A 56,779-nucleotide genomic window follows, 5' to 3' on the forward strand; every position below is an offset into this window, starting at 1 on the left:
GTGGTGGACGCCGAGCGGGTTGGCCTGTCGGTGGACGAAACCACCACCCAAGCCGATATCGAAACCCTGTGGGCGATCTTCGCCGCTGGCAAAGCCCTGCCGGACTTCAACGCCGAGGTGGACAGCCGCCTGCCCGCCGCATTGCTGCGCGAGTCGCCGATCCTCAGCCACCCGGTGTTCAACCGTTATCACTCCGAAACCGAGCTGATGCGCTACCTGCGCAAGCTGGCGGACAAAGACCTGGCCCTGGACCGCACCATGATCCCGCTGGGCTCGTGCACCATGAAGCTCAACGCCGCCAGCGAAATGATCCCAGTGACCTGGGCCGAATTCGGTGCCCTGCACCCGTTCGCCCCGGCCGAGCAAAGTACCGGCTACCTGCAACTGACCTCCGACCTGGAAGCCATGCTCTGCGCGGCCACCGGTTACGACGCGATCTCGCTGCAGCCGAACGCCGGTTCCCAGGGTGAGTACGCCGGCCTGTTGGCGATCCGTGCCTATCACCAGAGCCGTGGTGAAGAACGCCGCGACATCTGCCTCATCCCGTCGTCGGCCCACGGCACCAACCCGGCGACTGCCAACATGGCCGGTATGCGTGTGGTAGTTACGGCCTGCGATGCCCGTGGCAACGTGGACATCGAAGACCTGCGCGCCAAGGCCATCGAGCACCGCGAACACCTCGCCGCGCTGATGATTACCTACCCGTCCACCCACGGCGTGTTCGAGGAAGGTATCCGCGAAATCTGCGGCATCATTCACGACAACGGCGGCCAGGTGTACATCGACGGCGCCAACATGAACGCAATGGTCGGCCTCTGCGCCCCAGGCAAGTTCGGCGGCGACGTGTCCCACCTGAATTTGCACAAGACCTTCTGCATCCCCCACGGCGGTGGCGGCCCGGGCGTTGGCCCGATTGGCGTCAAGTCCCACCTCACGCCATTCCTGCCAGGCCATGCGGCCATGGAACGCAAGGAAGGCGCGGTCTGTGCCGCACCGTTCGGCAGCGCGAGCATCCTGCCGATCACCTGGATGTACATCAGCATGATGGGCGGCGCAGGCCTCAAGCGCGCTTCGCAATTGGCGATCCTGAATGCCAACTACATTTCCCGTCGCCTCGAAGAGCACTACCCCGTGCTCTACACCGGCAGCAACGGCCTGGTGGCGCACGAATGCATCCTCGACCTGCGCCCGCTGAAGGACAGCAGCGGCATCAGCGTGGACGACGTGGCCAAGCGCCTGATCGACTTTGGTTTCCATGCACCGACCATGTCGTTCCCGGTGGCCGGCACGCTGATGATCGAGCCGACCGAAAGTGAATCCAAGGAAGAACTGGACCGCTTCTGCGACGCGATGATCGCCATCCGCGAAGAAATCCGCGCGGTGGAAAACGGCACCCTGGACAAGGACGACAACCCACTGAAAAACGCCCCGCACACCGCAGCGGAACTGGTGGGCGAATGGAGCCACCCCTACAGCCGTGAACAAGCGGTGTACCCGGTAGCCTCGTTGATCGAAGGCAAGTACTGGCCGCCGGTTGGCCGGGTCGACAATGTGTTTGGTGACCGCAATCTCGTATGCGCATGCCCTTCAATCGAGAGCTACGCGTAACCTGAGGCTGAACTCAATCAAATGTGGGAGGGGCTTGCTCCCGATGGCGGTTTTACATTCAACATCTCTGTTGACTGACACACTGCCATCGGAAGCAAGCCCCTTCCCACATTGACCGAGTACACCCAATACATAACAAGAAACCGGAGAACAACTCATGTCTTTAAGCGTGTTCGACCTGTTCAAGATTGGCATCGGCCCCTCCAGTTCCCACACCGTCGGCCCCATGCGTGCGGCCGCTCGGTTCGTCGAGGGCCTCAAGCGTGACAACCTGCTGAGCGCCACCACCGGCATCAAGGTGGAACTCTATGGCTCCCTCGGCGCCACCGGTAAAGGCCACGGCAGCGACAAGGCCGTGCTGCTGGGCCTGGAAGGCGAACACCCGGACACCGTGAACACCGAAACTGTTGCCGCACGCCTGGCGCAGATGCGCGGCGACGGTCGCTTGAACCTGCTCGGCGAACACAGCATTGCGTTCAACGAGAAAGAACACCTGGCGATGATTCGCAAACCCCTCGCCTATCATCCCAACGGCATGATTTTTCGTGCCTTTGATGCGGCGGGTATCCAGATCCGCAGCCGCGAGTACTACTCGGTGGGCGGCGGTTTTGTGGTGGATGAAGACGCTGCCGGCGCCGACCGGATCGTCGAAGATGCCACTCCACTGACGTTCCCGTTCAAGCATGCCAAGGACTTGCTTGGCCATTGCACTACCTATGGGCTGTCCATCAGCCAAGTGATGCTGACCAATGAAAGTGCCTGGCGCCCGGAAGCGGAAACCCGCGCCGGCCTGCTGAAGATCTGGCAAGTGATGCAGGACTGCGTGGCAGCCGGCTGTCGCAACGAAGGCATCTTGCCCGGCGGCTTGAAGGTCAAGCGTCGCGCTGCCGCCTTGCATCGCCAGTTGTGCAAGAACCCGGAGTCGGCCCTGCGCGACCCGCTGTCGGTACTCGATTGGGTCAACCTGTACGCCCTGGCCGTGAACGAAGAAAACGCCAACGGCGGGCGCGTGGTCACGGCGCCCACCAACGGCGCGGCCGGGATTGTGCCGGCGGTGCTGCATTACTACATGCGCTTTATCCCCGGCGCGAACGAAGACGGCGTGGTGCGCTTCCTGCTCACCGCCGCCGCCATCGGCATTCTCTACAAGGAAAACGCCTCGATCTCCGGGGCCGAAGTTGGTTGCCAGGGTGAAGTCGGCGTGGCCTGTTCCATGGCCGCTGGCGCGTTGTGCGAAGTATTGGGCGGTACGGTTTCCCAGGTGGAAAACGCCGCCGAGATCGGCATGGAACACAACCTCGGCCTGACCTGTGACCCGATTGGCGGGCTGGTGCAGGTGCCTTGCATCGAGCGCAATGCCATGGGCTCGGTGAAGGCCATCAATGCGGTGCGCATGGCCTTGCGTGGCGATGGGCAACACTTCGTCTCGCTGGACAAGGTTATCCGCACCATGCGCCAGACCGGCGCCGACATGAAAAGCAAATACAAGGAAACCGCCCGTGGCGGTTTAGCGGTCAACATTATCGAGTGCTGACGCCTAAAGGCGCGCCAGCACGTTTTTCAGGAGCTGAATATGTCCACCGAAACCCTGTTGAAAACCCCATTGCACGCCCTGCACCTCGAGTTGGGTGCACGCATGGTGCCCTTCGCCGGCTACGACATGCCGGTGCAATACCCACTGGGCGTGATGAAGGAACACCTGCACACCCGTGAACAGGCCGGGTTGTTCGACGTGTCCCACATGGGCCAGATCCGCCTCACCGGCGCCAACGCCGCCAAGGCTCTGGAAACCCTGGTACCGGTCGACATCATCGACCTGCCGGTCGGCATGCAGCGCTACGCGATGTTCACCAATGACCAAGGCGGCATCCTCGACGACCTGATGGTGGCGAACCTGGGTAACGACGAACTGTTCCTGGTGGTCAACGCCGCCTGCAAGGACCAGGACCTGGCGCACCTGCGCCAGCATCTCGGCGACCAGTGCAGCATCGAGCCGCTGTTCGAAGAGCGCGCCCTGCTCGCCCTGCAAGGCCCGGCCGCGGTTAAGGTGCTGGCGCGCCTGGCACCGGAAGTCACCCGGATGACTTTCATGCAGTTCGCCTCACTGCGCCTGCTGGGCGTGGACTGCTACGTCAGCCGCTCCGGCTACACCGGTGAAGACGGCTTTGAAATCTCCGTGCCCGCCGCCAACGCCGAAAGCCTGGCGCGCAGCCTGCTGGCCGAGGACGAAGTGCAGGCCATCGGCCTGGGCGCCCGTGACTCGCTGCGCCTGGAAGCCGGCCTGTGCCTGTACGGCCACGACATGAACACCGAGACCACCCCGATCGAAGCCAGCCTGTTGTGGGCGATCTCCAAGGCCCGTCGCACCGACGGTGCGCGCGCCGGTGGCTTCCCGGGTGCCGACCGCATCTTCACCCAGCAGCAAACCGGTGTGAGCCGCAAGCGCGTGGGTCTGCTGCCCCAGGAGCGCACGCCTGTACGTGAAGGCGCAGAGATAGTCGATGAACACGGCACCGTGATCGGCAGCGTGTGCAGCGGTGGCTTTGGCCCGAGCCTGGGTGGCCCACTGGCCATGGGTTATCTGGACAGTGCATTCATCGCACTGGACACCGAGGTCTCTGCGTTGGTGCGTGGGAAAAAAGTGCCACTTCGTGTAAGCAAAATGCCATTTGTGCCGCAACGTTACTATCGTGGCTGATTGACTGTTCCTATAAGTAACGCGGTTGCATTAACGTGCACTAATCTGTAACGCAACCGCCATAAAATAGTGCAGCAACGATAGGCATTATTATAGGAATTAACCTATAACAAGTGACCCATTCTATCGAATAAGCAAGCCTCCCATTATTCAGCGAAGTGCCCTGTGGCCGAGTAAACGCTGGGCTTTTGGCAGGGCTTGTTTTTTCTCCATTAGTTGGCGTAGAGTTTGCCCACTGTGTTTGCATGGGTCGCTTGGAACCTGGACCTGGGCAGTAGCTGAAGTAGTTGTGCTACAACCCGTTCGACGTCTCTTACTTTCCTGCAACCCAGCCCAGTACTCTTTCATGCGAAAGGGGCTGTCATTAATTTTTAGCGTCAAGGAAATAAGAAAATGGCTGATCGTCAGAGCGGTACCGTCAAGTGGTTTAACGACGAGAAAGGGTTTGGTTTTATCACTCCAGAAAGCGGTCCGGATCTGTTCGTGCATTTCCGCGCTATTCAAGGCAACGGCTTCAAAAGCCTGAAGGAAGGCCAGAAGGTCACCTTCGTTGCGGTGCAAGGCCAGAAAGGCATGCAGGCTGACGAAGTACAAGCAGAAGCCTGATCCTTTCTGCAACAAAAAGCCCCTGAGATGACATCAGGGGCTTTTTTATGGGCGCTATTCCGTAAAATGGATTTTTTCCTCAGAGAGCCCTGCCATGCCCAAACCCTTGCTGAGTCCCCAAGGCGAGTTCCCCGCCGTTGGCCTGGGCCGTCGCCTGGCAGCGATGTTCTATGACTTCCTGTTGTGCACTGCCCTGCTGATCGTCACCGCGTTTATCTACAAGCTGGTGTGGATCGCGTTCGTGGGCGAAGCCAAGATGCGCACCCTCACCGAATCCGGCGCGCTGGACGGTGACCCGCTGCTGTCGACGATTCTGTTCTTTGTGCTGTTTGGTTTCTTTGCCAAGTTCTGGACCCATTCCGGGCAAACCCTGGGCATGCAGGTCTGGGGCGTACGCGTGCAAAACGCCGACGGCTCGCGAATCAGCCTGTGGCAGGCGCTGTTGCGCTTTGTGGTGTCGATTGCATCGTGGTTGTGCGTGGGGCTGGGGTTTGTCTGGTCGTTGTTCGACAAGCAGAAACGCAGCTGGCATGACATCTATTCGGACACGCAGTTGGTGCGGATTCCGAAGCAAAAGAAATAACCCACTGCCTGAACGAGATCAAAATGTGGGAGGGGGCTTACCCCCTCCCACATTTTTAACCGAGTTCGCCTCCGTTCAAGCGTTACCGGCCAGCCTCAGGCGCGCAGCCTGGGTGAAATCCAGCATGCGCTTGAGCGGTCGCACGGCGTGAGGAATCACCGAAGGCTCGACGAATATCTCGTTACTGCCTTCACGCAGGCACTGCAGCGTGCGCTCCAGCGTATTCATCGCCATCCACGGGCAGTGTGCGCAACTGCGGCACGCGGCGCCGTTGCCGGCTGTGGGCGCTTCGACGAAGACCTTGTCCGGGCACAGCTGCTGCATCTTGTAGAAGATGCCGCGATCGGTCGCCACGATGAAGGTCTTGTTCGGCAGACGCTGTGCCGCCGCAATCAACTGGCTGGTGGAGCCCACCGCGTCGGCCAGTTCGATCACCGAGGTCGGCGATTCCGGGTGCACCAGGATCGCTGCGTCCGGGTACAGCGCCTTCATGTCCTCCAACTGCTTGGACTTGAACTCCTCGTGGACGATGCACGCACCGTCCCACAGCAACATGTCGGCACCAGTCTGGCGCTGGATGTAGGTACCCAGGTGCTTGTCCGGGCCCCAGATGATGGTCTCGCCGTTGTCCATCAGGCTTTCGACGATTTCCAGCGCGCAGCTGGAGGTCACCACCCAATCGGCCCGGGCCTTGACCGCCGCCGAGGTGTTGGCATACACCACCACGGTGCGCTCGGGATGCTGGTCGCAGAACGCTGAAAACTCATCCACCGGACAACCCAGGTCCAGGGAGCAGGTGGCTTCCAGGGTCGGCATGAGGATGCGTTTTTCGGGGGTGAGGATTTTGGCGGTCTCGCCCATGAAACGTACACCGGCGACCAATACGGTCTTGGCCGGATGGGCTGCGCCGAAGCGGGCCATTTCCAGGGAGTCGGAGACACAGCCACCGGTTTCTTCGGCCAGGGCCTGGATCACCGGATCGCAGTAGAAATGGGCAACCAGCACCGCGTCCTGAGCCTTGAGCTCGGCGGCGATGGCGGCACGCAGGCTCGCCTCTTCCTCGGCGCTGAGGGCCTTGGGCTGCTTGGCGTCGAGGTGGGCTTGAACCAGTAGGCGTTCGGAAATGTGCGTCATGTTCGCAAGACCTGCAGGCGCAGTTGCGCGAAAGTCGAGTGTACCACCGGCTCTGGAGCCCTTCGGGCGCCGCCGGACGAAGTGATTGTGTTCATCAAGCACGGGTAAAGGTGAAGCTGCGCAAGGCTACAGAATATCGAATGGATTCAAAAGCCTAATCTGACTTTCGCGAGTGCGTCTGGCGGGCAAAAAAAACGGGAAACCCCGCCATTGGGGTTTCCCGTTTTTACGACGGCCGTCAGCGTGTCAGTGCAGAGGGATCTTCCTGCAACATCACCGATTCATGCATGTTCGCCAGGGCGTCCTTCAAGGTCGACTCTTGCAGCGCGTCCTTGGACTTCTTGCTTTGCGTCGCCGCGTACTCCAGCAGCACCAAATAGTCGCGCTGGACCGAGGCTTGCTTGGGCACAAAGGTCTCGTCGACTAACTTGCCCAGCACGTATTTCTGCGTGCGGGTGGACTGGCTGGCCTCTTGCGAAACAGAGGCGTTGGTCAGCAGGCCATCCTTATAGGCGAGGTTGGCCGAACTGCTCGCGTTGTCCTCAACCTGCACATAGAGGTAGTTTTGCGAGTTTTCATCGCGAGTCAGTTCCGGGGTTTTACTGCCATCAAGGCCCTTGTGATAACTGGCCGAAAGCCTCGACTGCTGGTCCTGAGTCACGCTGCGGTCCAATGCGCTGCTGCCACTGACACGGGTCTTCTGCGACACGTTGTAGGCAAAACTGTCGATTTCAGAGGGGCGCATCGGGTTGGAGGATTCGCTGGTTTGCTTGATGGAGGCCTTGAAGTCCGCCAGGCCGGTCAGCAAGCCTTGGTCCGTCGGGTTGCGGGTCAGCGCCTCAGGAAGGCTGACACCTTGCGGGTAGTTGCTGTTCATGGCACTGAACGCGTCCTTGAACATCGTCATCAGGTCCGCCTTGGCATTGCCACGCTCCTGCGCCCGGTCAAACTGGGCCAGGTAGCTTTTCAGCGCCTTGGCCTGCTGCTGGGCGTTACCCAGGATCGCAGCGTTTTTCAGGTCTACCGCCAGGTTCACTTCGCCGTCCGGACCACTCATGCGCGTGGTTCGGCGCTGAGCGTCGGCGTGGAAGGCCAGAGTCTGGTTCTGACCGTCCAGCGTTTTCACTTTAGCGTTGAGGTCAACCGAGGCCAGTACCTTGGGGTCAAACTTGGTCAGGTTACCCAGATCAAGTTTAGGCGGCGTTGCGGTAAGGCCATCGATCGCTGATTGGAAGGCGCTGCCCAGTTTGCCGACGGCCTTGAGTTCGTCGTCGGTCAGGCTGCCCCCTTCCACGGTTGCCTGCACGCCCAGGCCGTCGCTCTGGCTGGCCAGGCTGAAGGTGACGGTCTTGCCGCTGGCGGTCTTGATACTGAGGCTGACCAGGTTGTCGGCGCTGTTGCGCAGCAGCGTCTGGTCGACTTTGATCTCACCAGCATTTTGCGCGCGGTCGGCGCTCGCGTAGAGCACAGACTGAGAAATGTTCGTACCGTTCTTGGCGAACAGCTCCACAAGGCCGGCGCCCAGGCCATTGAAGCGATTGGCTGTCGACAATGAATTGAAATTGGTATTGATCGCCTTGCTGAGGGCGTCCTGGCTGTCGCTCTCCCACGCTCGCACGACCTCCTGGCCGCGCAATTGGCCGCGACGCGAGTAGGTATCGGCAAGCGTATCAGACATCACATTGCCCAGACTGACGACCGAAGAGGGTCGTGCAACGGCGGTAGAGGTGCTCTGCGCAAGGCTGACCGAAGGTTCGGTGGGCCGAATACCCAGTGTATTGACGGAGCTGATAGGCGAAAGCGTAGTCATGACGATCCCTGTCTTGAGTTGAACAGCCTTGATTAAACCCAACCAGCCCGACACAGGGCAAGCGATAAAAACGGTAATAGCACATTGACTCTTCCCTCGCTGGAGGGTTTACGCTCCGCGCCTTACTCATCATCACCGCATCCTGAAAGTTGAGCGTTCAGAATAGGGCGTGCTCGTAACAAAAGAGTCAACAGGTGCCTTGGCCAAATGCTGGCATTGCCGGGTGCATTGCGCACCTGTCAGGCCCAAATCACAGGCAAAAAAAAACCCGGAAATCCTCACTTGCGTGGGCCTTCCGGATTTTCTAAACCGCCAAAAATGGTGGGTCGTGTGGGATTCGAACCTACGACCAATTGGTTAAAAGCCAACTGCTCTACCAACTGAGCTAACGACCCGCTGTGTGGTGGCGCGTATAATACTGATTTCTAAGGATTATTCAACACCTTATTTTAAAAAATCTGAAATAACGCGTTGGGGCCGCAATTGCGGTCGTTTGTGCGACCTCTCAGCGACCCGGCTCGTCGTTCCACAGGTACTTGTGCAACTGCAATTGCAAGCGTACCGGCAGGTTGTCCGCCACCACCCAGTCCGCCAGGTCGCGCGCGTTCAGGTCGTGGTGGCTTGGGGAAAACAGCACTTCGCCGGCTCGACGGTCGAGACCGTATTGGATCAACTTGGAGTTGGCCCAGTCGTAGTCCTCACGGGAACAGATGACGAACTTGACCTGATCGTTGGGCGTCAGCAGCTCGATGTTCTCGTAGCGGTTGCGATGAGCTTCCTTGGAACCTGGGGTCTTGAGGTCGACCACGCGACTGACGCGTGAGTCGACTGCGGAGATGTCCAAGGCACCGCTGGTTTCCAGGGACACTTCATAACCGGCATCACACAATTGCTTAAGCAATGGGATGGCATTGGGCTGGGCCAGGGGCTCGCCACCGGTCACGCAGACATAGCGAGGCTTGAAGCCGGCAACCTGCTCCAGGATGTCGTCGAGGGTGCGCAGGGTACCGCCACTGAAGGCGTAGGCGCTGTCACAGTATTGGCAACGCAAAGGGCAACCGGTGAGGCGCACGAAGACAGTAGGCAGCCCAGCGGTTCGCGTTTCACCCTGTAACGAGTAAAAAACTTCGGTAATACGTAATGTGTCTTGCATAGTCGCCACGGGCGTAACAGCTAAACAGGCTGTCCGCCTCCGTCAGGCACTTCAAGGAACCCCGCCAACGCGCAGGTACCAGGAAGCGTGTGTCATAAAAGGGCGTGGATTCTAACGAAAAAACCCGCGCCAGGCGCGGGTTTCTTCTAAACGGCTGCATCGCTTACAAGCGTTGCAGATCCCGTTGAGCCAACTGTGCAGCGGAGGTACCCGGATATTGGGCTACGACCTGCTGCAGAATGCCTTTGACCTTATCGGTATGACCCAGGCGGCGCTCCACGTCAGCGAGCTTATACAGCGAGTCCGGCACCTTGGCGTGCTTGGGGTACAGCTGGCTGACCTTGGCAAATGCCTGGCCCGCCCCCTGCAGATCACCCTTTGCCAGGTTCACCTCGCCCAACCAGTACTGGGCGTTGCCCGCGTACTGGCTGTTTGGGTAGCGGCCCAGGAAAGCGGTAAAGGCTTTGCTGGCCTTATCGAAATCCTTGGCCTTGATCAGGTCGAAGGCTGCATCGTAATACAGCTTTTCCTTCGCCGGATCACCCGGTTCACTGCCGGCGGCAGGGGCTTGGCTCGCAGCTGCGGCCCCTGCTGCAGCACCACCGATAGCCGCGCTGGGCGCGCCACCGGCAGAAGAATTATCAGGAGTAGCGGCAGGTGTAACACCGGCTCCTATACGTCGATCAAGATCCTGGTAACGCTCCAGGCCTTCTTGCTTCAGCTGACGCACCTCATTTTGCAGAACTTCAATGGTGCCTTGTTGCTGCGCCAATTGATCCTGCATGCGTTGCAGCTGGTTGAACAGTTCGCCCTGTGCCGAGGGAGCGGACGTAGCCGCCCCCCCAGCATAGGCGCCGTTCGTGCCATAACCCGCTGGCGGATAGCTGCTCCCGCTATTGTTATAGCCAGAGTTGCTATCTTCCACAGGAACCGCAGCCCACACCGCAAGCGGAGCGAGGCTGAGAGCCAATACAGTTAGAGCACGACGGCACGTTCGCATGACGAATTACTTACGCAGTTCGACGCGACGGTTTTGAGCCCAGGACTGCTCGTCGTGGCCAGTAGCAACTGGACGCTCTTTACCGTAGGAAACCAGTTCCAGTTGGCCTGGAGCAACACCTTGCAGTACCAGGTAGCGCTGAACGGCTTTCGCACGACGCTCGCCCAGTGCCATGTTGTACTCACGAGTACCACGTTCGTCAGTGTTACCTTCCAGAACAACGCGAGCGCCGTTAGCTTTCAGGTCCTTCGCGTGAACGTCCAGAGCGCGCATGGCTTCTGGTTTCAGGTCCGAACTGTCGTATTCGAAGTAGAAAGTGGTGATAGCGCGCAGAGCAGCTTCTTCGCTCAGGGAGCCGTCAACTGCACCAGTGTTAGCGCCGTAACCAGCGTTTGGATCAACAGCTGCGCCTTCACCGGCATTGTCGCCGCCTTTAGACGAGCAACCAACGGCTACGGACAGAGCCAGAGCCAGAGCAGCAAACTTACCAAACTTCAGCATTTCCATCGTGAAACTCCTAATGAACCCCAGTGTGTTAAGTACTTCTTTTTGTAGCGCCGCGTCAGTTCAGGTAAGGGGACCAGGACGGTTCTCTGACTTCGCCTTGTGCGGTAGGAAGCGGGAGCCTTACGCGTCCATTAATGGACACGAGCATCAAGACTCCCCGGCCCTGCTGGCGGGTGGCGTAGATTACCATGGTGCCGTTGGGCGCAACAGTGGCTGACTCATCAAGGTTGGTATCTGTGAGGATTTTTACCGTTCCACGCTGCAAATCCTGGGCCGCAACCCGGAAATTAGTGAAACCATCCTGACGGTGAATCATCACCAACGTCTTTTCATCAGCTGAAAGCTTAGGATTGGCGTTGTAGTTACCGATAAAGGTCACGCGTTCCGCGCCCCCACCGCCAACGCTCGTTTTGTAGATTTGCGGCTTGCCGCCGCGGTCGGAGGTGAAGTAGATGGTCGAACCATCCTTACCCCAGAACGGTTCGGTGTTGATGCCTGGACCGCTGGTCACGCGGCTGATCTGGCGCGAAGCCATGTTCATCACGTAGATGTCCGGGTTACCGTCTTTGGACAGCACGAATGCCAGGCGCGAACCATCCGGCGACCAGGCCGGTGCACCGTTGAGGCCTTCGAAGTTGGTGATCTGCTCACGACGGCCAGTATCGATGTGCTGGACGAAGATACGCGGACGCTTCTGTTCGAAAGACACGTAGGCAATACGCTTGCCGTCCGGCGCGAAGCGCGGCGACAGGATTGGTTCACGCGATTGCAGCAAGGTAACAGCGCGCGCACCGTCGTAGTCCGAACGCTGCAGGGTGTAGCGAGTGTTGTCTACGGAGAAACGCTCGGCCGTTACATAAAGCAGACGCGTCGAGAACGCCCCCTTGATGCCGGTGAGTTTTTCAAACGACTGGTCCGAGATGTAGTGGGCCATGTCGCGCAGTTGTTCGGCGGTACCCGATACGCTGCCGGTCAAGACCTGCTGCTCGGTGGCCACGTTGAACAAGGTGTACTGGATCTGCAGGCGACCGCCGGCCGGCGTGATGCTGCCGACCATCAGGTACTGCGCGCCCACCGCTTTCCAATCACGGAAGATGACTTCGCTGGCCTGGGTCGGCTGGCTGATCATGTTGCCTTTCGGAATCGGTGCGTAGTAACCGGAATTGCGCAGGTCGTCACTGACGATCTGAGCCATGTCGTCCGGCAGCACGCTGCCGCCCTGCCAACCAAACGGTACTACCGCGATCGGGGTGGCCCGATCGCTACCGCTGGTGACCAGGATGTTCTTTTCATCCGCCGCCGCTATCCCTGCCATACAGCAAATAACGACAAGCATTCCTCGAAGAAGGTTTCTCACAAGGCTAGATCCTCAGGTGTGAATGTCATCTTGAATGAACGATAGGGAGCGAAGTCGCTTGGTTTCATTCCCTGCATCTCGGTCAACCGGCCAATATTCTTGACCGCGGCAACCGCCGAACTGTCGAACGAACCGTCACCACTGGACTTGGCCACGCTGACCGAAGTCACCGTACCGTCCGGCAACATGCCGATCTGCAGCACTACTGTCATGCCTTTGCGTGCCGAAGGTGGACGTGTCCAGCCTTCTGCTGCCCGCGCCCGAATCAGGTCGTCGAAACTGCCCGCGACTTCATCGCCACGCTCATCGGCCAAGGCTTGCTGACGCTGCGGCGTGTCGGAGAGCAAATCTGCCAAGGCCTGGGCCTTTTTCTCTTCGGCGGATTTACGCGCTGCTTCCTGGGCCTTTTTCTTGGTGGCATCGGCGGCAGCTTTCTTCTTCGCGTCGTCGGCGATTTTCTTCTTCGCCTCGTCTGCTTCAGCTTTTTTCTTGGCGTCTTCGGCGGCTTTCTTTTTCGCGTCTTCGACTATTTTCTTCTTGGCGTCTTCAGCGGCCTTTTTCTTGGCCTCTTCTTCGGCAGCCTTTTTGGCTTCTTCTTCAGACTTCTTCTTGGCTATATCAGCCAATTGTTTCTCTTCAGCTTTTTTAGCTTCGGCAGCTTTCTCGGCTTTCTTGGCTTCATCAGCCTTTTTCGCCTCGTCGGCCTTCTTGGCTTCGTCAGCCTTTTTCGATTCCTCGGCCTTTTGAGCCGCCTCTTCTTTCTTTTGTTCCGCAGCAGCCTTCACCGCTTCCTGCTCGACCTTCTTCTGTTCCATCTGTTCGACTTCAGTCTGGCGCGCGGCCGACTTCTGGGCCTCACCCGCAATCTTCTGATTGGTCTGGGTGGTGGCCTGGCTTTTCGATTTCAGCTGATACAGGGTCGCCTGCACGATCGGCTTGGCTGGCGGCAGGTCCGGGGTCATGGCAAAGCTGACGAACAGCATGCCAAAGACCAGGACGTGCAGGGCAATCGCCCAGACGCTAGGCCAGAAGAAGCTTTCCGAGGCGGACGGCTCTCGCTGTTGGTGCATCAGGGCGCCTCGGTAATCAAGCCAACGTTACCGACGCCGGCCTTCTGCAGCCCGCCCATGGCGCCCATGACGGAACCGTAGTCGACCGACTTGTCGCCGCGGATGAACACCTGGGTGTGCTTGCCGCCTTCGTTACCGGAGCGAATGATCTTGGTCACCGCATCGGTCATCGCCGGCAGGGTCAGAGCCTTGTCCTGCTGCTTCTGGGTGTCGACTTCGCTGCCAAGGTTCCAGTAATAGGTCTTGTCAGACTTGATCGAAATGGTCAGGACCTGGGTGTTGTTGTCTTGCGGCAAGGCTTCACTGGAAACCTTGGGCAGATCAACCTTCACGCCCTGGTTGAGCATCGGCGCGGTCACCATGAAGATCACCAGCAGCACCAGCATCACGTCGATGTAGGGCACTACGTTCATCTCGGCGACCGGCTTGCGCTTTTTGCGAGCTCGAGCGATTAAAGCCATTGGGAATTACCTGCTTATTCTTCGCTGGTGTGCACTTTACGGTGCAGGATCGCCTGGAATTCATCGGCGAAGGTGTAGTAACGGCTGATCAACGTTTCGCTGGTGGCAGCAAAGCGGTTGTAGGCAATTACTGCGGGGATAGCGGCGAACAGGCCGATCGCGGTGGCGATCAGGGCTTCGGCAATACCCGGGGCCACGGTGGCCAGGGTCGCTTGCTGGGCCTGGGCCAGGCCGCGGAACGAGTTCATGATCCCCCACACGGTACCGAACAGGCCGATGTACGGGCTGACGGAACCGACGGTAGCGAGGAACGGCAGGCTCTGCTCCAGTTTCTCTTCTTCACGGGAAATGGCGACGCGCATGGCACGGGCCACGCCTTCCATGACCGCTTCCGGATCAACACCCGGCTGTTGGCGCAGGCGCGAGAACTCCTTGAAGCCGGCGCGGAAGATCTGCTCGACGCCCGAGTCCGGGTCCGGGTTGCTGCCGGCCTGGCGGTACAGCTTGGACAGGTCGATACCCGACCAAAAGCGCTCTTCAAAGCTCTCCAGGGCACGTCGACCGGCACGCAGCAGGTTGCTGCGCTGAAAAATCATGACCCAAGAGGTAACCGATGCGGCTACCAGGGTCAGCATCACCAGTTGAACCACAACACTGGCATTGCTGACCAGGCTCCACATGGAGGAATGGTCGACGACGGTAGGTTCCACGCTAAATCTCCTGCTTTGATTGTTTACCCGCGCCGCTCACGGCGGCAAAGGCCGCACGTAGAGTTTCGGGAATGGCCCGAGGTTTCAAACTGTTGGTGCGCACACACGCCACCAGAAACTGCCCCTCACAGAGCAGCGTTGTATCCGTTGCCCGCCTGACCTGCTGCTTGAAACGCAGGCTGGCACGGTTCAATTCGATTACTTCAGCGCTGACCAGCAGTTCGTCGTCCAGTCGCGCCGGTGCGTGGTAACGCGCCTCGCTGGAATGCACGACGAATAACAGGTCCTCCCCTGCCAGCTGGGATTGGGCAAAGCCCAGCTCCCGTAGCCGCTCGGTACGAGCCCGCTCCATGAACTTGAGGTAATTGACGTAATACACGATGCCGCCAGCATCGGTGTCCTCGTAATAAACGCGACAGCGATGTGCGAACGACTGATCCCCGTTTTGCGCGCGCATACTCTAGTGCTTACTCCTCAGGTTGCCAATCCGGTCGGGCAACTGTTTTTTCATTCTCGAAAAACATATCCAGTGACTGAATGACGACGCCCGCCACTAGGACAGCACAAACATCGAATAAATCGACTGGCGTGAAGCTTTTAATCGTCCACTGCATCAAGGAATTCGTCTACCACGGGCATCTCACCCAATCGTGACGGAATGTTTAACCCGAAGTGCAGATAGGCATGGCGCGTCACCACCCGGCCCCTTGGCGTGCGCATGATATAGCCTTGCTGGATCAGGTATGGCTCCAGCACATCTTCGATGGTATGACGCTCTTCACTGATGGCCGCCGCCAGGCTGTCGACACCCACCGGGCCACCGTCGAACTTCTCGATCATGGTCAAGAGCAGGCGCCGGTCCTGATGATCGAAGCCGTGCTCGTCCACATCCAACAGGTTCAAGGCCAGGTCCGCCACGGCTTTGGTGATATGCCCCTTGGCCCGAACTTCGGCAAAGTCACGCACGCGACGCAGCAGGCGGTTGGCAATCCGTGGCGTGCCCCGGGCCCGACGAGCGATCTCAAACGCGCCTTCCGGGTCCAGGGGCAAGCCGAGAATACTCGCCGAACGGCTGACGATGGTCGCCAGGTCTGCCGTGCTATAGAACTCAAGACGCTGAACGATACCGAAACGGTCTCGCAGCGGGTTGGTCAACATGCCCGCACGCGTGGTCGCGCCCACCAGGGTGAAGGGTGGCAAGTCGAGCTTGATCGAGCGGGCCGCCGGGCCTTCGCCAATCATGATGTCGAGCTGGAAGTCTTCCATCGCCGGGTACAGCACTTCCTCGACAATTGGCGAGAGCCGGTGGATTTCATCGATAAACAGCACATCGTGCGGTTCGAGGTTGGTGAGCAACGCCGCCAAATCACCTGGCCGCTCCAGCACCGGGCCGGAGGTGGACTTGATCGACACGCCCATTTCCTGGGCAATGATGTTGGCCAGGGTGGTTTTACCCAGCCCCGGCGGGCCGAAGATCAAGGTGTGGTCCAGGGACTCACTGCGCCCGCGCGCGGCCTGGATAAACAACTCCATCTGCTCGCGCACAGTGGGCTGGCCGATGTATTCGGCCAGGCTCAGGGGGCGGATGGCGCGGTCCTGGACTTCTTCACGGTCGCGCGGGCCAGTGGCCGCGATCAGACGATCAGCTTCAATCACTTAAATCATTCCCTTCAGGGCGCGGCGGATCATGTCTTCGCTGCTCAGGTTCTTGTCCTTGATGGCCGAGACGGCCTTGCTGGCCTCCTGGGGTTTGTAGCCCAGGGAGATCAGCGCACTGACGGCGTCGCTTTCAGCACTCGCGACCTGGCCCGCCGGCATGTCCGGCTGGTTCGGCACCAGGGCAAACATGCTCGGCACCACCTCCCAGGCCTTAAAGCGGTCCTTGAGCTCCACCAGCAGGCGCTCGGCGGTCTTTTTGCCGACGCCCGGCACCTTGGTCAGTGCCGAGGTATCCTGGGCCGAAACGGCACGTACCAGCTCATCCACTTCCAGGCTCGACATCAACGCGAGGGCCAATTTAGGCCCCACGCCATTGAGGCGAATCAGTTCGCGGAAGAAGTCGCGATCGCGCTTACCAATGAAACCATAGAGTAGTTGCGCGTCTTCGCGCACCACCAGATGGGTATGCAGCGTTATCGGTTCACCGACCGACGGTAGGCGGTACAGGGTGGTCATGGGCACTTCCAGCTCATACCCCAGCCCGTTTACATCCAGAATCAGGTGCGGCGGCTGTTTCTCAGCCAGGGTGCCGCGCAAGCGTCCAATCACGGTTCAGATCCTTAAAGCTTGGGGGTCAGAGCGAGGCCTGACCGGAAATAACGATTGCGCTGATGCTATCAGAGACGCAGGCGCCCGCCACGACTGCGTGCCGTACCCAAGCCGTGAGGCAGAAGGCTGGAACGGGTATGCGCATGGCAAATGGCAATGGCCAGGGCGTCGGAGGCATCGATCTGCGGTTTTGAGGTGAGCTTGAGCATATGCATGACCATCATCTGCACCTGCTCTTTATTTGCCGCTCCGGTGCCGACCACGGCCTGCTTGACCTGGGTCGCGGTGTACTCGGCGATCTCCATGCCCTCCTCGGCGCCGGCGACGATGGCGGCGCCACGGGCCTGGCCAAGCTTCAACGCCGAATCAGCGTTTTTTGCCATGAACACCTTTTCGATGCCCATGGTCACCGGTCCGTAGGTCTGGATCACTTCACGCACGCCACGATAGACGATCTGCAGGCGCTCAGCCAACTCGCCCGCGCCGGTACGGATACAGCCCGAGGCCACATACACGCAACCACGCGGGGTGTGTTGCACCACGCCAAAACCGGTGATGCGCGAACCGGGGTCGATACCTAGGATTAAAGTCATAACGCCTGCGGGTTGGGTAAACACAATTTTTGATACACCGTAGTTCCAATGTGGGAGGGGGCTTGCTCCCGATGGCAATCGTCCAGTTAGACATAAGCTGACTGATACACCGCCATCGGGAGCAAGCCCCCTCCCACATTTGGATCTACGTCATTCTTCAGCCTAGCTGTTCGGCCACTGACTCCGGGATGTCGGCATTCGAGTACACGTTTTGCACATCATCCAGGTCTTCGAGCATGTCGAGCATCTTCAGCACTTTCTGCGCACCGTCCAGGTCCAGCTCGGCACTGGTGGTCGGCAACATCACGATCTCGGCGTCGGAGCCTTTGAAACCGGCCGCTTCCAGGGCGTTACGCACGGCGTAGAAGCCGGCGAACGAGGTAAACACGTCGATGGAGCCATCTTCATTGGTCACCACGTCGTCGGCATCCGCCTCCATCGCCGCTTCCATCAGCGCATCTTCATCCACACCCGGCGCGAAGGAGATCTGCCCCTTGCGCTCGAACAGGTAGGCCACCGAACCGTCAGTCCCCAGGTTACCGCCACACTTGCTGAACGCATGACGCACGGCGGCGGCGGTACGGTTGCGGTTATCGGTCATGCATTCGACCATTACTGCCACGCCACCTGGGCCGTAGCCTTCGTAGGTCAGCTCGACCATATCGTCGGTGTCGGCAGCACCCGCGCCACGGGCCACGGCACGGTCGATGATGTCACGACTCATGTTGGCGCCCAGAGCCTTGTCCAGCGCCAGGCGCAGACGCGGGTTGGAGCCCGGGTCACCACCGCCCTGGCGGGCAGCGACCGTCAGCTCGCGAATCCACTTGGTGAAGATCTTGCCTTTCTTGGCATCCTGACGCTCTTTGCGGTGCTTGATGTTCGCCCACTTCGAATGGCCAGCCATAACACAACTCCGAAATTCTCTAGAAACCTTATCAACCCCACCCTGGGTGGGATACACCCCTTGTAACGCAAAGGCGCATCCGAAGATGCGCCTTTTTTGACTGCGTAAACCTCAGTGCGCTTTCACGCAGCAGCCTTACTCAGCCTTCGGCGTCTCGCGCAGGCGGATATGCAGCTCGCGCAGCGCCTTGGCATCCACCACACCTGGAGCCTGGGTCATGACGTCCGCAGCACTCTGGGTTTTCGGGAAGGCAATCACTTCACGGATCGACTGGGCGCCGGTCATCAGCATTACCAGACGGTCCAGACCGAAAGCCAGGCCACCGTGGGGCGGCGCGCCGTATTTCAGGGCGTCGAGCAGGAAGCCAAATTTCTCTTCCTGTTCCGCTTCGTTGATGCCCAACAGGCGGAACACCGCTTGCTGCATCTCCTTGCGGTGGATACGGATCGAACCGCCACCCAGCTCAGTACCGTTCAACACCATGTCATACGCGCGGGACAGCGCGCCTGCCGGGTTGGCTTCCAACTCTTCAGGCGAGCACTTCGGCGCGGTGAACGGGTGGTGCAAGGCGCTGAAGCTGCCGTCGTCATTTTCTTCGAACATCGGGAAGTCGACGACCCACATCGGCGCCCACTTGCAGGTCAGCAGGTCCAGGTCGTGGCCCAGCTTGATCCGCAGCGCGCCCAGGGCTTCGCTGACGATCTTGGCCTTGTCGGCGCCGAAGAACACGATGTCGCCATCGACCGCACCGACGCGATCCAGGATCACGTTCAGGTTGGCTTCCGGGATGTTTTTCACGATCGGCGATTGCAGGCCGTCAACGCCATTGGCGCGCTCATTGACCTTGATGTACGCCAGGCCCTTGGCACCGTAGATGCCGACGAACTTGGTGTAGTCGTCGATCTGCTTGCGCGGCATGCTCGCGCCGCCAGGCACGCGCAGGGCGGCGATGCGGCATTTAGGGTCGTTGGCCGGCCCGCTGAACACCTTGAAGTCGACATCCTTGAGTTGGTCGGCCACGTCCACCAGTTCCAGCGGGTTACGCAGGTCTGGCTTGTCGGAACCGTAGCGGCGCATGGCTTCTTCGAAGGTCATGTGCGGGAATTCGCCGAACTCCAGGTCCAGCACTTCCTTGAACAGGTTGCGGATCATCTGCTCAGTGATACCCATGATCTCTTTTTCATCGAGGAAGCTGGTCTCGATGTCGATCTGGGTGAATTCCGGCTGACGGTCGGCGCGCAGGTCTTCGTCGCGGAAGCACTTGGCGATCTGGTAGTAACGGTCAAAGCCGGCCACCATCAGCAGTTGCTTGAACAGCTGCGGCGATTGCGGCAAGGCGAAGAAACTGCCGGCGTGGGTACGGCTAGGCACCAGGTAGTCACGCGCGCCTTCCGGGGTGGCCCGGGTCAGGATAGGCGTTTCGACGTCGAGGAAGCCGTTCTCGTCGAGGAAGCGGCGGATGCTGGTGGTCATGCGCGAACGCAGGCGCAGCTTCTCGGCCATTTCCGGACGACGCAGGTCAAGGAAGCGGTAGCGCAGGCGGGTTTCTTCGCCGACGTCGGAGTATTCGTTGAGCGGGAACGGCGGGGTTTCCGATTCGTTCAGTACTTCCAGCTCGTAGCCCAGCACTTCGATCGCACCCGACGCCATGTTCGCGTTCACGGCACCGGCCGGACGCAGGCGAACCTTACCGGTGATCTTCACGACGTACTCGCTGCGCACGCGGTCGGCGGCGGCGAAGCTCTCGGCGCGGTCCGGGTCGAACACCACCTGGGCCAGACCATCACGATCGCGGATATCGAGGAAAATCACCCCGCCGTGGTCGCGGCGACGGTGAACCCATCCGCAAAGAGTGATTTCCTGACCATCCAGGGTCTCGTTCAGTTGGCCGCAATAGTGGCTGCGCATCATGGTAGTGGTTTCACTTCTCGTAATTCGAAATTCGGTGGAGGCCCGCCTCGTCACCGTACATTAAAGCAGGGGACGGATAATGCAGGAGCCTGCGCGTAGAGTTCAACTCAGTCTGCTTTGTCGCCGCCCGCCAGGTTTTTCTTCGAGCCGGTCTTGAAGTCGGTCTCGTACCAGCCGCTGCCGCTCAGGCGGAAGCCCGGCATGGACAACATCTTCTTGAGCTCCGGTGCCTGGCAGGCAGGGCAATCGACCAGCGGCGCTGCGCTGATCTTCTGGATGGCTTCCAACTGATGTCCACAGGAAGCACATTGATAGTCGTACATGGGCATGGCGATGTCTCGGCGATCGATCGTTACTGTGCCGCGCCCGCTCCTGATAGAGAGCAGAGGGAGAAAGCCCCGGCAGCAGCAAAGCGCGGGATTATATCTGGTAAATCAAGGCAGCGCAGCCGGCTTTCTGCCCGGAGCATGGTCCACCTCAACGGCGGACCAGCCCGGAGGCCTGCCGATTACTCAGGGTTCGGTGAGGTAGCACGGCCTTTTAACAGATGAACCACACACACCACCCTGACCAACCCACTGAAGTTCTTCACTCCTCCATACCGCAAGTGCACTTCCCGATCGACATAGGACAGCAATGCACTGACAGAGCAGGCATTGATCCTGGCTATTTCCGTGAGGATATTCCAATAGATCTGCTCAAGCCGAAGACAAGTGGAAAACCCATTGAGCCTTACCGATCGGGACAATGGCTTGGCCAGCCCCATATCGAAACCCTTGGCGAAGGGGTCGACGTTTATCTTGTGGAAACCACCGGTTTCCATCACTCCAACATCCACTCCACGTGACATACACCTGACACTCCATTGCCAAACAACAGCCCATGGGTTCTCCCATTGGACAGTAGCCCTATAAGACAGCAGGACGAGGCAGGCAGCCAGAAGACGGGGCGTTGATAGGCGTAGGACAACGCCAGGAAATGCGTGGAAACAAGCAAGTGGCGCCATAACGGCGCCACTGCGGGTGACGGTTACTGGTTTTCGAGCAGGGAGCGAAGCATCCACGCGGTTTTCTCGTGAACCTGCATGCGCTGGGTCAGCAGGTCCGCGGTCGGCTCATCGCTGACCTTGTCGAGCAACGGGAAAATACCGCGTGCGGTACGTGTGACCGCCTCCTGGCCCGCCACCAGTTGCTTGATCATCTCTTCTGCGCTGGGTACACCCTCTTCTTCCTTGATGGAGGAAAGTCGGGCATAGATCGAATAGGCGCCCGGCGCCGGGAAACCCAGGGCACGGATACGCTCGGCTATGGAGTCCACCGCCAGCGCCAGCTCGTTGTACTGCTCTTCGAACATCAGGTGCAGCGTGCGGAACATAGGGCCCGTGACGTTCCAATGGAAGTTATGGGTCTTCAGGTACAGTACATAGGTATCGGAAAGCAGTCGTGAAAGCCCATCGACGATGGATTTACGATCTTCTTCACTGATACCGATATCGATTGCCATGTTTATCCCCTTCAATTGACAAGCATTCATTGATCAGGTGCAGGACCACTCTAGCAAGAGCGCCGGAGATGCGCAGCCCGACACCCTCGGGCGAGATGCGGCAAATCGTCCCTGCACGACCGATCAGCACTTGCAGGACAAGCCTTTGGGGCGCATAGGAAATTTCCTTTGAAGCCGCCTGAAACACCTGCACATGTCTAGGACAAGCGTTTCCCGCAGAAATGCCGTGCCCCTTTCAGCCCCGGAAAATGCTTGATTTGAGTAGGCACGGCCTTTGCTGTTAAATAGGCAGCGTGTCGCCGCCGTTAATTTCCACGGCAAGCGGCATAGGCTGATACCCGCGCACGTGCCCAGCGCCTCCCATTGTTCAGAAGCGAACCGTGCCAGTCAGCTCTTCCTTGTGATCCGTCTTAACGTGAGTTAATCAAAATGTTGAAAATCGTCCACCTGCTAACGGGCGTTGCAGCGTTGCTGCTGTCCTTTATCCCGAGCCTGCAGCCTGAAAGCCTGCCCTACCTGCAACAACACGACGCTCTGTACCTGGCCTTGTTCGGCCTTCTTAACCTGACGCTCGCTCCGGTAATCCCTTACTGGAACAAAGGCACGCGTCATCAACTGCAAAACCTGGTCAGCGCGCTGCTGGTACTGACCGTTGTCGTACAAACCCTCACCCTCCTGGCACCTATGCCTGAAGTCGGCGGCCACCCGGCCATCCTGCTCAGCCTGGTGATTGCTGTGGTCGCCATCGTTCTTCATCTGGCCATTAGCTTCTACCGTTCGTCCCCGGCGGCCGCGTCGCAAAACTACGACATGACCAATCGGGATACCGGTACCGTCAAGTGGTTCAACACCTCCAAAGGCTTCGGCTTTATTTCCCGCGATTCGGGCGACGATATCTTCGTCCACTTCCGGGCCATCCGTGGCGAAGGCCATCGCGTCCTGGTGGAAGGCCAGCGCGTGGAATTCTCCGTCATGAACCGCGACAAAGGCCTGCAAGCCGAAGACGTGATCGCTGCCCTGCCGCGCCGCTGATTCCAGCCGTCGCAGCAAAAAAAACCGCGATCCAGCTTGGCTGGGTCGCGGTTTTTTATTGCACTCGGATTAATAGTGCGGTGGCGGCGCCTCTTCTTCGGACGTCTCGAACTGGCCACCCATTTCTTCCTGACGCTTGAGCAGCGCGGTTATCTGCAGTTGCAGGCGTTCAACCGCGCGCTGCTGGGCGACCAGGATGTCATTGAGGGTTTCGATGGTGTCGTCCTGAAAGGCCAGGCGGCTTTCCAGATCGGTAACGCGGTCTTGCAGATCCATGATTCAGCCCTGGGTAAAGATGAAGTCGGCCGGCAGCAACTCGCGCAGGCGCACACGAATGGCCGCCACTTGTTCTTCAGTGTACGGCTTTGCCGGATGCTTGCCCCACACGGGTGCCGGCCAGGCGGCGTCATCACGCTTGCGTACGATCACATGCACGTGCAATTGGCTGACGACATTACCCAGCGCACCAATATTCATCTTGTCGGCGGCCAAACCTTCGTTCAGCCACTGCGCCAGGGCCGTTGTTTCCTTCCAGAGGATTTGTTGATCTGCGACATCCAGCTGAAACACTTCGCTGATACCGTTGATGCGTGGCACCAGAATGAACCAGGGGTAGTTCGAATCATTGGACAGCAGCAGGCGGCACAGCGGGAAGTCCCCGATGACCAGTGTGTCTTGTTGCAAGCGTTGATCTAAGGCGAACACCACGGGCACTCCGTTGGGCAGGTCAAGTTCAGGACGCCAGCATACCTTCGAACGCCCCAGGCTTCACGGCGAATGCTGAAAACCGAATGCACCGCGATAAAAAACTGCACCCTTTAGAGGCAGGCCAATATTTGAGCTACGCTAACCCGGGCCTCGCAGGGGCGCACCAAAATGACCCACTTGTGCTTCAAATGGATCCGCCGATTACCCACTCTCAGGGTGAACCGGTAACGTTTTTCTCTGGGAAGGCATTTTTGCCTCACGAGCCAGGGACAACGCAGACGCGTCAAGCGCAAACAAAATGGCGTAAAAAGCCCGTGTTTATGAGGTCTTTACACGATTTTCACGTTTTTCACGAAAAAATGACATTCGATTACCGATTTGGGCGCGCTTGTTGCATTCACACCCATATCGTCGGCAACGACACCCGCTGGGAAGCAGGTGTTTCGCGATAGAAGAACAGCAGCGTTTCAATGCGCCTCAAGGAAAACCTCAAACTTCGAAAGACGTTTGAAAACAGCATTGAAGTTGTCAGTCCCGTTACACTCGGACTGTGAATTTGCGACACGGAGCTAGCAATTTACGACAGCCTCGTAAAGAAGCTGAAAGGAAAGATGGGTAAGTATCGTCAATAGAGTCTGCGTGATATAACTTTGCGCCGACACAAAAAAGAAAGAGCCGCCCAGATAAAAATACAGGTGGGACGGCAGTACTCTTCCTAAAACCAAAGGAGCAAATCACGATGCGCGTGATGAAGTGGAGCATGATCGCCCTGGCTGTTTCAGCAGGCACCTCGCAGTTCGCAATGGCGTCCGCCCAGGACGATTCCAAGGGCTTTGTTGAAGACAGTACGTTCAGCATCAACACTCGCGCGCTGTACTTCAGCCGCGACTTCCGTAACAACCCGTCGGGCCCGACCTCACAAAGCCGCACTGAAGAGTCCGGCCTGGGCTTCAACGCCCTGTACCAATCGGGCTTCACCCAAGGCACCATCGGTGTCGGTGTTGACGTAATCGGCCTGTTGGGCGTGAAGCTCGATAGCGGCAAGGGTCGTGCGGGTACCGGTCTGTTCCCAACCGGCTCCGATGGTCGTTCACAAGACGATTACTCCAAAGGCGGTGGCGCCATTAAGTTCCGTATCTCCGATACCGTCCTGAAAATAGGTGACCAGTACACCACAGCTCCAGTGTTCGCGTCCGATGACAGCCGTCTGCTGCCAGAGCTGCCACAAGGCATCTCGATCACCAGCAACGAGATCAAGGGCTTGAAACTGGAAGGCGGTCACTTCACTTCCAGCGTTGCGCAGAACCAGACCTACCATGACAGCCTGGGCCTGACGAAGACCGACTTTGTCGGCGGCGTCTACTCGTTTACCCCAGAGTTCACCGGCAGCCTGTACTACGCGAAAACCGAAGATTACTTCCGCAAGTACTACAGCAACCTGAACTGGACCCATGCGCTTAGCGACGACCAGTCGTTCGCCTTGGACTTCAACATCTACGACACCAAGAGCGAAGGCGAAGGCCTGCAACGCGCTTCCAAAGACAGCGCGCTGCCATTTGATCAGCGTACCAAGCTCGACAACCGCGCATTCAGCTTGCAAGGTGCCTACACCATCGGCGCTCACACCTTTACCTTGGCAGCTCAGAAGGTTACCGGCGACGGCGACTACGGTTACGGTGTAGACGGCGGCGGCACAGTGTTCCTGGCCAACTCCGTTGCCCGTTCCGACTTCAACGCCGAAGGCGAAAAGTCCTACCAGGCTCGTTACGACATCAACATGGCAACCTTCGGCATTCCTGGCCTGAGCTTCATGACTCGTTACGTGACCGGTAGCGGCGCCAACACCGCCACGACGTCGAACGGTAAAGAGTGGGAACGCGACATCGAAGGTAAATACGTGATCCAGAGCGGCCCAGCCAAAGATCTGAGCCTGCGTATTCGCCAAGCGACCTATCGCTCGTCTGACGGCGTGTACTACGGTTCTTCGTCCATCGACGAACTGCGTCTGATCGCGCAATACCCGCTGAACATCTTGTAATTGCTGGTTCAATTACAACGATGACTTAAGGCCTCGGCCTTAAACAAAAAGCCGCTCCCCTGCTTACAAGGGAGCGGCTTTTTCATTGCAGTTTTATTTCGACAAATAATAACTAGCAAGCTAACTAACGAGATTCAGGTGACACGTTTAACCTGACCTGTCGGCCAAGTTAAACACGCTTCTTTCGTTTACTTCGGGGTTGCTTCCTGCATCACGCGAATAACTCGCTGCGGAAATGGAATATCAATCCCCGCCGCCTTTAAACGGTCGCGCGACAGTTCATTCAGCATGAACACTACATCCCAATAATCCGGGGTGTTGGTCCAGCAGCGCAGGGAAACGGTGATTGAGCTATCGCCCAAGGTCGACACCACGGCCACTGCAGCAGGATCAGTCAGTACGCGCGGGTCTTTTGCCAGTTCCAGCAGCACTTCACGCGCTTTTTGCAGATCGGCCTCGTAGTCCACACCCACATCAAACACCACCTTGCGGGTCGGCTGACGGTTGGTGTTGGTGATGATGCCGTTGGACAGGATGCCGTTGGGCACGATCACGGTCTTGTTGTCGCCGGTACGCAGCACGGTGTGGAAGATCTGGATGCTGTCGACAGTCCCCGAGGTGCCCTGGGCTTCGATCCAGTCACCGATGCGGAACGGGCGGAACAACAGAATCAGCACGCCACCGGCGAAGTTGGCCAGGCTGCCTTGCAACGCCAGGCCGATGGCCAGGGTAGCGGCACCGATGGCAGCCACGAACGAGGTGGTCGCCACGCCGATCATCGAGGCCACACTGACAATCAGCATGACTTTCAGCGCGATGTTCGCCAGGCTGGTGATGAAGTGCTGCAGTGCAAGGTCCGCGTTACGCATGGCCAGCAGGCGGCCCACACGGTGGGTCAATACGTTGATCAGCCACCAGCCAATGGCCAGGGTGATCACCGCCAGCAATACCCGGCTGCCGTATTCCATGATCATCGGGATCCACGACTGCGAAGTCTTGATCAAGTGATCCATTTCAGCGTTTAAATCCATGTAGCTTCTCCTGTGTGGCGGATGTGCGGCTTTATTGACTGCCTGGAAACGCAAATGAGCCCCGTGGGGCTCATTTGCAGGCGCGGGTTCTGGGGCGTGGGACGTCGAAAACGCCCGCAGGTTCCCCAATGTGCCATCAGTCGCGGAAGTTATTGAACTGCAGCGGCATGTCGAAGGTCTTGGCGCGCAGGGCCGCAATGGCGTCCTGCAGGTCATCACGCTTCTTGCCGGTGACGCGAACCTGCTCACCCTGGATGGCAGCCTGGACTTTCAGCTTGGCATCCTTGATATGGGCGACGATCTTCTTCGCCAGCTCCTTGTCGATGCCTTCCTTGAGTACGGCTTCCTGCTTCATCAGCTTGCCGGAGGCGTAGGCGTCCTTGATTTCAAGGCACTGTGCGTCGATCTTGCGCTTGACCAGCGACAGCTTGAGGATCTCGATCATCGCTTCCAGCTGGAAATCGGCTTCAGCGGTCAAGTTGACGGTCAGCTCCTTTTCCTTGAATTCGAAGCTGCCCTTACCTTTCAAGTCATAGCGGCGGTCCAGCTCCTTGACGGCATTCTCGACGGCGTTGGTGACTTCGTGTTTGTCCAGTTCAGATACCACGTCGAACGAAGGCATGTGATTTCTCCAATATAAGGGGCGGGCTCAGTAGAGATGGAGCGCGCCCGAGCTAAAATGCCGGGGCATTATAGCGGTTCTTTCGTCCCGTTCACTGTGAGCGACCCTACGGAGCAAAAACTGATGTCGACCACCTGGCATATTCTCGGCGCCGGCAGCCTGGGCACGTTGTGGGCCACCCGCCTGGCTCGCGCCGGCTTGCCCGTCAGGTTGATCCTGCGCGATGCAGCGCGACTGGCCAGCTACCGGGCTTCATCAGGCTTGACCCTGGTGGAACACGGCGTAGCCCATACCTACCCGGTGTTCGCCGAAAAACCCGACAGCCCCGAGCCGATTCATCGCCTGCTGGTAGCCTGCAAGGCCTACGACGCCGAGGGCGCTGTCGCACAACTGCAACATCGCCTGGCACCGGACGCCGAGCTGATCCTGCTGCAAAACGGCCTCGGCAGCCAGGACGCGGTGGCCGCGCAACTGCCCCAGGCTCGCTGCATTTTTGCCTCCAGCACCGAAGGCGCGTTTCGCGACGGTGACTGGCGCGTGGTGTTCGCCGGCCACGGCTACACTTGGCTGGGGGACGCGAGCCACCCTACCCCACCGCTGTGGCTGGACGACCTGCACGCTGCGGGCATCCCCCACGAATGGAGTACCGACATCCTGACGCGCCTGTGGCGCAAACTGGCGCTCAATTGCGCGATCAACCCGCTGACTGTGCTTTACCAGTGCCGCAACGGCGAACTGCAGAACCATCAATGTGAAATCGCTACCCTGTGCGCCGAACTTGGCGAACTGCTGGAATGCTGCGGCCAGCCCGCTGCCGCGCTGGATCTGCAGCACGAAGTGGAACGGGTGATCCAGGCCACGGCTGCCAATTACTCGTCCATGTACCAGGACGTGGCCAATGCCCGCCGCACCGAAATCAGCTACTTGTTGGGCTATGCTTGCCAGGCGGCCGCCCGTCACCAATTGAGCCTGCCGCATTTGCAACAACTGCAAGTGCGCCTGGTCGAGCAGTTACTTGCACGCGGATTGCCCAGCGACTGAGCCACGCGCTACCCTGCCCGCCTGTCTATCACCTGGAAAAACCCTGATGCCGCTGCGCCAGCGTCTAGAAAACCTACCGGTCGGGCAGAAATTGCTGGCCGCCCTGCTGGTGCTGCTCACCACTGTCCTGCTGGTGGCCAACCTGACCTTTATCAGTGCCGCCTACTGGATCTCCCAGGAAAGCATGGCACCCCAGGCCTTGCAGGCCATCGGCCGGCTGGTGTCCAACCCGGCCCTCGCCGCCGAAGCCCTTGAATCCCCGGCCAAGGCTGATGCGCTGCTCAATGAACTGACCAGCTATTCGCCCCTGCGCGCCGCCGCCCTGTACGACGGCGAAGGCAATCGCCTGGCGCAGATGCAACACGGCGATCGCCTGCACCTGCCGGACAACTACCGGCATATCGAAGCCTGGCGAGTGACCGAGTTTCGCAGTAACCAGGTCATCACCCTGCCCCGCCCCGGCCAACCGTCCGGTCACCTGCTGCTGGTGGCCAGCAGTGAGCTGCCGGTGGCCTTCTATACCGGCACATTGACGGCGAGCCTGGGCATCCTGATTTTCAGTGTGTTGCTATGGTTGATCATCGCCCGGCAGATCAAACGCCTGATCACCCGGCCGATCCATGAACTCGAAGAGCTGTCACGCCAGGTCACCCGCGAAGAGAACTACGCCTTGCGTGCCGGCCGGGGCAACCGCGACGAAATCGGCAGCCTGGCCGAAGCCTTCAACACCATGCTGTCGCGCATCGAAGCCCGGGAGCAGCAGCTCAAGCGCGCGCGGGACGACTCCCAGGCGGCCTACGACCAGGCACAAGGTCTGGCCGAAGAGACACGTCACACCAACCGCAAGCTGGAGCTGGAAGTCCAGGTGCGCAGCAAGATCGAGAAAAAGCTCACCGGTTTCCAGAACTACCTGAACAGCATCATCGACTCGATGCCTTCGGCACTGATCGCCCTGGACGAACAGCTCTACGTCACCCAATGGAATCAGGAGGCCACGGCCTTGTCCGGCACGCGCCTGGATGAAGCGCTGAATCAACCGATCTACCTCGCCTTCCAGCCGCTCAAGCCATACCTGCCGCAGATCAAGGCCACGGTGGAGCAACACACGGTGGAACGCATCGAACGCGTTACCTGGATCAAAGACGACGAACCCAAGCATTACGCCCTGACCTTCTATCCGCTGATGGGCGGTGCCGGGCGCGGCGTGGTGATCCGTATCGACGACATCACCCAGCGCCTGTCACTGGAAGAAATGATGGTGCAGTCGGAAAAAATGCTGTCCGTCGGCGGGCTTGCTGCCGGCATGGCCCACGAGATCAACAACCCGCTGGGGGCGATCCTGCATAACGTGCAGAACATTCGCCGTCGCCTGTCCCCGGACCTGCCCAAGAACCTGGAGCATGCCGAACAGGTGGGCATTGAGCTGGGCACGGTCAACCGCTACCTGCAAAGCCGCGAAGTGCCGCAACTGCTCGACGGTATCCAACAGGCAGGGGCGCGGGCGGCGAAAATCGTCACCCACATGCTCAGCTTCAGCCGCCGCAGCAACCGGCAGATGGCGCCTTGCGACTTGCCGGCGCTGATCGACCAGGCGGTAGAAATCGCCGGTAACGACTTTGACCTGGCTATTGGCTTCGACTTCAAGGGCCAGGCGATCATCCGTCAGTTCGACCCGCAGTTGGGCCCCGTGCCCGGCACGGCCAACGAACTGGAACAGGTGCTGCTCAATCTGCTGAAAAACGCCGCCCAGGCCATTCATCTGCGCGAAGACGACAGCGAACCGGGGCGCATCATCCTGCGCACGCGCCTTAACCCGCCGTGGGCGGAAATCCAAGTGGAAGACAACGGCATCGGCATGAGCGAGAACGTGCGCAAACGCACCTTCGAACCGTTCTTTACCACCAAGGAAATCGGCCAGGGCACCGGGCTTGGGCTGTCAGTGTCGTATTTCATCATCACCAACAACCACAAAGGCCAGATGGAAGTGCATTCCACCCTCGGCCAAGGCACCTGCTTCACCTTGCGCCTGCCCTTGGCGGGCCAACTGCCACCTTACGAACTCACCCAACTGGAGCACTGACCATGGGCTTTCGCCTGTCGAAGATTTATACCCGCACCGGCGATAAAGGCGAAACTGGCCTTGGTGACGGTCGCCGCGTGCCCAAGGACCATCCCCGGGTGGAAGCCATCGGCGAGGTCGATACGCTGAATAGCCAGTTGGGGTTACTGCTGGCGTATCTCGAAGCGCTCGGCGGGCAGCATCCAGGCTTACAGGACGTGATCGAGGTGCTTACGCCTTGCCAGCATCGATTGTTCGATCTGGGCGGCGAGTTGGCGATGCCAGACTACAAGGCACTGAACGCGGCGGAAGTTGATCGGCTGGAAGCGGCGATTGATCGCTGGAACGAGGAAGTCGGACCGCTTGAAAACTTTATCTTGCCTGGTGGTTCAGCGCTGATTGCCCAGGCCCATGTATGCCGCAGCCTGGCGCGCAGTGCCGAACGGCGCTGTCAGCATTTGAATGCTGTCGAGCCGTTGGAAGGGGTGGGGTTGGCATATATCAATCGGCTGTCGGATTTGCTGTTTGTGGCGGCAAGGGTGATTGCCAGACGCCAGGGCGTTGCCGAGGTTTTGTGGCAGGCGGCGGCAAAGCCACACTGATGATGATTCGGTGACTGACAGGGCCTCATCGGGGGCAAGCCCCCTCCCACATTTTGATCACATTCCAAAGTTGGAACTCGGTCGAATGTGGGAGGAGGCTTGCCCCCGATAGGGTCCTTCAGAGCGTCATCAAACCTCAGGCCAGAACGCCCGAATCCCTGCGACACCTTGAGCCCCGGCTTCCCACGCCTGCTCCCGCTGCGCAGGCCCTACCCCACCCAACAGAAACACCGGCTTGCTGAACCCACGGATCAACTCCGCCGCCTGCTCCCAGCCCAACGGCTGGGCATCTGGATGGGTCTGGGTCGGCTGCACCGGCGACAGCGTGACAAAGTCCACGTCCATCAATTCCGCCAACGCCAATTCTTCCGCGTTATGGCATGAAGCCCCCAACCAGCGATCCTTCGGCAACGGCCGGCCCTTGCTCGCATATTTGCGCAGTTGGGCCGAGGTCATATGCCAGCCGGCCGCCGGGAAGTCCCCGAGCCATTCAAACGGCCCCTTGAGCATCAACTGCGCCTTACCGGCGCACAGGCCCACCGCATCTACCGCGAGGTCGCGGTATTTGGGGTCGTAACCGTTGGGCGCCCGCAGCTGGATCAGCTTGATACCGCCGGCGACAGCCTTCTGAATCCCGCGCAAGAGCGTCGGCGTTTCCAGCTCGCCCGGCGTGATCAGGTAATCGGCGGGCAAGCGTGCAGCAGCCACAATCGGCGCGTTGGCCGCTGGGAACTCATAGTTGGGCAGATCGCGCGGGGCCACCCACTCCAGCGGTTGTCCCTCGGCACCGTGGGGCTCGCCGGTAAAGGCCGAGACTTCCCAGACATCCAGCAATACCTGTTTGTCCGGGTAGTCATGCTGCACCTTGATCAGCGGTCTCGCCGTGGTGACCTGGATGCCCAGTTCTTCCTGCAACTCACGGGACAGGGCCGTGGCGACCGACTCATCGGCCTCCACCTTGCCACCGGGAAACTCCCACAGGCCGCCCTGATGCTGGGTATCGGCACGGCGCGCCAGCAGGATCCTGCCGTCGACACCGCGGATCACCGCTGCTGCTACATGCACTCGTTTCACCGCGCTTATCCTCTTCTATCAGGTGCGGTATTCCGCATTGATCTTCACGTACTCGTGGGACAGGTCGGTGGTCCAGATGGTTTCGCTGCACTCACCGCGACCGAGCTCGATACGGATGGTGATCTCTTCCTGCTGCATCACCGCCGAGCCCTGGGCTTCGGTGTAGGTTTCGGCGCGGGCGCCACGGCTGGCAATGCACACGTCGCCCAAGAACACGTCGATCTTGCTCACGTCCAGGTCCGGCACGCCGGCACGGCCGACGGCAGCCAGAATGCGACCCCAGTTCGGATCGGAGGCGAACAGCGCGGTCTTGATCAGCGGCGAGTGGGCCACGGTGTAGCCGACATCCAGGCATTCCTGGTGGTTGCCGCCGCCGTTGACTTCAACGGTCACGAACTTGGTCGCGCCTTCACCGTCACGCACGATGGCCTGGGCCACGTCCATGCACACCTCGAACACCGCCTGCTTCAGCGCCGCGAACAGCGGGCCGCTGGCCTCGGTGATTTCCGGCAGGTTGGCCTGGCCGGTGGCGATCAGCATGCAGCAGTCATTGGTGGACGTATCGCCATCAATGGTGATGCGGTTGAACGACTTGTTGGCACCGTCCAGGATCAGACTGTGCAGCACATCGCGGGAAACCTTGGCGTCAGTGGCGATGTAGCCAAGCATGGTGGCCATGTTCGGGCGAATCATGCCCGCGCCCTTGCTGATACCGGTCACGGTAACCGTCACACCGTCGTGAACGAACTGGCGGCTCGCGCCTTTTGGCAGGGTATCGGTGGTCATGATGCCGGTGGCGGCAGCGGCCCAGTTATCCACAGACAAGTCATCCAGCGCGGCTTGCAGGGCGCCTTCGATTTTCTCGACCGGCAGCGGCTCACCGATGACGCCCGTGGAGTAAGGCAGCACTTGGCTGGCGTCCACACCGGCCAGTTGGGCCAGCTTGGCGCAGGTGCGCGCAGCGGCGACCAGTCCAGGCTCGCCGGTACCGGCGTTGGCATTGCCGGTGTTGGTCAGCAGGTAACGGATCGAGCCGGCAACACGCTGCTTGGCCAGGATCACCGGCGCGGCACAGAAGGCGTTGAGGGTGAACACGCCCGCAACGGTCGAGCCTTCGGCACAGCGCATCACCACCACATCCTTGCGCCCTGGGCGCTTGATGCCGGCCGAAGCGATACCGAGCTCAAACCCGGCAACCGGGTGCAATGTGGGCAAAGGACCAAGACCAACAGCCATGAATGCGCTCCTTAAATATAGGTGATGTCTGTGCCGTCGTGATCGACGGTGAAATTAATGGCAAAACGCCGCGACGGCAGGGGCCGGTCGCGGCGCGGGGTGTAGCAGCGTCAGGCGAAAATCTTATTCGATCTGGCCGTGGCAGTGTTTGAATTTCTTGCCCGAACCGCAATAGCACAGTTCGTTGCGGCCCAGCTTCTGCTCGTTGCGAACCGGGGTCTGGGCCAGGACCACATCGACCTCTTCACCCAATACTTCAGGCGCTTCCAGGCCAGGTGCCTCGTCGTGCTGGAACTGCAAGCGCGCAGCCAGTGCCTCGGCTTCCTGGCGCAGGCGAGCTTCTTCCTCGATCGGGTCTTCGCGACGCACCTGAACGTGGGACAGCACGCGAATCGAATCGCGCTTGATCGAATCCAGCAACTCGGAGAACAGCGTGAACGACTCGCGCTTGTACTCCTGCTTCGGGTTCTTCTGGGCATAGCCACGCAGGTGGATACCGTGACGCAGGTGGTCCATGGTCGACAGGTGGTCTTTCCACAGGTCGTCCAGCACACGCAGTACGATTTGCTTCTCGAAGGTGCGCAGTGCTTCGGCACTCGCCTGCTCTTCTTTCTCGTTGTACGCGGCCAGCAGCTCGGTCATGAGCTTCTCGCGCAGGGTCTCTTCGTACAAGTGGTCGTCTTCGTCGAGCCACTGCTGGACCGGCAAGTCGACACCGAAGTCGCTCTTCAACGCCGCTTCCAGACCGGCGACGTCCCACTGCTCAGGCAGCGATTGTGGCGGGATATGTGCGCTGACGGTGGCGTTGAGCACGTCCTGACGGAAATCGGCGATGGTCTCGCCAATGTTGTCGGCGGCCAGCAACGTGTTACGCATGTGATAGATCACTTTACGCTGTTCGTTGTTGACGTCATCGAACTCGAGCAGTTGCTTACGAATGTCGAAGTTACGGCCTTCTACCTTGCGCTGGGCCTTCTCGATGGCATTGGTCACCATGCGGTGCTCGATCGCTTCACCGGACTGCATGCCCAGGGCCTTCATGAAGTTCTTCACCCGATCCGAGGCGAAGATACGCATCAGGCTGTCTTCCAGGGACAGGTAGAAACGGCTGGAACCGGCGTCACCCTGACGGCCGGCACGACCGCGCAACTGGTTGTCGATACGACGGGATTCGTGACGCTCGGACGCAATCACCTGCAGGCCACCGGATTCCAGCACAGCCTGGTGGCGTTTCTGCCAGTCTGCCTTGATCTGGGCGATCTGCTCGGGGGTCGGGTTGTCCAGCGAGGCCACTTCCACTTCCCAGTTACCGCCCAACAGGATGTCGGTACCACGACCGGCCATGTTGGTGGCAATGGTCAGCGCACCCGGGCGACCGGCCTGGGCGATGATCTCGGCTTCTTTTTCGTGGAACTTGGCGTTGAGGACCTTGTGCTCGATACCTTCCTTGTTGAGCAGGTTGGACACGTGCTCGGAAGTCTCGATGGTGGCGGTACCCACCAGGATCGGACGACCCTGGGCCATGCCGTCCTTGATGTCGTTGATGATCGCCGCGTATTTCTCTTCGGCGGTCAGGAACACCAGGTCGTTGAAGTCTTTGCGGGCCAGCGGCTTGTTCGGCGGGATGACCACCACCGACAGACCGTAGATCTGGTGGAATTCGAACGCTTCGGTGTCGGCGGTACCGGTCATGCCGGACAGCTTGTTGTACAGGCGGAAGTAGTTCTGGAAGGTGGTGGACGCCAACGTCTGGCTCTCGGCCTGGATGTTGAGCATTTCCTTGGCTTCGATGGCCTGGTGCAGGCCTTCGGACAGACGACGGCCCGGCATGGTACGCCCGGTGTGTTCGTCGACCAGTACGACCTGGCCATCCTGCACGATGTATTCGACGTTGCGATGGAACAGCTTGTGGGCGCGCAGGCCGGCATACACGTGGGTCAGCAGGCCCAGGTTGTGTGCCGAGTAGAGGCTTTCGCCTTCAGCCAGCAGGCCGATCTGGGTCAGCATGTCTTCGACGAACTGGTGACCGGCTTCGTTGAGTTCGACCTGGCGGGTCTTCTCGTCGATGGTGAAGTGACCTTCTTTGGTCACCACGCCTTCCACTTCCTCGATGTGCTGCTCAAGACGCGGGATCAACTTGTTGATCTCGGTGTACAGGCGTGAGCTGTCTTCGGCCTGGCCGGAGATGATCAGCGGAGTACGGGCTTCGTCGATGAGGATGGAGTCGACTTCGTCGATCACGGCAAAGTTGAGTTCGCGCTGGAATTTTTCTTCCATGCTGAACGCCATGTTGTCGCGCAGGTAGTCGAAACCGAATTCGTTGTTGGTACCGTAGGTGATGTCGGCGGCGTAGGCGGCGCGCTTTTCTTCCGGCGGCTGGAACGGCGTTACCACGCCGACGGTCAGGCCGAGGAATTCATACAGCGGGCGCATCCAGTTGGCGTCCCGGCGAGCCAGGTAGTCGTTCACCGTCACAACGTGCACGCCCTTGCCGGACAGTGCGTTGAGGTAAACACCCAGGGTGGCTACCAGGGTCTTGCCTTCACCAGTACGCATTTCGGCAATCATGCCTTCATGCAAGGTCATGCCGCCGATCAACTGGACGTCGAAGTGGCGCATGCCCATGACACGCTTACCGGCTTCACGAGCAACCGCAAAGGCTTCGGGAAGCAGCTTGTCGAGGGTTTCACCTTTGGCTATGCGGGCCTTGAACTCTTCGGTCTTGGCGCGCAATTGCTCGTCCGAAAGGGCAACCATCTGCTCTTCGAAGGCATTGACCAGCTGCACCGTCTTGAGCATGCGTTTGACTTCGCGCTCATTCTTGCTTCCAAAAAGTTTCTTTAACAAAGGCGCAAACATATCGGCAGGTTCTTCCACACATAGGGATGGAGGGCGCACCGTGAGTGGCCCGAGCAGCCCTCACGGCCGCATGCGAACGCGCATTCTACCCGGAATCGTGGGTGAGGAAAGTGGCGTTGTTCCCCGAGGCGGGCAAGGGGCTGTGAGAGGGCTTGTTTAAAATAAGGGCTTTTGCGCGAACTTCAACCCGTGGAGCTCATTGATTTTGTGGATAAAGCCCCGGCAATGCATTGCCCGGGGCCGCGTAGACGCTTTCTGCTAAGATGGCCGCTCTGTTACTTAAGGTGTCCAATCATGGCATTTCGCCCTCTTACAGCCCGCGCGCCCAGCGTGTTGCTTCGCGAAGCCAAGCCGTTGAAAGCCATCTTTGGCCATGCGCAACGCTTGGGCCACTTGCAACGCCTGCTCGAAAGCCAACTGCAACCGGCCGCCCGCGAACACTGCCATGTGGCGTCCTGGCGTGAAGGCAACCTGCTGCTGATTGTCACAGATGGCCACTGGGCGACCCGCTTGCGCTATCAGCAAAAACGCCTGCAGCGTCAATTGATGGCATTCGATGAGTTCGCCAGCTTGACGCGCATCCAGCTCAAGGTGCAGCCGCCGACCGTGCAGCAAGGCGCGGCGGGCCACACGATGGACTTGTCGGAGACGGCGGCCGAGACGATTCAGGCCACGGCCGACGGGATCAGCGATCCGGGCTTGCGCGCGGCACTTGAGCGGCTGGCCGCCCATGGCAAGCCCAAACCCTGAACCGCTACTTGCGCTTACTACCTCCCAGCAAAGACCCCAGCAAGCCACGCACCAGTTGGCGCCCCATCTGATTGGCCGCCTGCTGCATCGCGGATTTCAGCGCCTTGCCTGCGGTGGTTCCCAGAAACGCCCCGGCCTTGTCAGTGAAGCTAGGCTCCTCGTCGGACTGCCTGGCCTCTTCGGTCGGTCCAAGCGCCTTGCGCGCCATCAATACTTCATAGGCCGACTCGCGATCAATCGGCTTGTCATAGCGCCCCTGCAACGGCGAACTGGCCACCAATGTGGCGCGCTCAGCGGCGCTCAGCGGCCCGATTCGCGATTGCGGCGGCGCGACCAGTACGCGTTGGACGACTTCCGGCGTACCTTTTTCCTGCAAGGTGCCCACCAATGCCTCTCCGGTGCCCAACTCGGTCAACACCGATAAAGCATCAAACGCCGGGTTCGGCCGGAACCCGTCTGCTACCGCCCGCAAGGATTTCTGTTCTTTCGTGGTGAACGCCCGCAGGCCATGCTGGACCCGCAAACCCAGTTGCGCCAGCACGGTGTCTGGCAGGTCGCCCGGCGATTGGGTAACGAAATACACCCCCACACCCTTGGAACGAATCAGCCGCACCACTTGCTCCAATCGCTCTTGCAAAGCCTTGGGCGTATCCGCGAACAACAAATGCGCCTCGTCGAAAAACAGCGCCAGCAACGGTTTGTCGGCATCGCCGCGCTCGGGCAGTTGCTCGAACAATTCCGCCAGCAGCCACAGCAGGAAGGTCGCGTACACCTTCGGCGCTTCATGCACCAGGCGGCTGGCGTCCAGCAGATGGATACGCCCGCGTCCGTCGCTGGTGGGCTGCAAGATGTCTTCAAGCTGCAGGGCCGGCTCGCCAAACAAGGCCTCGGCGCCCTGTTGCTCCAATACTGCCAGACGCCGCAACAGCGCCTGGCTGGAGCCAGTAGTCATCAGCGCCGCGTCTTCGCCGAGCAACTCCGGGTGATAGCGCAGGTGGTTGAGCAGGGCCTTGAGGTCCTTGAGGTCCAGCAGCAACAGGCCCTCGCGATCCGCCACCTTGAACGCCGCGTAAAGGGCCGACTGCTGGCTATCGGTGAGCTCCAGCAAACTGCCGAGCAACAACGGCCCCATTTCGCTGATGGTGGTGCGCAGCGGATGACCGGACTGCCCGTGGATGTCCCACAGCGTCACGGGGTACGCCTTGGCCGTGTAATTAAGGAAAGGCATGCCGGCGATACGCTCGGCCACCTTGCCCTGGGGGCTGGCGGCGGCACCCAGGCCACAGAGGTCACCTTTGATATCAGCCGCAAATACCGCCACGCCCGCATCACTGAAGGCTTCGGCCAGGCGTTGCAATGTGACCGTTTTGCCCGTGCCCGTGGCGCCGGCGATCAACCCGTGACGGTTGGCCAGGCGCATGGCCTGGGCAATGGGCTGGCCGTCAAGACCGGCACCGATAAGGAGTTGCGTGGAGTCAGGCATTTCGTCACCCATGGTTAATCTTTAGTATCGCCAGGTCTATAAGACAGATGTGAGACCTACAAAGTCTAAAAAACGCTCAGATAGTTCCTACAGGGACCAACGGAAATATCAAACTTTTTTTGACGCTACCCTTCCGCGTGTTCCACAAGGACGCGTCTCGGATATTAAGACCTTAGCGGCCCCTTCAAGCTATGAATAAAAATCTGCGTTGCAGCCATAAAATCCTGCTTGCAGCCGCCCTTATCGTCATCGCCGCATTTACGCTGCTCACCCTTTATAACGACTATTTGCAACGTAATGCGATACGCGACGACCCCAATAGCTACCTGCACGAGATGGGCGACGTCACCGCGAACAGTATCCAGACCTGGCTGACCTGACGTATCGCGCTGGTAGAAAACGCCGCACAGAACATCGCCATTAACCCTGAACCCGGTGCGGTTGCCAGCCTGCTGGAGCAGAAACCCTGAATCTCCATCGCCCCCCCAGCGCCAAGATAGCCAGAGCATCGGTGTGGTCGGCGGCGACCTGAGCCTGCAGACCCTGGTGGACAACATCGTCACCTTCACACGGATCAAGGGCCTGCCCTCGGTGAACGGGTACTTCGGGGTATCGGTGGATAAGGACGATGCCTACGCAATGCTCAGCAAATTTCGCACCTCCGCCGTAATCGCCACCGTGATTGCCGTGGTGATCATCATCGCCCTGCTCGGCATGCTGATACGCGTGCTGCTGCAGCCGCTGCACGTGATGACTCGCGCGATGCAGGACATCGCCGACGGCGAAGGTGACCTGGAACAGCAGGCGGCGCGGTTGAAACAGCTGGTGGGCAGCTCCCGGAGCTGACACACACTGTAAAAAACCTTGTGGGAGCAGCCCTGCTCCCACATCTGGCCCGTTTCCAGCTGATGACTGCAGCGACACCTATCCCGATCGAACATCTATCCTTACCTCAGGTCCACGTAGGGGAGAGCAATGGATCGGAGGGATGTTCATCGTGCATATCGCTGACATAACCATGTTCTACGCCCCAGCCAGCGGTGGCGTACGCACTTATCTCGACGCCAAGCACCGGCGCCTGGCGCTCAAGCCGGGCATCCGCCACAGCCTGCTGATCCCCGGTGCACGCCTGAGCGAACAGGATGGAATATTCAAGGTGCCGGCCCCCGCCCTGCCCTTCGGCAAAGGCTACCGGTTCCCGCTGCGCCTGGCGCCATGGCGAAACGTCCTACACGATTTACAGCCTGATCTGATCGAGGTGGGTGACCCCTACCTGACCGCCTGGGCCGCGCTGGATGCCCGGCGCCAGCTGGATGTGCCGGTGATCGGCTTTTATCACTCCGACCTGCCGTTGTTGGTGCGCAACCGCATGGGGCCCTGGCTTACCCCGAATGTCGAAGCCTACGTCAGCAAGCTCTATGGGAATTTCGATCGCGTCCTGGCACCCAGCCGGATAATGGCCGACAAGCTCACGGGGCTTGGGGTGAAGAATGTTTTCGTTCAGCCGCTGGGGGTGGACCTGCAGACCTTCACCCCGGACAGGCGCGACCCGGGGTTGCGTGCGGAGTTGGGGGTCAGTGAAGACACGCGCCTGTTGATCTTCGCCGGGCGCGGCTCCAAGGAAAAGAACCTGCCAGTGCTGCTCAACTGCATGAAACGCCTGGGGAGTGGCTATCACCTGCTCTTGGTAGGCTCCAGCATGCCTGCCAGCGTGCCGGACAATGTCACGGTCGTCGATGGGTTCAGGCCTGCCCCGCATGTCGCGCGGTTGATGGCCAGTGCCGATGCGCTGCTGCATGGCGGGGACCAGGAAACCTTTGGCCTGGTAATCCTGGAGGCCATGGCTTGCGGGATCCCGGTAGTTGCAGTGGCCGCTGGCGCCTTCACTGAAATTGTCCATGAGCACTGCGGCCTGTTGTGCCCCCCGAACAACCCCAAGGCTATGGCCGATAAGGTGCGCGAGTTGTTCAGCGCCGACAGCCGTCACCTGGGCGCACAGGCACGCCGATATGTGACGCAGCATTATGCGTGGGATGCGGTGGTCGACAGCCTGCTGGGCCATTATCGTGCGGTACTCGGCAGCCACAAGCCGATGCTTTCCCATGGCTGAGCGCTCGGTGTTGCTGGTCTTGCATGACGTGGCACCGCACAACTGGGCCGACTACCGACCGTTTGTCGAAGCCGTTGACGCGCTGGGAGCGGTGCCTGTCACCTGGCTGGTAGTGCCGGACTTTCATCATCGTGATGCACTGTCCAACCAAGGAGACTTTCGACGACTGCTGGACCGCCGCCTGGAGCGGGGCGATGAACTGGCCCTGCATGGCTACTTCCATAGCGATGATCAACCGCCACCGCGCACGCCCAAAGAATGGTTCATGCGTCGCATCTATACTCACGAAGGTGAGTTCTACCAATTGCCACAGGCCCAGGCCCTGGAACGTATTCGCGCCGGCATCGAGGTATTTCGTCGCAACGACTGGCCACTTCATGGGTTCGTTGCACCCGCCTGGTTGATGAGCCAAGGCACCCGTGATGCCTTGCGCCAATTGCCGCTGAACTACACCAGCGATCCACAACACCTATACCGGCTCCCCGACTTCAGCCGTATCGACGCCCCGGGCCTGGTGTGGAGTGCCCGTAGCAGCTGGCGTCGGGGCTTATCCAAACTCGTCAGCGACCACCGTGAACAGCGCTGGCAGAACGCCCCGGTGATTCGACTGGGGCTGCATCCCGTGGATATGCGCCACGATTTTTCCCGTCGTTATTGGATTGAAACCCTGCAACGCCTGCTGGCCGCTGGCCGCACGCCGCAGACCAAAGTGGCGTGGCTGGCAGCGCAACCCTGAGTCGGGTGGTTTGACGGATGTCGGACGGGTATTCGCCGGCGCTGCTCAAGCGTCTTTTTCAGAAGACTCTTGCGGCTCGTCCGGCAATTGCAACTGCTCCCACAGCTGGGCAGCTCCGGGAAAGTCGGTGCCATCCTCGGCATCCAGCGCGTCAGGGTCGTAACGACTCAGACAGCCTTCGCCCAACGTAGCCGGCGCTTTGGACGTGGCTTTATCAAGTGGATCGCGCATCGCCGACTCCTCAATGGCCGACAAAGAAAAAGGGCCTGCAGCGATTTAACGCCCAGGCCCTCCATTCTTCAATCTAAACGCGTTGATCAGAACACGACAGTCTTGTTGCCGTGCACCAGCACGCGATCTTCCAGGTGATAGCGCAGGCCACGGGCCAGCACCATCTTCTCGACATCCCGGCCAAACCGCACCATGTCCTCAATGCTGTCGCTGTGGCTGACACGCACCACGTCCTGCTCGATGATCGGACCGGCATCCAGCTCTTCGGTGACGTAATGGCAGGTTGCGCCAATCAACTTCACGCCACGCAAGGAAGCCTGGTGGTAAGGCTTGGCCCCCACGAACGACGGCAGGAAGCTGTGGTGGATGTTAATCACCTTGCCCGCGTATTCGCGGCACAGCTGCGGCGGCAGGATTTGCATGTAGCGCGCCAGCACGACCACGTCGGCCTCATGCCGCTTGACCAGGCGAGAGACCTCGGCGAACGCCGGCTCCTTGTCCTGCGGGTTGACCGGCACGTGGTAGTAGGGGATGCCATGCCACTCGACCATACTGCGCAGGTCGTCATGGTTGGAGATCACGCACGCGATCTCACAATCCAGCTCGTCGCTGTGCCAGCGGTGCAGCAAGTCGGCCAGGCAGTGGGATTCGCGGCTGGCCATCAACACTACGCGCTTTTTCTGCTCGGTGTCGGTGATGTGCCAGGTCATCGAAAACTCTTCTGCGATTGGCGCAAATGCCTCGCGGAAAGCCTCAAGACCAAAGGGCAGCGTGTCGGCACGGATTTCGTGACGCATGAAGAACCAACCGCTGAGATTGTCCGAGTGATGGCTCGCCTCGGTGATCCAGCCGTTGTGGGAGGCCAGAAAGTTACTGACTTTGGCAACGATGCCGACCCGGTCCGGGCAAGCAATCACCAGCCGAAAAGTGCGCATTAGGGGGGAACTCCAGAACTTCGCAAAGGCCGCCATTCTAGCGATTGTGCAGAAAAACTGCAGTATTCGATGAGCCTTATTCTGATCCCCCGACCTGGTCACATCCCTTAATAGCGCATGGTTTTACCAGCGCTATATGAATGAACAGCGCAAGCTGCGGCAATTATGGAAAAATTAAGCAGGTTATTTGCGGGGTAGCCCCTACTAATTAACTCGATTGCATAGCGCCTTTACAAACATTCAAAGTAATTCACCTAAATGCGTTCTTAAATGTTTACTTGAGGAAACCGCCTGACTATTATTGGGCCACTCTCCCTGTCAATCAGCGTTCTACATAAGGTAGTCCACATGTCTCTGATCAACGAATACCGTGCCACCGAAGAAGCTATCAAAGAGCTGCAAGCTCGTTTGAAGAACCTGTCCCAAGATGACAAACTGAAAACCGAGCTGGAATTCGAAGGCAAACTGCGCACCCTCATGGGTGAATACTCCAAATCCCTGCGTGACATCATCGCGCTGCTGGATCCAGAGTCGAAAGTTAAAGCACCACGTGGCGCCGTAAAAACTACCGGTACCAAGCGTGCTCGCAAGGTCAAGCAATACAAAAACCCGCACAACGGCGAAGTGATTGAAACCAAAGGCGGCAACCACAAAACCCTGAAAGAGTGGAAAGCCAAGTGGGGCGGTGACGTGGTTGAAGGCTGGGCTACCCTGCTGGGCTAAGCTTCGCCTGGTCCGCGCTTGATACGCGACCCATTAAAAACGCCAGCTTGCTGGCGTTTTTTATTGTCCGTCTTTTCTACAAACCGCTATTACCGATTCACACGAGCAGCTAAAGACTCAGCATATCCCTGCCACTGCTCCAGCACCTGCTGCTGAAACGGCGTCGCACTAACGGCCAACTCCTGCCGAGCTAGATTAAATGCCTCAAGGGTATTCGGCGCGCCGAATTCAGGATTTGCCAAACGCTGCTGACAGAAAAGTTTCCAGCGTTGTAGCTCCTCGCTGTTCAGCGTATCGGGGAAGTTACGCGCCCGGTAACGAAACAATAATTCAGGCAAACGGTGATCATCAAAAGGCCACTGCCGGCTGGCTAACTGCGCAGGATCAGCCGCCCGGACTTGCTCGCATAACCGCCGATCACGATCCCCGATAAAACCCTCGTAAAGCTGCTGTTCCGGGTCTGAGCTCGGGGCAAAATCTTCCTCGGCGTAAATGACCGCCAACTTATCGCGCCAAAGTTCCTGTGCGTCAGTTAGCCGCAGGGCCCGCGCCTGGCAAATATCCATATCCAATTGCAGGCGTTCACGGTCCTCGGCCCGCAGTACATTCAAGGGCGCGACCACGGGGCAACGGTTGATATGCACCAACTTGAGCGGCACCGGCAGCTCTCCTTCGGCAAGGTCCTCACGACGGGTGTACAGGCGTTGGCGCAAGGCAGCGGCATCCATGTCCAGCAGCCCCTGGGGTTCGAGCCCAAGGTCGCAGACAATCAGCGCATTACGGTTGCGCGGGTGCCAGGCCAGGGGCAGCACGACACCCAGGTAATGACGCTCGGCAGAAAAACGTCCGGAAATATGCACCATGGGTTGCAGCAAGCGCACCTGGTCCATCACCCGTTGCTTGCTGCGCAGTTGAAACAGCCAGTCGTAAAGCTTGGGCTGCTTCTCGCGCACCAGGCGCGCCAGGGCGATCGTGGCACGCACGTCGGATAACGCATCGTGGGCCTGGCCGTGGTCAATGCCGTTGGCGGCGGTCAGGCGCTCAAGCTTGAGGGTCACGCGCCCGTCCTGCTGCGGCCACTCGATGCCTTCCGGACGCAGGGCGTAGGCAGTGCGAACCACGTCGATCAGGTCCCAGCGGCTGTTACCGCCCTGCCACTCCCGCGCGTAAGGGTCGAAAAAATTGCGATACAGGCTGTAGCGCGTCATTTCATCATCAAACCGCAACGTGTTGTAACCTGCGCCGCACGTCCCCGGGGCCGCCAGTTCGGCATGTACACGGGTCATGAAGTCGGCCTCGGCCAGACCTTTTTCCGCCAGTATTACAGGGGTGATGCCGGTGATGGCACAAGCGGCGGGATGGGGCAGGATGTCGTCGCTCGGCTGACAGTAAAGATTGACCGGCGGGCCGACCTCGTTGAGATCGAGATCCGTACGAATGCCGGCAACCTGGAGTGGGCGATCGCTGCGCGGGTTGATGCCGGTGGTTTCATAGTCGTACCAGAAAATGGAGGTCACGGGCTATTCCTGTGCTGAAGATCGACAAAGTCTAGGCGTTCAGTCGTATTCGCGGCCAGCACCAATTACACTGTACAAACATCCAGCAAAACCTTGGGTAGTTGCTTCCATCGCCGACACTGTTAGCATCCGTGTCTCCAGCCGCTCTGCACTGCCAAGGATCGCGATGCCATCAGCCCCATTGGATACCCTCTACCAGATCGAGACCCCGGAGGGCATCGACCTGCCGCTGCGCCCAGCCGGACTGGTGTCACGGGCGCTGGCATTTGCCTTCGACCTCGGCGCACGCGCAGTGATCATGGGCGTGCTGCTGGTGCCGTTGGCGCTGCTCGGCAATATTGGTATCGGCCTGGGGTCGCTTTTGTTGTTCCTGGTCAGTTGGTGGTACATGGTGCTGTTCGAGGTACTCAACCAGGGCTGCTCACCGGGCAAACAGGTCATGGGCTTACGGGTCGTACAGGACGACGGCACCCCCATAGGCTGGTCGGCGTCGCTGATCCGCAACCTCCTGCGGTTTGTCGACATGCTGCCTTTCGGCTACTTTCTCGGCGCAATCAGTTGCTTGCAACATCCTCACTTCAAACGCCTTGGCGACCTGGCCGCTGGCACCTTGGTGGTCTACCGCGAACAGCCTCTGGCACGTCCCCAGGTACCTCAAGCTGCGGCACTGCGCTTGCCGTTTGCCCTGGACCTGAGTGAGCAGCGAGCGATTCTTGGCTTCGCGGAACGCCAGGGTGAACTGTCCGCCGAACGGGTACACGAGCTCGCCTCGATCCTTGCAACGCCGCTGCAAGTATCCCCGGCCCGCGCCGTGGAGCAACTCAATGGTGTGGCCCGTGGCCTGTTGGGGCCGACATGAAGCAGAGTCTCTTCGAAAGCCGTTACCAGCACCAATGGCAATCCTTTGCCGAACAGCTGAAGTTGTTGGAGCACGGCAAGGCCAAGGCCAGTGACATGGCCGATTTCCCTCATCAATACCGGCGTCTATGCCAGCACCTGGCCCTCGCCCAGGAACGCGGCTACAGCAGTTACCTGGTGGACCCCCTGCAACAACTGGCGTTGCGCGGCCATCAACAACTGTATCGCCACCGCAGCCAATTGGCGGCGAATCTGCTGAGTTTCATCCTGGCCGACTTTCCGCGACTGGTACGAGACCAGTGGCGTTTCGTGTTGATTGCCAGCCTGCTGTTCTTTGGCAGCCTGCTGGGCATTGCCCTGCTGGTCTATCTGTTTCCCGACCTGATCTACAGCATTGTCAGCCCCCAGCAGGTGGCCGAGATGCAGAGCATGTATGACCCCGAAGCCAGCCGGCTGGGGCGTGCTGCCGAACGTGCTTCGAGCGAAGACTGGATGATGTTTGGCTACTACGTAATGCACAACATCGGTATCGCCTTTCAGACATTTGCCGCCGGTTTGCTGTTCGGCCTGGGCAGTGTGTTTTTCCTGATATTCAATGGGCTGATCATCGGCGCGATTTCCGGGCACCTGACCGAAATCGGCTATGGGCAGACCTTCTGGTCATTCGTCATCGGCCATGGGGCCTTTGAGTTGACGGCCATTGCACTCGCCGGTGCCGCGGGCTTGCAACTGGGCTGGGCGTTGATCGCCCCGGGGCAACTGACCCGTGGCGAATCCCTGCGGCTCGCAGCTCGCAAGAGTGTGCAACTGCTGTGCGGTGTCATGGTGTTCCTGCTGATCGCGGCATTTATCGAGGCCTACTGGTCTTCCACCACCCAGATCGCCCCTTGGGTCAAATACCTGGTGGGCGCTGCACTTTGGCTGCTGGTGGCGGCTTACCTGACCTTTGCCGGACGGACTCGCCATGCGCCTGAGTAATGCCAGCGTGGCGATTCGACCGCGTACCGCATGGGAGGCCATGGACCTTGGGGTATTAATGGCCCGGGAACATCGCCTGCTGTTGATGAGCAGTTGGGCGCTGGTGACCCTGCCGGTTTTTGCCCTGCTTACCGCGTTGCTATGGAAGTACCCATCCGCAGCCATGTTCCTGTTCTGGTGGTTCAAACCGGCCTTCGACCGCTTGCCTCTATATATCCTCTCCAAAGCCCTGTTCGGCGAAACGCCCAGCCTTAAACAGGCTGTGCGCGAATGGCCAAGACTGCTTAACCACCAACTGCTGGCCAGCCTGACCTGGCGCCGACTTAGCCTCAGCCGTAGTTTTGTAATGCCGGTCAGCCAGCTCGAAGGTTTGGACGGCCAGGCGCGTCAGAAACGCCTGGGCGTGCTGCAGCAGCGCAATGCCGGTGCCGCGCGGTGGTTGACCACCGTTGGGGTGCACCTGGAAATCGGGTTGTGGTTCGGCTGCATGGCACTGTTCTATCTATTCATTCCGCAACAACTTGAACTGGATTGGGATTGGCAACGGTTGGCGCTGGCGACGGGCTCCGAGGGGGTCTGGCTGGAACACTTGAGCAATGCCTTCTACGCCTTGATCCTGTTGTTTTGGGAGCCCATCTATGTCGCCTGTGGTTTCAGCCTTTATCTCAATCGTCGCACCCTACTGGAGGCGTGGGACTTGGAACTGGTATTCCGCCGCCTGCGCCAGCGCCTCAGCAGTGCAGCGCCGCTGTTAATGCTGTTAATCGGACTGACCTTGCTGTCATTCAACCCGCCCGCCATGGCGGATGAAGCCAAACCACTGCCCCCCCAAAGCGCAAGCCAATTCATCAAATCGCTGCTGGACAAGCCTCCCTTCAAAAATCCGGAAACCGTCACCCGCTATCGCTTTGGCGAAGAAAAACCCGTCGTTAAAAACAAGGCACACAGTGACGGCAAACTTCCGGCATGGCTGCAGGCACTGCTGGACAACCTCAACAGCAATACTTTCAAGCCTGTCGCCCAAGGCCTGGAAGTACTGTTATGGAGCCTGCTGATCGGTGGCGTGGCCCTGCTGGCATGGCGTTATCAGGACTGGTTGCGCACCTTTGTCAGCCTGCGCGGGGCACGTACACCCAAAGCGGCGAAACCATCACCCGCACAATTGTTCGGCTTGGAGCTGGGCACCGAGACACTGCCCGAGGATATCGCCAGCACTGCCGAGCAACTCTGGTCTACCCAACCACGGGAAGCCCTCGGCCTTTTGTATCGTGGCCTGCTGAGCAGGTTGTTGCATGATTTCAACCTGCCCCTTAAAAGCGCCGACACCGAAGGTCAGGTCCTGCAACGCATTCACCAGTTGCAGCAGCCGCAGTTACTGGCCTTCAGTGATGAATTGACTCGGCACTGGCAAAACCTTGCCTATGGCCACCACCTCCCCCCGGTCTCAGCCCAGCAGAAATTGTGCAACGATTGGCGTGCCCTGTTCAGTTCGGGAGGCGCCCAATGAACCGGCCATTACTGTGGGTGGGGCTACTGATGGCGTGCCTGCTTGGAGCGGGCGGCTTTTACGCTTGGAGCAAAGCGATCCCCTATGAAGAAGTGGTGGACCGCGGCCCCTCCCCGGAAGCCATGGCCAACCCTTACCTGGCGGCCGAACACTTTCTGCGCCAGCAAGGCCTGGCCGTGGAACACGCCAATGGCCTGGAACGCCTGACTACCCTGCCCGCCAAGGGCAACAGCCTGTTGTTACTGGGCGAGCGCGGCAACATGTCGCCACGCCAGGTAGGGCAATTCCTGGACTGGGCCAAGTCCGGCGGCCATCTACTGGTAGTCGCCGAGGCCCTGTGGGACGAAGAAGCCGGCAAGAGCGGCGACATGCTGCTCGATCGCCTGCATATCCACCAAGCCCTCAGCGATGAACCTGATGACCCCGCACCGGCCCGCAAAAACAAAGCACCGGACCTGACCAAACTCTATGTCGACAACGACACCGCCCCGGCCTATTTCAGTTTCGACACCGACTTCAATCTCATCGACCCCAAGCACCAGGCACAATTTTCAGCCAATAGCGCCAGGTCGAGCCACTTGATGCAACTCGATGTCGGACAAGGCCGCGTCACGGTGATCACCGACAGCGACCTGTGGAAAACACCGGCTATTGGCAAACACGACAATGCCTGGCTGCTGTGGTACCTGGCCCAGGGCACTGCCGTGACCTTGTTGTTCAACAGCAACGTGGATGACCTGTTCACCCTGCTGCTGCGTTATTTCCCCCAGGCGTTGGTGGCGCTCATTGCCCTGATTGCCCTGGCACTCTGGCAGGCAGGTATGCGCCAGGGCCCAATCCAGGCGCCCGCCCCCAAGGCACGCCGGCAATTGCAGGAGCACCTGAAAGCCAGTGCCGACTTCCTGCTGCGTCGCAGCGGCCAAGGCACACTATTGCAGGCCTTGCAGCGCGACATCCTGCGCGCCGCACGGCGGCGTCATCCCGGCTTTGAACATCTCGACAACACGGAACAGGGGCGAGTACTTGCCCACCTGACGCGCCAACCCTCTCACGTCATCAGCCAGGCCCTCGGCCCACTCCCGGCAAAACGGCTTTCCAGTGCCGATTTCAGCCGGCAGGTGGCGTGCCTGCAAACCCTCAGGAATGCCCTATGAGCGAATTTCCCAGCGCTAACACCCTGCCCGGCGACTCTCTGCAACGTGCCAGCCAGCAGGCCCAGGCCCTGCGCATTGAACTGCGCAAGGCGGTGATCGGGCAGGATCAGGTGATCGATGATGTACTCACCGCGCTGATCGCCGGCGGCCACGTATTGCTCGAGGGTGTCCCCGGGCTGGGCAAGACCTTGCTGGTACGTGCCCTGGCCCGTTGCTTTGACGGCGAATTCGCGCGTATCCAGTTCACCCCGGACCTGATGCCCAGCGATGTCACCGGCCACGCGGTGTACGACCTGCACACCGAACAGTTCAAGCTGCGCAAGGGGCCAGTATTTACCCACTTGTTGCTGGCCGACGAAATCAACCGCGCCCCGGCCAAGACCCAGGCTGCCCTGCTCGAAGCCATGCAGGAACGGCAAGTCACCCTCGAAGGCGAGGCGCTGCCCATCGGCCAGCCGTTCATGGTACTTGCCACGCAAAACCCCATCGAACAGGAAGGCACCTATCCCCTGCCGGAAGCGGAACTGGACCGTTTCATGCTCAAGGTACGCATGGACTACCCCGATGCTCAGCAGGAACTGGATATGGTGCGCGAAGTGACGCGCTCATCACGGGCCGACATGCTGGATGTGCAACCGTTGCGCACCGTGCTGAAGGCCGAGGACGTGCTGCAACTGCAACGGATCGCCAGTGAACTGGCTCTGGATGAACACGTGCTCGACTATGCCGTGCGCCTGGCGCGAGCAACCCGCAGCTGGCCGGGACTGGCCATAGGCGCCGGCCCGCGAGCCTCCATCGCCCTGGTACGCGGCGCCCGCGCACGGGCCTTGTTACGTGCAGGCGAGTTCGTCACACCGGACGACATCAAGGGCTGTGCCCTGGCGGTACTGCGTCATCGGGTACGTCTTGCGCCAGAACTGGATATAGACGGGCTGGAGGTCGACCAGGTGCTCAAGCAGTTGCTGGACCAGATTCCGGCCCCCCGGCAATGACCCGTCCATGAAACCGACCCGTCTGTTATTAGCCTGGCTTAGCGTACTGCTGGGTTTGAGCATCCTGCTGGGCGCTGCGGCAGCCTTGCAGTTCAAGGTACCCGACACCTTGCACTCAATAGCGTGGGGCTTGCTCCTGGCGCTGTTGCTGCTGGCCATGCTGGACGCACTGCGTCTGCGCCGCCGACCCTCGCCACGCGTGCACCGGCAGATGCCCGGCAGCCTGGCGCTGGGCCGCTGGGGCGAAGTACGCCTGTCCTTGGAATATGACTACCCACAGGCGCTGACGGTGCAGGTGTTCGATCACGTCCCCGATGGGCTAAGCGTGGAAAACCTGCTCCAGTCCATCGAATTGCGCCCTGGTGAACGCAGTGAGCTGGGTTATCGCCTGCGCCCCTTGCGGCGTGGGCATTTCACGTTCAGTCGCTGCGAAATCCACCTGCCCAGTCCATTGGGGCTCTGGTCTGCAAGGCGCTTTATCGACGCCGAGGATGCCACCCGCGTCTATCCGGATTTCGCCCGCCTGTACGGGGCACAACTGCTGGGTGTGGATAACTGGCTGAGTCAACTGGGGGTACGCCAACGGCAACGACGAGGATTGGGACTGGAGTTTCATCAGTTGCGCGAGTTTCGTGAAGGCGACAGCCTGCGGCAAATCGATTGGAAAGCTACCGCGCGGCAACGTACCCCCATCGCCCGGGAATATCAGGACGAGCGCGACCAGCAGATCGTGTTCATGCTCGATTGCGGCCGCCGCATGCGCAGCCAGGATGACGAGCTGTCCCATTTCGACCACGCCCTCAATGCCTGCCTGCTCCTCAGTTATGTGGCCCTGCGTCAGGGCGATGCGGTGGGGTTGTGCACCTTTGCCGCTGACCCGCCCCGCTACCTGGCGCCGGTCAAGGGCTGCAGCCAGTTGAACCTGTTACTCAATACGGTCTATGACCTGGACACCACCCGCCGAACCGCCGACTACCAGGCAGCAGCCAGCCAACTGCTGGCCCGGCAGAAACGTCGGGCATTGGTCATTATTGTCAGCAACCTGCGCGATGAAGACGATGAGGCGCTGCTCTCCGCCGTCAAGCGCATCAGTCGCCAACATCGGGTGCTGGTGGCGAGTATGCGTGAGGAAGTACTCGATCGACTGCGCCAATCCCCCGTACAAACCTTGCCCGAAGCCCTGGCCTACAGCGGTACTGTCGACTACCTCAATACTCGGGATGAATTGCATGACCGCATGAACGCCCACGGCCTGTCGCTGTTGGATACGTTGCCATCAGAAATGGGCGTGGCCTTGGTGACACGCTACCTGGGTTGGAAGAAAGCCGGTGTATTCTAAAAAAAGCGCACGACTGCGGCAGGGACAGTAGCCCCCGGCCGCATCGACGACGCGCTGCTTCTAGGCCGAAGCCTGCAAGGGATCAAAACTGAAGTACTGCAACAGCACGTTGATCAGTTGCCCATACTCCTGGGGAGCCTCAAGCACGCTGAACCCGGAATCGTAGTGCTGCGGGTTGATATCTTCATGGCTCCACAGGCAGGTCGCCGTGATGTCGATGGCATGGAACGTGTCGCCAGCTCCGGGTATCTTCAAACACAACTCGAAATCCACATTGACCATCATCGGTAACTGGCTGATCAACATCAGCCCGTCTTCAGAGACGTTACCCAAAAAACCTATGGGTTTGTCGGTGACGCGGTTAAATACTTGCAGGAAATACGGTAGTTGATGCCGCTCGATCCGTCGGTCGGTAAACATGGTGAGATCGCCATCCAGTGGCCATGACTCTGGCCGTGCCAGTGATTCGGAACGAGCGCAATTGCTCGCTCTCCCTGGATCTCGGTGTGACAACGGACAACATTTTGTCACTCGACAGCTGCCGAATCCGGGCCCTGCATCCGTTCGAATAGAAACTTGTACAAACGAACATTGAAAGAATAGCCCAAGACTGGCAACGGGCTAGTGGTTGAATGACGAATGCCATCACAAAGAGGCGGGCCGCGGCTGTGCCACGCTCGCCCCGGGGTAATGACCCAGTTGTTGCAAGGTGTCCAGCCTCGCGCGGGCACGGTAGGCGTACTCGCTCGACGGGTATTGGTTAATGATGAATTGATAGGTTTGCACGGCGTCGACGAACAGTTTCTGGCGTTCCAGGCATTGCCCGCGCAACATCGAAACTTCCGGTTGTACATAACGCCGTGTACGGCTCTCGCGGTCGACCTGGGATAGTTCCAAAGTGACGCGCTCGCAATCACCGACCTTGTACGCCCGGTAGGCATTGTTCAAATGGTGGTCCATCGACCAACGGGTGCAGCCGACAACACTGACGGCCAGGGCAGCAATGAGCAAAATTCGCATGAAGGTTCTCCTGTCTTGTGCAGTGTATCGACCCCTCGTCAAAAATCTTCAAGGATGTTCATCTATTCAACCGGCGCGAAAACAAGCGAATCGTCGATAAGTAGTGCAAACGAACAATGACTACAACCAAAGAGCATAGTAGCCTTCCTCAGCGCTTGAACTCAGGAGTCTGTGCATGTCCGTCCGTCGTACCAAAATCGTCGCCACCCTTGGCCCGGCCAGCAACTCGCCGGAAGTCCTCGAACAGCTGATTCTGGCTGGTTTGGACGTTGCCCGTCTGAACTTCTCCCACGGCACCCCGGACGAGCACAAGGCTCGCGCCAAGCTGGTGCGTGACCTGGCCGCCAAGCATGGCCGCTTCGTCGCACTGCTGGGTGACCTGCAAGGCCCGAAAATCCGTATCGCCAAATTCGCCAACAAGCGTATCGAGCTGAAGATCGGTGACAAGTTCACCTTCTCCACCAGCCACCCGCTGACCGAAGGCACCCAGGACGTCGTGGGTATCGACTACCCGGACCTGGTCAAGGATTGCGGCGTCGGTGACGAGCTGCTGCTGGACGACGGTCGCGTGGTGATGCGCGTCGACACCGCTACCCCCACTGAATTGAATTGCACGGTGATCATCGGCGGCCCGCTGTCCGACCACAAAGGCATCAACCGTCGCGGCGGTGGCCTGACCGCGCCAGCCCTGACTGAAAAAGACAAGGCCGACATCAAGCTCGCCGCTGAAATGGAAGTGGACTACCTCGCCGTGTCCTTCCCGCGCGACGCCGCCGATATGGAATACGCCCGTAAACTGCGCGACGAAGCCGGCGGTACCGCCTGGCTGGTGGCGAAGATCGAACGCGCCGAAGCCGTGGCCGATGACGAAACCCTCGACGGCCTGATCAAGGCGTCCGACGCCGTGATGGTTGCCCGTGGCGACCTGGGTGTGGAAATCGGTGACGCCGAACTGATCGGTATCCAGAAGAAGATCATCCTGCACGCCCGCCGCCATAACAAAGCGGTGATCGTCGCGACCCAGATGATGGAGTCGATGATCCAGAACCCGATGCCGACCCGCGCCGAAGTGTCCGACGTGGCCAACGCCGTGCTCGACTACACCGACGCCGTGATGCTCTCGGCCGAAAGTGCCGCCGGCCCGTACCCACTGGAAGCCGTGCAGGCCATGGCGCGTATCTGCGTCGGTGCCGAAAAGCACCCGACCAGCAAGACCTCCAGCCATCGCATCGGCAAAGTGTTTGAAAGCTGCGACCAGAGCATCGCCCTGGCAGCCATGTACACCGCCAACCACTTCCCGGGCGTGAAGGCGATCATCGCCTTGACCGAAAGTGGCTACACGCCGTTGATCATGTCGCGTATCCGTTCTTCGGTGCCGATCTACGCGTTCTCCCCGCACCGCGAAACCCAGGCCCGTGCGGCCATGTTCCGTGGCGTGTACACCGTACCGTTCGACCCGGCGTCGTTGCCGCCCCATGAAGTCAGCCAGGCAGCCATCGACGAGCTGATCAAGCGCGGCGTGGTGGAGAAAGGCGACTGGGTTATCCTGACCAAGGGCGACAGCTACCACACCATCGGCGGCACCAACGGCATGAAAATCCTGCACGTTGGCGACCCAATGGTCTGAGTGACAGGCAGAGAAACAAAAGCCCTGCCATGTGAATGGCGGGGCTTTTTGCTTTCCGTGTGGCAGGGAGCACGTCGAATCGTCGCACCGCCCCTCCCACATCTGGTTAACGCCTATCCATAAACCCCGACAGTGCCGCAATCGCTTCCGGTGACTTCAAGCGCTGCACAAACAGCGCCCCCTCCTCCTCGATCACTTGCCGTAACTGCTCACGGTCCACGCTCTTCATCAACTGCTTGCTCACCTGTACCGCCCCCGGCGCCAGGTCTTCAAAGCGCTCGGCCATCTCCCGTGCCTTGGCCAACGCTGCCTCGCCACTGCCCAACGCTTCGGTAGCAATCCCCCACGCTGCCGCTTGTTCGCCAGTAAAACCCTCGCCCAACAACAGCAGTTCAGCCGCCTTCGCGTGCCCCAGCAAACGCGGCAGGATCAGGCTCGACCCAAACTCCGGACACAGCCCCAAATTGACGAACGGCATGCGCAACCGTGCATCGCGGCTGATGTACACCAGGTCGCAATGCAGCAACAGGGTCGTGCCGATACCCACCGCCGCACCCGCTACGGCTGCGATCACCGGCTTGCGGCAGTTGAGCAGGCTTTTCATGAAGTGAAACGCCGGGCTGTCGAGGTCGCTGGGCGGTTGTTCGAGAAAATCGCCGACGTCGTTGCCGGCGGTAAAACACCCGCTGCTGCCCTGGATCAGCACGGCGTTGATGTCCGGGTCCGCGTCGGCCTGCTCCAACGCCTGGGCCAATTGGCTGTACATGGCTCGGGTCAGGGCGTTTTTCTTGTCCGGGCGATTGAGCTGCAGGGTCAGCAGCCCGCGCTCGCGTTGCAGCAGGATGGCATCGGTCATGGCGAATCTCACGGCAGTGGAATTCAGCACTCAACCACGGGACAGGAACACATCGGCCAGCAGTTGATTGCGCGGCAGTCCCGCCAGGAACAGGCGCTTGGAGAAGGCCTCGACGCTGACAGGATGCCCGCAGAGTAAGGCCAGCGTTTGCCGGGAAACAAGCCGCAGTTGCGCCAATGCCTGGGCCGACTCGGCCGCAGTCCACAGCTCCACCGTCAGGTTCGGATGACGCGCAGCCAGCTCGGCCAGGGGCCCGGCCAGGTAATGACCGTCGGCATCATGGGCCAGGTGAATCAGGCGGATGGCGCCCTGGTGATCCTGGCGCAACGCCTCGCGCAGCACACCCCACAAAGGGCCCAGGCCGGTACCGGAAGCCAGCAGCCACAGCGGCCGGGATTGCCAGTCGGGATCGTATTGCAGTGCGCCGCCACGCAATTCTCCCAGGCGCAGGCGATCACCCGCCGACAATGCTCGCGCGGCATCGCTGAATGCGCCGGGCTGCCGGCAATCGATATGAAACTCCAGGAAAGCATCCTCCTGAGGCAGGCTGGCCAGGGAGTAAGGCCGTGCCACCTGCCCGGCCCACACCACCAGGTGCTGCCCGGCGCGATACCGCAACCCGCGCTCCGGTTGCAGCCGCAAGCGCAGCACCGAGGCACTCAACCAATCGGCACCCACCACCTGGGCCGGCAAACCGTCACGCAGCGGGTCGAACGCTTCGACCTGCAGATCGCCGATCACCTGGCACTGGCACGCCAGGCGCCAGCCCTCCTGGCGTTGTGCCGGGCTCAGGGCATCGGGCTGCTGGTCCTCGACCTCACCCTGGCACCGCACCAGGCACGCATGACAACTGCCGGCTCGGCAGCTGTAAGGCACGGCCACACCCGCCTGGTTCAAGGCATCCAGCAGGTTGCTGCCGGTGGCTACCGACCAATGGCGTTCGCCGACGTACAGTTCAGGCATGGAAGGACTCAATCACAAGGGGTGCGCACAGGGAATCATGCCTGCGACAGTTTGACCATAGTCGGGTGTATCGGCCACCGTGCCGGGTTATACTGCCGCGCCTTTTTAGCGTCGCGCCTGCACCACTTGGCGTGCCTTGGAAAGGTGGACTCAGCCGACCGATGCACCCCCACTGAGCCCACCTTTATTGAATGTTCCCTTATAGAGGAGCGCGACTCATGACCGTGATCAAGCAAGACGACCTGATTCAGAGCGTTGCCGACGCCCTGCAATTCATTTCCTACTACCACCCCGTTGACTTCATCCAGGCGATGCACGAGGCCTACCTGCGCGAAGAATCGCCGGCAGCCCGTGACTCCATCGCGCAGATCCTGATCAACTCGCGCATGTGCGCCACCGGCCATCGCCCGATCTGCCAGGACACCGGTATCGTCACCGTGTTCGTGCGCGTGGGCATGGACGTACGTTGGGATGGCGCCACCATGGGCCTGGACGACATGATCAACGAAGGCGTGCGTCGCGCCTACAACCTGCCGGAAAACGTCCTGCGTGCATCGATCCTGGCCGACCCGGCCGGCGCACGCAAGAACACCAAGGACAACACCCCGGCCGTGATCCACTACTCCATCGTCCCGGGTGACACCGTGGAAGTGGACGTGGCGGCCAAGGGCGGCGGTTCCGAGAACAAGTCGAAAATGGCCATGCTCAACCCGTCCGACTCCATTGTCGACTGGGTGCTCAAGACCGTTCCGACCATGGGCGCCGGCTGGTGCCCACCGGGCATGCTCGGCATCGGCATCGGCGGCACCGCCGAGAAAGCCG

The 56,779-nt window shown here is 59.8% G+C and carries 55 protein-coding genes, 1 tRNA gene and 1 pseudogene (2 of these 57 only partly in view); 23 read left to right on the top strand and 34 right to left on the bottom strand.

What is annotated here, in order from left to right:
* The 5 genes from gcvP to FBY10_RS24190 form a co-directional block, all read left to right on the top strand.
* On the top strand, window positions 1-1,608 hold the 3' portion of the coding sequence (gcvP, locus tag FBY10_RS24170; protein WP_145337867.1) for an aminomethyl-transferring glycine dehydrogenase. The gene continues 1,233 nt to the left of window position 1, outside the view; the window shows 1,608 of its 2,841 coding nt (coding positions 1,234-2,841); its start codon lies beyond the left edge, outside the window; it ends in the stop codon at window positions 1,606-1,608.
* 157 nt (window positions 1,609-1,765) lie between these two features.
* Window positions 1,766-3,142 carry an L-serine ammonia-lyase gene (locus FBY10_RS24175; RefSeq protein ID WP_065947880.1) on the top strand — a complete coding sequence of 459 codons (1,377 nt, stop codon included), beginning with the start codon at window positions 1,766-1,768 and terminating at the stop codon, window positions 3,140-3,142.
* Window positions 3,143-3,181: 39 nt separating this feature from the next.
* Window positions 3,182-4,306 (top strand): glycine cleavage system aminomethyltransferase GcvT, encoded by a 1,125-nt coding sequence (gene gcvT / locus FBY10_RS24180; RefSeq protein WP_131697887.1) that lies wholly within the window; start codon window positions 3,182-3,184, stop codon window positions 4,304-4,306.
* 393 nt (window positions 4,307-4,699) lie between these two features.
* Window positions 4,700-4,912, top strand: coding sequence for a cold-shock protein (locus tag FBY10_RS24185; protein WP_002552288.1), 213 nt, complete (start codon window positions 4,700-4,702; stop codon window positions 4,910-4,912).
* A 94-nt stretch (window positions 4,913-5,006) separates the two neighbouring features.
* Window positions 5,007-5,495 (top strand): RDD family protein, encoded by a 489-nt coding sequence (locus tag FBY10_RS24190; RefSeq protein ID WP_131697888.1) that lies wholly within the window; start codon window positions 5,007-5,009, stop codon window positions 5,493-5,495.
* 75 nt (window positions 5,496-5,570) lie between these two features.
* On the opposite strand, the gene nadA is transcribed toward FBY10_RS24190, so the two are convergent.
* From nadA to FBY10_RS24285, 19 genes are all read right to left on the bottom strand, one after another.
* Window positions 5,571-6,629 (bottom strand): quinolinate synthase NadA, encoded by a 1,059-nt coding sequence (nadA, locus tag FBY10_RS24195; RefSeq protein ID WP_065925901.1) that lies wholly within the window; start codon window positions 6,627-6,629, stop codon window positions 5,571-5,573.
* Between the two features lie 238 nt (window positions 6,630-6,867).
* Window positions 6,868-8,307 (bottom strand): lactate dehydrogenase, encoded by a 1,440-nt coding sequence (locus FBY10_RS24200; protein ID WP_145337944.1) that lies wholly within the window; start codon window positions 8,305-8,307, stop codon window positions 6,868-6,870.
* A 451-nt stretch (window positions 8,308-8,758) separates the two neighbouring features.
* A tRNA-Lys gene (locus FBY10_RS24205) sits at window positions 8,759-8,834 on the bottom strand.
* A 110-nt stretch (window positions 8,835-8,944) separates the two neighbouring features.
* The gene (gene queE / locus FBY10_RS24210) at window positions 8,945-9,592 is read right to left on the bottom strand and encodes a 7-carboxy-7-deazaguanine synthase QueE (RefSeq protein WP_131697889.1); all 648 of its coding nucleotides are present in this window, start codon (window positions 9,590-9,592) and stop codon (window positions 8,945-8,947) included.
* A gap of 163 nt (window positions 9,593-9,755) precedes the next feature.
* A complete protein-coding gene (gene ybgF / locus FBY10_RS24215; protein ID WP_131697890.1) occupies window positions 9,756-10,592 on the bottom strand; it encodes a tol-pal system protein YbgF in 837 nt (278 codons plus the stop codon).
* 6 nt (window positions 10,593-10,598) lie between these two features.
* The gene (pal, locus tag FBY10_RS24220) at window positions 10,599-11,099 is read right to left on the bottom strand and encodes a peptidoglycan-associated lipoprotein Pal (protein WP_003209827.1); all 501 of its coding nucleotides are present in this window, start codon (window positions 11,097-11,099) and stop codon (window positions 10,599-10,601) included.
* 55 nt (window positions 11,100-11,154) lie between these two features.
* Complete coding sequence (gene tolB / locus FBY10_RS24225) at window positions 11,155-12,435, bottom strand: Tol-Pal system beta propeller repeat protein TolB (RefSeq protein WP_043293513.1); 1,281 nt, start codon at window positions 12,433-12,435, stop codon at window positions 11,155-11,157.
* 17 nt (window positions 12,436-12,452) lie between these two features.
* Window positions 12,453-13,526 (bottom strand): cell envelope integrity protein TolA, encoded by a 1,074-nt coding sequence (tolA, locus tag FBY10_RS24230; RefSeq protein WP_053135848.1) that lies wholly within the window; start codon window positions 13,524-13,526, stop codon window positions 12,453-12,455.
* On the bottom strand, window positions 13,526-13,978 hold the full coding sequence (gene tolR / locus FBY10_RS24235; protein WP_162276129.1) for a protein TolR: 453 nt from the start codon (window positions 13,976-13,978) through the stop codon (window positions 13,526-13,528). The genes tolA and tolR overlap by 1 nt, the downstream gene beginning before the upstream one ends.
* A 23-nt stretch (window positions 13,979-14,001) precedes the next feature.
* Window positions 14,002-14,697 (bottom strand): protein TolQ, encoded by a 696-nt coding sequence (tolQ, locus tag FBY10_RS24240; RefSeq protein ID WP_053135845.1) that lies wholly within the window; start codon window positions 14,695-14,697, stop codon window positions 14,002-14,004.
* Window position 14,698: 1 nt separating this feature from the next.
* Entirely contained in the window at window positions 14,699-15,154 is a 456-nt protein-coding gene (gene ybgC, locus FBY10_RS24245) for a tol-pal system-associated acyl-CoA thioesterase (protein WP_145337866.1), read from the bottom strand.
* Between the two features lie 140 nt (window positions 15,155-15,294).
* Window positions 15,295-16,353 (bottom strand): Holliday junction branch migration DNA helicase RuvB, encoded by a 1,059-nt coding sequence (gene ruvB / locus FBY10_RS24250; protein ID WP_003193867.1) that lies wholly within the window; start codon window positions 16,351-16,353, stop codon window positions 15,295-15,297.
* Window positions 16,354-16,965 carry a Holliday junction branch migration protein RuvA gene (ruvA, locus tag FBY10_RS24255; protein WP_003175802.1) on the bottom strand — a complete coding sequence of 204 codons (612 nt, stop codon included), beginning with the start codon at window positions 16,963-16,965 and terminating at the stop codon, window positions 16,354-16,356. It abuts the gene before it with no gap.
* Between the two features lie 68 nt (window positions 16,966-17,033).
* Complete coding sequence (gene ruvC / locus FBY10_RS24260) at window positions 17,034-17,558, bottom strand: crossover junction endodeoxyribonuclease RuvC (protein WP_024077147.1); 525 nt, start codon at window positions 17,556-17,558, stop codon at window positions 17,034-17,036.
* Window positions 17,559-17,715: 157 nt separating this feature from the next.
* On the bottom strand, window positions 17,716-18,462 hold the full coding sequence (locus FBY10_RS24265) for a YebC/PmpR family DNA-binding transcriptional regulator (RefSeq protein WP_027605539.1): 747 nt from the start codon (window positions 18,460-18,462) through the stop codon (window positions 17,716-17,718).
* A 135-nt stretch (window positions 18,463-18,597) separates the two neighbouring features.
* Window positions 18,598-20,373 (bottom strand): aspartate--tRNA ligase, encoded by a 1,776-nt coding sequence (gene aspS, locus FBY10_RS24270; RefSeq protein WP_131697891.1) that lies wholly within the window; start codon window positions 20,371-20,373, stop codon window positions 18,598-18,600.
* 107 nt (window positions 20,374-20,480) lie between these two features.
* The gene (locus tag FBY10_RS24275) at window positions 20,481-20,702 is read right to left on the bottom strand and encodes an FmdB family zinc ribbon protein (RefSeq protein ID WP_010208103.1); all 222 of its coding nucleotides are present in this window, start codon (window positions 20,700-20,702) and stop codon (window positions 20,481-20,483) included.
* A gap of 179 nt (window positions 20,703-20,881) precedes the next feature.
* On the bottom strand, window positions 20,882-21,223 hold the full coding sequence (locus tag FBY10_RS24280; RefSeq protein ID WP_131697892.1) for a ribbon-helix-helix domain-containing protein: 342 nt from the start codon (window positions 21,221-21,223) through the stop codon (window positions 20,882-20,884).
* A gap of 179 nt (window positions 21,224-21,402) precedes the next feature.
* Window positions 21,403-21,876 (bottom strand): Dps family protein, encoded by a 474-nt coding sequence (locus FBY10_RS24285; RefSeq protein WP_003193874.1) that lies wholly within the window; start codon window positions 21,874-21,876, stop codon window positions 21,403-21,405.
* 429 nt (window positions 21,877-22,305) lie between these two features.
* Here FBY10_RS24285 and FBY10_RS32045 point away from each other — a divergent pair, with 429 nt between their 5' ends.
* On the top strand, window positions 22,306-22,908 hold the full coding sequence (locus tag FBY10_RS32045) for a cold-shock protein (protein ID WP_005790922.1): 603 nt from the start codon (window positions 22,306-22,308) through the stop codon (window positions 22,906-22,908).
* A 69-nt stretch (window positions 22,909-22,977) separates the two neighbouring features.
* Here FBY10_RS32045 and FBY10_RS24295 read toward each other — a convergent pair whose 3' ends face one another.
* On the bottom strand, window positions 22,978-23,184 hold the full coding sequence (locus tag FBY10_RS24295; protein ID WP_131697893.1) for a SlyX family protein: 207 nt from the start codon (window positions 23,182-23,184) through the stop codon (window positions 22,978-22,980).
* Window positions 23,185-23,187: 3 nt separating this feature from the next.
* On the bottom strand, window positions 23,188-23,613 hold the full coding sequence (locus FBY10_RS24300; RefSeq protein ID WP_145337865.1) for an HIT domain-containing protein: 426 nt from the start codon (window positions 23,611-23,613) through the stop codon (window positions 23,188-23,190).
* 742 nt (window positions 23,614-24,355) lie between these two features.
* Here FBY10_RS24300 and FBY10_RS24305 point away from each other — a divergent pair.
* Window positions 24,356-25,654, top strand: a complete 1,299-nt coding sequence (locus FBY10_RS24305) for an OprD family porin (RefSeq protein WP_145337864.1) — start codon at window positions 24,356-24,358, stop codon at window positions 25,652-25,654.
* A gap of 188 nt (window positions 25,655-25,842) precedes the next feature.
* On the opposite strand, the gene FBY10_RS24310 is transcribed toward FBY10_RS24305, so the two are convergent.
* Window positions 25,843-26,685: a mechanosensitive ion channel family protein gene (locus FBY10_RS24310; RefSeq protein WP_131697896.1), complete on the bottom strand. Its 843-nt coding sequence runs from the start codon at window positions 26,683-26,685 to the stop codon at window positions 25,843-25,845.
* Window positions 26,686-26,821: 136 nt separating this feature from the next.
* Entirely contained in the window at window positions 26,822-27,307 is a 486-nt protein-coding gene (locus FBY10_RS24315; protein WP_053135814.1) for a YajQ family cyclic di-GMP-binding protein, read from the bottom strand.
* A 123-nt stretch (window positions 27,308-27,430) separates the two neighbouring features.
* Between FBY10_RS24315 and FBY10_RS24320 the strand changes: the two genes are divergently transcribed.
* The 3 genes from FBY10_RS24320 to FBY10_RS24330 are packed head-to-tail and all read left to right on the top strand — an operon-like array spanning window position 27,431 to window position 31,009.
* Window positions 27,431-28,348 carry a putative 2-dehydropantoate 2-reductase gene (locus FBY10_RS24320; RefSeq protein ID WP_145337863.1) on the top strand — a complete coding sequence of 306 codons (918 nt, stop codon included), beginning with the start codon at window positions 27,431-27,433 and terminating at the stop codon, window positions 28,346-28,348.
* A gap of 46 nt (window positions 28,349-28,394) precedes the next feature.
* Complete coding sequence (locus FBY10_RS24325) at window positions 28,395-30,428, top strand: PAS domain-containing sensor histidine kinase (RefSeq protein ID WP_145337862.1); 2,034 nt, start codon at window positions 28,395-28,397, stop codon at window positions 30,426-30,428.
* 2 nt (window positions 30,429-30,430) lie between these two features.
* Window positions 30,431-31,009, top strand: a complete 579-nt coding sequence (locus FBY10_RS24330; protein WP_145337861.1) for a cob(I)yrinic acid a,c-diamide adenosyltransferase — start codon at window positions 30,431-30,433, stop codon at window positions 31,007-31,009.
* A gap of 129 nt (window positions 31,010-31,138) precedes the next feature.
* Here FBY10_RS24330 and FBY10_RS24335 read toward each other — a convergent pair whose 3' ends face one another.
* From FBY10_RS24335 to secA, 3 genes are all read right to left on the bottom strand, one after another.
* Window positions 31,139-32,083, bottom strand: coding sequence for a Nudix family hydrolase (locus FBY10_RS24335; RefSeq protein WP_131697899.1), 945 nt, complete (start codon window positions 32,081-32,083; stop codon window positions 31,139-31,141).
* An 18-nt stretch (window positions 32,084-32,101) separates the two neighbouring features.
* Window positions 32,102-33,319 (bottom strand): bifunctional glutamate N-acetyltransferase/amino-acid acetyltransferase ArgJ, encoded by a 1,218-nt coding sequence (argJ, locus tag FBY10_RS24340; protein WP_027605527.1) that lies wholly within the window; start codon window positions 33,317-33,319, stop codon window positions 32,102-32,104.
* 123 nt (window positions 33,320-33,442) lie between these two features.
* The gene (gene secA / locus FBY10_RS24345; RefSeq protein WP_145337860.1) at window positions 33,443-36,178 is read right to left on the bottom strand and encodes a preprotein translocase subunit SecA; all 2,736 of its coding nucleotides are present in this window, start codon (window positions 36,176-36,178) and stop codon (window positions 33,443-33,445) included.
* Between the two features lie 294 nt (window positions 36,179-36,472).
* On the opposite strand from secA, the gene FBY10_RS24350 reads away from it, so the two are divergent.
* Window positions 36,473-36,928 (top strand): DUF721 domain-containing protein, encoded by a 456-nt coding sequence (locus FBY10_RS24350; protein WP_145337859.1) that lies wholly within the window; start codon window positions 36,473-36,475, stop codon window positions 36,926-36,928.
* 4 nt (window positions 36,929-36,932) lie between these two features.
* Here FBY10_RS24350 and FBY10_RS24355 read toward each other — a convergent pair whose 3' ends face one another.
* Window positions 36,933-38,411, bottom strand: coding sequence for a helicase HerA-like domain-containing protein (locus FBY10_RS24355; RefSeq protein WP_145337942.1), 1,479 nt, complete (start codon window positions 38,409-38,411; stop codon window positions 36,933-36,935).
* Between the two features lie 191 nt (window positions 38,412-38,602).
* On the opposite strand from FBY10_RS24355, the pseudogene FBY10_RS24360 reads away from it, so the two are divergent.
* The 3 genes and pseudogenes from FBY10_RS24360 to FBY10_RS24370 all read left to right on the top strand — a co-directional run.
* Window positions 38,603-39,215: pseudogene (locus FBY10_RS24360) on the top strand (chemotaxis protein); the annotation flags it as partial.
* A gap of 184 nt (window positions 39,216-39,399) precedes the next feature.
* Window positions 39,400-40,521, top strand: a complete 1,122-nt coding sequence (locus tag FBY10_RS24365; RefSeq protein ID WP_145337858.1) for a glycosyltransferase family 1 protein — start codon at window positions 39,400-39,402, stop codon at window positions 40,519-40,521.
* On the top strand, window positions 40,514-41,257 hold the full coding sequence (locus FBY10_RS24370; protein WP_131697902.1) for a DUF2334 domain-containing protein: 744 nt from the start codon (window positions 40,514-40,516) through the stop codon (window positions 41,255-41,257). Before FBY10_RS24365 ends, FBY10_RS24370 begins: the two co-directional genes overlap by 8 nt.
* A 45-nt stretch (window positions 41,258-41,302) precedes the next feature.
* On the opposite strand, the gene FBY10_RS24375 is transcribed toward FBY10_RS24370, so the two are convergent.
* Window positions 41,303-41,488, bottom strand: a complete 186-nt coding sequence (locus tag FBY10_RS24375) for a hypothetical protein (RefSeq protein WP_131697903.1) — start codon at window positions 41,486-41,488, stop codon at window positions 41,303-41,305.
* 86 nt (window positions 41,489-41,574) lie between these two features.
* A complete protein-coding gene (gene purU, locus FBY10_RS24380; RefSeq protein ID WP_131697904.1) occupies window positions 41,575-42,423 on the bottom strand; it encodes a formyltetrahydrofolate deformylase in 849 nt (282 codons plus the stop codon).
* A 348-nt stretch (window positions 42,424-42,771) separates the two neighbouring features.
* Here purU and mvaT point away from each other — a divergent pair, with 348 nt between their 5' ends.
* Entirely contained in the window at window positions 42,772-43,146 is a 375-nt protein-coding gene (mvaT, locus tag FBY10_RS24385; protein WP_003175830.1) for a histone-like nucleoid-structuring protein MvaT, read from the top strand.
* A gap of 89 nt (window positions 43,147-43,235) precedes the next feature.
* Here the strand turns inward: mvaT and sbcB are convergent, their stop codons facing one another.
* Window positions 43,236-44,663, bottom strand: coding sequence for an exodeoxyribonuclease I (sbcB, locus tag FBY10_RS24390; protein WP_131697905.1), 1,428 nt, complete (start codon window positions 44,661-44,663; stop codon window positions 43,236-43,238).
* Between the two features lie 166 nt (window positions 44,664-44,829).
* On the opposite strand from sbcB, the gene FBY10_RS24395 reads away from it, so the two are divergent.
* Genes FBY10_RS24395 through FBY10_RS24420 form a run of 6 tightly spaced genes read left to right on the top strand, consistent with a single transcriptional unit; the run spans window position 44,830 to window position 51,491 of the window.
* On the top strand, window positions 44,830-45,522 hold the full coding sequence (locus FBY10_RS24395) for an RDD family protein (RefSeq protein WP_131697906.1): 693 nt from the start codon (window positions 44,830-44,832) through the stop codon (window positions 45,520-45,522).
* The gene (locus FBY10_RS24400; RefSeq protein ID WP_131697907.1) at window positions 45,519-46,499 is read left to right on the top strand and encodes a stage II sporulation protein M; all 981 of its coding nucleotides are present in this window, start codon (window positions 45,519-45,521) and stop codon (window positions 46,497-46,499) included. Before FBY10_RS24395 ends, FBY10_RS24400 begins: the two co-directional genes overlap by 4 nt.
* Window positions 46,486-48,006, top strand: coding sequence for a DUF4129 domain-containing protein (locus FBY10_RS24405; RefSeq protein WP_145337857.1), 1,521 nt, complete (start codon window positions 46,486-46,488; stop codon window positions 48,004-48,006). The genes FBY10_RS24400 and FBY10_RS24405 overlap by 14 nt, the downstream gene beginning before the upstream one ends.
* Window positions 48,003-49,160 carry a DUF4350 domain-containing protein gene (locus FBY10_RS24410; RefSeq protein ID WP_145337856.1) on the top strand — a complete coding sequence of 386 codons (1,158 nt, stop codon included), beginning with the start codon at window positions 48,003-48,005 and terminating at the stop codon, window positions 49,158-49,160. Before FBY10_RS24405 ends, FBY10_RS24410 begins: the two co-directional genes overlap by 4 nt.
* Window positions 49,157-50,152, top strand: coding sequence for a MoxR family ATPase (locus tag FBY10_RS24415; protein ID WP_131697910.1), 996 nt, complete (start codon window positions 49,157-49,159; stop codon window positions 50,150-50,152). Before FBY10_RS24410 ends, FBY10_RS24415 begins: the two co-directional genes overlap by 4 nt.
* Before the next feature lie 7 nt (window positions 50,153-50,159).
* Entirely contained in the window at window positions 50,160-51,491 is a 1,332-nt protein-coding gene (locus FBY10_RS24420; protein ID WP_145337855.1) for a DUF58 domain-containing protein, read from the top strand.
* Window positions 51,492-51,551: 60 nt separating this feature from the next.
* Here FBY10_RS24420 and FBY10_RS24425 read toward each other — a convergent pair whose 3' ends face one another.
* Both FBY10_RS24425 and FBY10_RS24430 read right to left on the bottom strand, forming a co-directional pair.
* Window positions 51,552-51,911 (bottom strand): PilZ domain-containing protein, encoded by a 360-nt coding sequence (locus FBY10_RS24425; protein ID WP_131697912.1) that lies wholly within the window; start codon window positions 51,909-51,911, stop codon window positions 51,552-51,554.
* 225 nt (window positions 51,912-52,136) lie between these two features.
* Entirely contained in the window at window positions 52,137-52,511 is a 375-nt protein-coding gene (locus FBY10_RS24430) for a hypothetical protein (protein WP_025854787.1), read from the bottom strand.
* A gap of 175 nt (window positions 52,512-52,686) precedes the next feature.
* Between FBY10_RS24430 and pyk the strand changes: the two genes are divergently transcribed.
* Complete coding sequence (gene pyk / locus FBY10_RS24435) at window positions 52,687-54,138, top strand: pyruvate kinase (RefSeq protein ID WP_027605512.1); 1,452 nt, start codon at window positions 52,687-52,689, stop codon at window positions 54,136-54,138.
* Window positions 54,139-54,244: 106 nt separating this feature from the next.
* On the opposite strand, the gene FBY10_RS24440 is transcribed toward pyk, so the two are convergent.
* Complete coding sequence (locus FBY10_RS24440; RefSeq protein WP_145337854.1) at window positions 54,245-54,994, bottom strand: enoyl-CoA hydratase-related protein; 750 nt, start codon at window positions 54,992-54,994, stop codon at window positions 54,245-54,247.
* A gap of 30 nt (window positions 54,995-55,024) precedes the next feature.
* A complete protein-coding gene (locus FBY10_RS24445) occupies window positions 55,025-55,957 on the bottom strand; it encodes an iron-sulfur-binding ferredoxin reductase (RefSeq protein WP_131697914.1) in 933 nt (310 codons plus the stop codon).
* Between the two features lie 218 nt (window positions 55,958-56,175).
* On the opposite strand from FBY10_RS24445, the gene FBY10_RS24450 reads away from it, so the two are divergent.
* Window positions 56,176-56,779 carry the 5' end (the start) of a fumarate hydratase gene (locus FBY10_RS24450; RefSeq protein WP_145337853.1) on the top strand. It continues 920 nt past the right edge of the window, so the window shows 604 of its 1,524 coding nt (coding positions 1-604); its start codon is at window positions 56,176-56,178; its stop codon lies beyond the right edge, outside the window.

Source organism: Pseudomonas sp. SJZ103, from assembly GCF_007828335.1.
In the GTDB taxonomy this organism is placed as follows: Bacteria; Pseudomonadota; Gammaproteobacteria; order Pseudomonadales; family Pseudomonadaceae; genus Aquipseudomonas.

Coding starts and splice junctions, on each gene's coding strand:
- FBY10_RS24175 (WP_065947880.1), top strand. CDS start 1,766: ATGTCTTTAAGCGTGTTCGACCTGTTCAAGATTGGCATCGGCCCCTCC.
- gcvT (WP_131697887.1), top strand. CDS start 3,182: ATGTCCACCGAAACCCTGTTGAAAACCCCATTGCACGCCCTGCACCTC.
- FBY10_RS24185 (WP_002552288.1), top strand. CDS start 4,700: ATGGCTGATCGTCAGAGCGGTACCGTCAAGTGGTTTAACGACGAGAAA.
- FBY10_RS24190 (WP_131697888.1), top strand. CDS start 5,007: ATGCCCAAACCCTTGCTGAGTCCCCAAGGCGAGTTCCCCGCCGTTGGC.
- nadA (WP_065925901.1), bottom strand. CDS start 6,629: ATGACGCACATTTCCGAACGCCTACTGGTTCAAGCCCACCTCGACGCC.
- FBY10_RS24200 (WP_145337944.1), bottom strand. CDS start 8,307: ATGTCTGATACGCTTGCCGATACCTACTCGCGTCGCGGCCAATTGCGC.
- queE (WP_131697889.1), bottom strand. CDS start 9,592: ATGCAAGACACATTACGTATTACCGAAGTTTTTTACTCGTTACAGGGT.
- ybgF (WP_131697890.1), bottom strand. CDS start 10,592: ATGCGAACGTGCCGTCGTGCTCTAACTGTATTGGCTCTCAGCCTCGCT.
- pal (WP_003209827.1), bottom strand. CDS start 11,099: ATGGAAATGCTGAAGTTTGGTAAGTTTGCTGCTCTGGCTCTGGCTCTG.
- tolB (WP_043293513.1), bottom strand. CDS start 12,435: ATGCTTGTCGTTATTTGCTGTATGGCAGGGATAGCGGCGGCGGATGAA.
- tolA (WP_053135848.1), bottom strand. CDS start 13,526: ATGCACCAACAGCGAGAGCCGTCCGCCTCGGAAAGCTTCTTCTGGCCT.
- ybgC (WP_145337866.1), bottom strand. CDS start 15,154: ATGCGCGCGCAAAACGGGGATCAGTCGTTCGCACATCGCTGTCGCGTT.
- ruvC (WP_024077147.1), bottom strand. CDS start 17,558: ATGACTTTAATCCTAGGTATCGACCCCGGTTCGCGCATCACCGGTTTT.
- FBY10_RS24265 (WP_027605539.1), bottom strand. CDS start 18,462: ATGGCTGGCCATTCGAAGTGGGCGAACATCAAGCACCGCAAAGAGCGT.
- aspS (WP_131697891.1), bottom strand. CDS start 20,373: ATGATGCGCAGCCACTATTGCGGCCAACTGAACGAGACCCTGGATGGT.
- FBY10_RS24275 (WP_010208103.1), bottom strand. CDS start 20,702: ATGCCCATGTACGACTATCAATGTGCTTCCTGTGGACATCAGTTGGAA.
- FBY10_RS24280 (WP_131697892.1), bottom strand. CDS start 21,223: ATGTCACGTGGAGTGGATGTTGGAGTGATGGAAACCGGTGGTTTCCAC.
- FBY10_RS24285 (WP_003193874.1), bottom strand. CDS start 21,876: ATGGCAATCGATATCGGTATCAGTGAAGAAGATCGTAAATCCATCGTC.
- FBY10_RS32045 (WP_005790922.1), top strand. CDS start 22,306: ATGTTGAAAATCGTCCACCTGCTAACGGGCGTTGCAGCGTTGCTGCTG.
- FBY10_RS24295 (WP_131697893.1), bottom strand. CDS start 23,184: ATGGATCTGCAAGACCGCGTTACCGATCTGGAAAGCCGCCTGGCCTTT.
- FBY10_RS24305 (WP_145337864.1), top strand. CDS start 24,356: ATGCGCGTGATGAAGTGGAGCATGATCGCCCTGGCTGTTTCAGCAGGC.
- FBY10_RS24310 (WP_131697896.1), bottom strand. CDS start 26,685: ATGGATTTAAACGCTGAAATGGATCACTTGATCAAGACTTCGCAGTCG.
- FBY10_RS24315 (WP_053135814.1), bottom strand. CDS start 27,307: ATGCCTTCGTTCGACGTGGTATCTGAACTGGACAAACACGAAGTCACC.
- FBY10_RS24320 (WP_145337863.1), top strand. CDS start 27,431: ATGTCGACCACCTGGCATATTCTCGGCGCCGGCAGCCTGGGCACGTTG.
- FBY10_RS24325 (WP_145337862.1), top strand. CDS start 28,395: ATGCCGCTGCGCCAGCGTCTAGAAAACCTACCGGTCGGGCAGAAATTG.
- FBY10_RS24330 (WP_145337861.1), top strand. CDS start 30,431: ATGGGCTTTCGCCTGTCGAAGATTTATACCCGCACCGGCGATAAAGGC.
- argJ (WP_027605527.1), bottom strand. CDS start 33,319: ATGGCTGTTGGTCTTGGTCCTTTGCCCACATTGCACCCGGTTGCCGGG.
- secA (WP_145337860.1), bottom strand. CDS start 36,178: ATGTTTGCGCCTTTGTTAAAGAAACTTTTTGGAAGCAAGAATGAGCGC.
- FBY10_RS24350 (WP_145337859.1), top strand. CDS start 36,473: ATGGCATTTCGCCCTCTTACAGCCCGCGCGCCCAGCGTGTTGCTTCGC.
- FBY10_RS24355 (WP_145337942.1), bottom strand. CDS start 38,411: ATGCCTGACTCCACGCAACTCCTTATCGGTGCCGGTCTTGACGGCCAG.
- FBY10_RS24365 (WP_145337858.1), top strand. CDS start 39,400: ATGTTCATCGTGCATATCGCTGACATAACCATGTTCTACGCCCCAGCC.
- FBY10_RS24370 (WP_131697902.1), top strand. CDS start 40,514: ATGGCTGAGCGCTCGGTGTTGCTGGTCTTGCATGACGTGGCACCGCAC.
- FBY10_RS24375 (WP_131697903.1), bottom strand. CDS start 41,488: ATGCGCGATCCACTTGATAAAGCCACGTCCAAAGCGCCGGCTACGTTG.
- purU (WP_131697904.1), bottom strand. CDS start 42,423: ATGCGCACTTTTCGGCTGGTGATTGCTTGCCCGGACCGGGTCGGCATC.
- mvaT (WP_003175830.1), top strand. CDS start 42,772: ATGTCTCTGATCAACGAATACCGTGCCACCGAAGAAGCTATCAAAGAG.
- FBY10_RS24395 (WP_131697906.1), top strand. CDS start 44,830: ATGCCATCAGCCCCATTGGATACCCTCTACCAGATCGAGACCCCGGAG.
- FBY10_RS24400 (WP_131697907.1), top strand. CDS start 45,519: ATGAAGCAGAGTCTCTTCGAAAGCCGTTACCAGCACCAATGGCAATCC.
- FBY10_RS24405 (WP_145337857.1), top strand. CDS start 46,486: ATGCGCCTGAGTAATGCCAGCGTGGCGATTCGACCGCGTACCGCATGG.
- FBY10_RS24410 (WP_145337856.1), top strand. CDS start 48,003: ATGAACCGGCCATTACTGTGGGTGGGGCTACTGATGGCGTGCCTGCTT.
- FBY10_RS24415 (WP_131697910.1), top strand. CDS start 49,157: ATGAGCGAATTTCCCAGCGCTAACACCCTGCCCGGCGACTCTCTGCAA.
- FBY10_RS24420 (WP_145337855.1), top strand. CDS start 50,160: ATGAAACCGACCCGTCTGTTATTAGCCTGGCTTAGCGTACTGCTGGGT.
- FBY10_RS24425 (WP_131697912.1), bottom strand. CDS start 51,911: ATGTTTACCGACCGACGGATCGAGCGGCATCAACTACCGTATTTCCTG.
- FBY10_RS24430 (WP_025854787.1), bottom strand. CDS start 52,511: ATGCGAATTTTGCTCATTGCTGCCCTGGCCGTCAGTGTTGTCGGCTGC.
- pyk (WP_027605512.1), top strand. CDS start 52,687: ATGTCCGTCCGTCGTACCAAAATCGTCGCCACCCTTGGCCCGGCCAGC.
- FBY10_RS24440 (WP_145337854.1), bottom strand. CDS start 54,994: ATGACCGATGCCATCCTGCTGCAACGCGAGCGCGGGCTGCTGACCCTG.
- FBY10_RS24445 (WP_131697914.1), bottom strand. CDS start 55,957: ATGCCTGAACTGTACGTCGGCGAACGCCATTGGTCGGTAGCCACCGGC.